Origin of the sequence: Methylophaga sp. UBA678, from assembly GCF_002299105.1 — a bacterium.
Classification (GTDB): Bacteria; Pseudomonadota; Gammaproteobacteria; order Nitrosococcales; family Methylophagaceae; genus Methylophaga; species Methylophaga marina.
On sequence record NZ_DBNG01000009.1, the window covers coordinates 221,808 to 277,541 of the forward strand.

General features: G+C 42.4%; 65 protein-coding genes (1 of these 65 cut by a window edge). 38 read left to right on the plus strand and 27 right to left on the minus strand.

Annotation, left to right across the window (positions count from 1 at the left end; translation table 11 throughout):
- Positions 1 to 48: 48 nt before the first annotated feature.
- The 4 genes from rpoD to rpsU all read right to left on the minus strand — a co-directional run bounded on the left by rpoD (position 49) and on the right by rpsU (position 4,481).
- The gene (gene rpoD, locus B3014_RS05650; protein WP_289243618.1) at positions 49 to 1,893 is read right to left on the minus strand and encodes an RNA polymerase sigma factor RpoD; all 1,845 of its coding nucleotides are present in this window, start codon (positions 1,891 to 1,893) and stop codon (positions 49 to 51) included.
- Positions 1,894 to 1,982: 89 nt separating this feature from the next.
- Positions 1,983 to 3,704 (minus strand): DNA primase, encoded by a 1,722-nt coding sequence (gene dnaG / locus B3014_RS05655; RefSeq protein WP_289243617.1) that lies wholly within the window; start codon positions 3,702 to 3,704, stop codon positions 1,983 to 1,985.
- Between the two features lie 70 nt (positions 3,705 to 3,774).
- Positions 3,775 to 4,236: a GatB/YqeY domain-containing protein gene (locus B3014_RS05660; RefSeq protein ID WP_289243616.1), complete on the minus strand. Its 462-nt coding sequence runs from the start codon at positions 4,234 to 4,236 to the stop codon at positions 3,775 to 3,777.
- 29 nt (positions 4,237 to 4,265) lie between these two features.
- On the minus strand, positions 4,266 to 4,481 hold the full coding sequence (rpsU, locus tag B3014_RS05665) for a 30S ribosomal protein S21 (protein ID WP_007144284.1): 216 nt from the start codon (positions 4,479 to 4,481) through the stop codon (positions 4,266 to 4,268).
- A 141-nt stretch (positions 4,482 to 4,622) separates the two neighbouring features.
- On the opposite strand from rpsU, the gene tsaD reads away from it, so the two are divergent.
- The gene (gene tsaD, locus B3014_RS05670; RefSeq protein WP_289243771.1) at positions 4,623 to 5,630 is read left to right on the plus strand and encodes a tRNA (adenosine(37)-N6)-threonylcarbamoyltransferase complex transferase subunit TsaD; all 1,008 of its coding nucleotides are present in this window, start codon (positions 4,623 to 4,625) and stop codon (positions 5,628 to 5,630) included.
- A gap of 1 nt (position 5,631) precedes the next feature.
- Here tsaD and plsY read toward each other — a convergent pair whose 3' ends face one another.
- Positions 5,632 to 6,228, minus strand: coding sequence for a glycerol-3-phosphate 1-O-acyltransferase PlsY (gene plsY / locus B3014_RS05675; RefSeq protein WP_289243615.1), 597 nt, complete (start codon positions 6,226 to 6,228; stop codon positions 5,632 to 5,634).
- A 79-nt stretch (positions 6,229 to 6,307) separates the two neighbouring features.
- On the opposite strand from plsY, the gene folB reads away from it, so the two are divergent.
- Positions 6,308 to 6,658 carry a dihydroneopterin aldolase gene (folB, locus tag B3014_RS05680; protein ID WP_286305922.1) on the plus strand — a complete coding sequence of 117 codons (351 nt, stop codon included), beginning with the start codon at positions 6,308 to 6,310 and terminating at the stop codon, positions 6,656 to 6,658.
- The gene (gene folK / locus B3014_RS05685) at positions 6,658 to 7,164 is read left to right on the plus strand and encodes a 2-amino-4-hydroxy-6-hydroxymethyldihydropteridine diphosphokinase (RefSeq protein ID WP_286305923.1); all 507 of its coding nucleotides are present in this window, start codon (positions 6,658 to 6,660) and stop codon (positions 7,162 to 7,164) included. Before folB ends, folK begins: the two co-directional genes overlap by 1 nt.
- On the opposite strand, the gene B3014_RS05690 is transcribed toward folK, so the two are convergent.
- Positions 7,123 to 7,842, minus strand: coding sequence for an SDR family NAD(P)-dependent oxidoreductase (locus tag B3014_RS05690; RefSeq protein ID WP_289243614.1), 720 nt, complete (start codon positions 7,840 to 7,842; stop codon positions 7,123 to 7,125). The two genes, folK and B3014_RS05690, sit on opposite strands and share 42 nt — an antisense overlap.
- A gap of 13 nt (positions 7,843 to 7,855) precedes the next feature.
- On the opposite strand from B3014_RS05690, the gene B3014_RS05695 reads away from it, so the two are divergent.
- Entirely contained in the window at positions 7,856 to 9,031 is a 1,176-nt protein-coding gene (locus tag B3014_RS05695; protein ID WP_289243613.1) for a class I SAM-dependent methyltransferase, read from the plus strand.
- A 61-nt stretch (positions 9,032 to 9,092) separates the two neighbouring features.
- Here B3014_RS05695 and B3014_RS05700 read toward each other — a convergent pair whose 3' ends face one another.
- Genes B3014_RS05700 through B3014_RS05725 form a run of 6 tightly spaced genes read right to left on the minus strand, consistent with a single transcriptional unit; the run spans position 9,093 to position 12,676 of the window.
- Positions 9,093 to 9,962, minus strand: coding sequence for a hypothetical protein (locus tag B3014_RS05700; RefSeq protein WP_289243612.1), 870 nt, complete (start codon positions 9,960 to 9,962; stop codon positions 9,093 to 9,095).
- 15 nt (positions 9,963 to 9,977) lie between these two features.
- Entirely contained in the window at positions 9,978 to 11,018 is a 1,041-nt protein-coding gene (locus tag B3014_RS05705) for an NAD(P)H-dependent glycerol-3-phosphate dehydrogenase (RefSeq protein WP_289243611.1), read from the minus strand.
- A 16-nt stretch (positions 11,019 to 11,034) separates the two neighbouring features.
- Positions 11,035 to 11,526 carry a protein-export chaperone SecB gene (gene secB / locus B3014_RS05710; protein ID WP_286305928.1) on the minus strand — a complete coding sequence of 164 codons (492 nt, stop codon included), beginning with the start codon at positions 11,524 to 11,526 and terminating at the stop codon, positions 11,035 to 11,037.
- 17 nt (positions 11,527 to 11,543) lie between these two features.
- On the minus strand, positions 11,544 to 11,801 hold the full coding sequence (grxC, locus tag B3014_RS05715) for a glutaredoxin 3 (protein ID WP_343749747.1): 258 nt from the start codon (positions 11,799 to 11,801) through the stop codon (positions 11,544 to 11,546).
- Between the two features lie 26 nt (positions 11,802 to 11,827).
- On the minus strand, positions 11,828 to 12,247 hold the full coding sequence (locus B3014_RS05720; RefSeq protein WP_286305929.1) for a rhodanese-like domain-containing protein: 420 nt from the start codon (positions 12,245 to 12,247) through the stop codon (positions 11,828 to 11,830).
- Between the two features lie 30 nt (positions 12,248 to 12,277).
- Positions 12,278 to 12,676, minus strand: a complete 399-nt coding sequence (locus B3014_RS05725; RefSeq protein ID WP_414673369.1) for an ArsR/SmtB family transcription factor — start codon at positions 12,674 to 12,676, stop codon at positions 12,278 to 12,280.
- Between the two features lie 58 nt (positions 12,677 to 12,734).
- Between B3014_RS05725 and gpmI the strand changes: the two genes are divergently transcribed.
- Genes gpmI through B3014_RS05750 form a run of 5 tightly spaced genes read left to right on the plus strand, consistent with a single transcriptional unit; the run spans position 12,735 to position 18,150 of the window.
- A complete protein-coding gene (gene gpmI, locus B3014_RS05730) occupies positions 12,735 to 14,267 on the plus strand; it encodes a 2,3-bisphosphoglycerate-independent phosphoglycerate mutase (RefSeq protein ID WP_289243610.1) in 1,533 nt (510 codons plus the stop codon).
- Between the two features lie 8 nt (positions 14,268 to 14,275).
- On the plus strand, positions 14,276 to 15,442 hold the full coding sequence (locus B3014_RS05735) for a murein hydrolase activator EnvC family protein (RefSeq protein WP_289243609.1): 1,167 nt from the start codon (positions 14,276 to 14,278) through the stop codon (positions 15,440 to 15,442).
- A 26-nt stretch (positions 15,443 to 15,468) separates the two neighbouring features.
- Positions 15,469 to 16,782, plus strand: coding sequence for a S41 family peptidase (locus B3014_RS05740; protein ID WP_289243608.1), 1,314 nt, complete (start codon positions 15,469 to 15,471; stop codon positions 16,780 to 16,782).
- Positions 16,783 to 16,792: 10 nt separating this feature from the next.
- On the plus strand, positions 16,793 to 17,347 hold the full coding sequence (locus B3014_RS05745) for a DJ-1 family glyoxalase III (protein ID WP_289243607.1): 555 nt from the start codon (positions 16,793 to 16,795) through the stop codon (positions 17,345 to 17,347).
- A gap of 5 nt (positions 17,348 to 17,352) precedes the next feature.
- Positions 17,353 to 18,150 carry a response regulator gene (locus B3014_RS05750; protein WP_286305934.1) on the plus strand — a complete coding sequence of 266 codons (798 nt, stop codon included), beginning with the start codon at positions 17,353 to 17,355 and terminating at the stop codon, positions 18,148 to 18,150.
- Between the two features lie 116 nt (positions 18,151 to 18,266).
- On the opposite strand, the gene B3014_RS05755 is transcribed toward B3014_RS05750, so the two are convergent.
- Positions 18,267 to 19,187, minus strand: coding sequence for a LysR family transcriptional regulator (locus B3014_RS05755; protein ID WP_289243606.1), 921 nt, complete (start codon positions 19,185 to 19,187; stop codon positions 18,267 to 18,269).
- A 128-nt stretch (positions 19,188 to 19,315) separates the two neighbouring features.
- Here B3014_RS05755 and B3014_RS05760 point away from each other — a divergent pair, with 128 nt between their 5' ends.
- Positions 19,316 to 19,555, plus strand: a complete 240-nt coding sequence (locus B3014_RS05760) for a DUF2798 domain-containing protein (RefSeq protein ID WP_289243605.1) — start codon at positions 19,316 to 19,318, stop codon at positions 19,553 to 19,555.
- Positions 19,556 to 19,640: 85 nt separating this feature from the next.
- On the opposite strand, the gene B3014_RS05765 is transcribed toward B3014_RS05760, so the two are convergent.
- The 5 genes from B3014_RS05765 to B3014_RS05785 form a co-directional block, all read right to left on the minus strand.
- Positions 19,641 to 20,507 carry a DNA ligase gene (locus B3014_RS05765; RefSeq protein ID WP_289243604.1) on the minus strand — a complete coding sequence of 289 codons (867 nt, stop codon included), beginning with the start codon at positions 20,505 to 20,507 and terminating at the stop codon, positions 19,641 to 19,643.
- A gap of 70 nt (positions 20,508 to 20,577) precedes the next feature.
- A complete protein-coding gene (locus B3014_RS05770; protein WP_289243603.1) occupies positions 20,578 to 21,264 on the minus strand; it encodes a (5-formylfuran-3-yl)methyl phosphate synthase in 687 nt (228 codons plus the stop codon).
- Positions 21,254 to 21,832, minus strand: coding sequence for a DUF447 domain-containing protein (locus B3014_RS05775; RefSeq protein WP_289243602.1), 579 nt, complete (start codon positions 21,830 to 21,832; stop codon positions 21,254 to 21,256). Before B3014_RS05775 ends, B3014_RS05770 begins: the two co-directional genes overlap by 11 nt.
- Positions 21,832 to 23,376 (minus strand): DUF6513 domain-containing protein, encoded by a 1,545-nt coding sequence (locus B3014_RS05780; protein ID WP_289243601.1) that lies wholly within the window; start codon positions 23,374 to 23,376, stop codon positions 21,832 to 21,834. The genes B3014_RS05775 and B3014_RS05780 overlap by 1 nt, the downstream gene beginning before the upstream one ends.
- A gap of 8 nt (positions 23,377 to 23,384) precedes the next feature.
- A complete protein-coding gene (locus B3014_RS05785; protein WP_289243600.1) occupies positions 23,385 to 23,933 on the minus strand; it encodes a flavoprotein in 549 nt (182 codons plus the stop codon).
- A 140-nt stretch (positions 23,934 to 24,073) separates the two neighbouring features.
- Here B3014_RS05785 and B3014_RS05790 point away from each other — a divergent pair, with 140 nt between their 5' ends.
- Positions 24,074 to 25,387: an NAD(P)/FAD-dependent oxidoreductase gene (locus tag B3014_RS05790; RefSeq protein ID WP_286305942.1), complete on the plus strand. Its 1,314-nt coding sequence runs from the start codon at positions 24,074 to 24,076 to the stop codon at positions 25,385 to 25,387.
- A 60-nt stretch (positions 25,388 to 25,447) separates the two neighbouring features.
- Here the strand turns inward: B3014_RS05790 and B3014_RS05795 are convergent, their stop codons facing one another.
- From B3014_RS05795 to rd, 4 genes are all read right to left on the minus strand, one after another.
- On the minus strand, positions 25,448 to 26,011 hold the full coding sequence (locus B3014_RS05795; protein WP_289243599.1) for a cytochrome b: 564 nt from the start codon (positions 26,009 to 26,011) through the stop codon (positions 25,448 to 25,450).
- A gap of 88 nt (positions 26,012 to 26,099) precedes the next feature.
- Entirely contained in the window at positions 26,100 to 28,520 is a 2,421-nt protein-coding gene (gene gyrB, locus B3014_RS05800) for a DNA topoisomerase (ATP-hydrolyzing) subunit B (protein WP_289243598.1), read from the minus strand.
- A 57-nt stretch (positions 28,521 to 28,577) separates the two neighbouring features.
- On the minus strand, positions 28,578 to 29,678 hold the full coding sequence (recF, locus tag B3014_RS05805) for a DNA replication/repair protein RecF (RefSeq protein ID WP_289243597.1): 1,101 nt from the start codon (positions 29,676 to 29,678) through the stop codon (positions 28,578 to 28,580).
- Between the two features lie 123 nt (positions 29,679 to 29,801).
- Positions 29,802 to 29,966 carry a rubredoxin gene (gene rd / locus B3014_RS05810; protein ID WP_289243596.1) on the minus strand — a complete coding sequence of 55 codons (165 nt, stop codon included), beginning with the start codon at positions 29,964 to 29,966 and terminating at the stop codon, positions 29,802 to 29,804.
- Positions 29,967 to 30,158: 192 nt separating this feature from the next.
- Between rd and B3014_RS05815 the strand changes: the two genes are divergently transcribed.
- The gene (locus B3014_RS05815; protein WP_286305946.1) at positions 30,159 to 31,085 is read left to right on the plus strand and encodes a hydrogen peroxide-inducible genes activator; all 927 of its coding nucleotides are present in this window, start codon (positions 30,159 to 30,161) and stop codon (positions 31,083 to 31,085) included.
- On the opposite strand, the gene B3014_RS05820 is transcribed toward B3014_RS05815, so the two are convergent.
- Positions 31,067 to 31,603, minus strand: coding sequence for an SCO family protein (locus B3014_RS05820; protein WP_289243595.1), 537 nt, complete (start codon positions 31,601 to 31,603; stop codon positions 31,067 to 31,069). The two genes, B3014_RS05815 and B3014_RS05820, sit on opposite strands and share 19 nt — an antisense overlap.
- 142 nt (positions 31,604 to 31,745) lie before the next feature.
- Between B3014_RS05820 and murJ the strand changes: the two genes are divergently transcribed.
- Positions 31,746 to 33,287 carry a murein biosynthesis integral membrane protein MurJ gene (murJ, locus tag B3014_RS05825; RefSeq protein ID WP_289243594.1) on the plus strand — a complete coding sequence of 514 codons (1,542 nt, stop codon included), beginning with the start codon at positions 31,746 to 31,748 and terminating at the stop codon, positions 33,285 to 33,287.
- Between the two features lie 48 nt (positions 33,288 to 33,335).
- Here murJ and B3014_RS05830 read toward each other — a convergent pair whose 3' ends face one another.
- Complete coding sequence (locus tag B3014_RS05830; RefSeq protein WP_286305948.1) at positions 33,336 to 34,016, minus strand: OmpW/AlkL family protein; 681 nt, start codon at positions 34,014 to 34,016, stop codon at positions 33,336 to 33,338.
- 116 nt (positions 34,017 to 34,132) lie between these two features.
- Positions 34,133 to 34,882, minus strand: a complete 750-nt coding sequence (fnr, locus tag B3014_RS05835) for a fumarate/nitrate reduction transcriptional regulator Fnr (protein WP_289243593.1) — start codon at positions 34,880 to 34,882, stop codon at positions 34,133 to 34,135.
- Positions 34,883 to 34,979: 97 nt separating this feature from the next.
- Between fnr and hisB the strand changes: the two genes are divergently transcribed.
- The 10 genes from hisB to tatC are packed head-to-tail and all read left to right on the plus strand — an operon-like array spanning position 34,980 to position 40,163.
- Positions 34,980 to 35,573 (plus strand): imidazoleglycerol-phosphate dehydratase HisB, encoded by a 594-nt coding sequence (hisB, locus tag B3014_RS05840; protein WP_286305950.1) that lies wholly within the window; start codon positions 34,980 to 34,982, stop codon positions 35,571 to 35,573.
- Between the two features lie 53 nt (positions 35,574 to 35,626).
- On the plus strand, positions 35,627 to 36,268 hold the full coding sequence (gene hisH, locus B3014_RS05845; RefSeq protein WP_286305951.1) for an imidazole glycerol phosphate synthase subunit HisH: 642 nt from the start codon (positions 35,627 to 35,629) through the stop codon (positions 36,266 to 36,268).
- Positions 36,269 to 36,294: 26 nt separating this feature from the next.
- A complete protein-coding gene (gene hisA / locus B3014_RS05850; protein ID WP_286305952.1) occupies positions 36,295 to 37,044 on the plus strand; it encodes a 1-(5-phosphoribosyl)-5-[(5-phosphoribosylamino)methylideneamino]imidazole-4-carboxamide isomerase in 750 nt (249 codons plus the stop codon).
- Positions 37,045 to 37,052: 8 nt separating this feature from the next.
- The gene (hisF, locus tag B3014_RS05855) at positions 37,053 to 37,826 is read left to right on the plus strand and encodes an imidazole glycerol phosphate synthase subunit HisF (protein WP_289243592.1); all 774 of its coding nucleotides are present in this window, start codon (positions 37,053 to 37,055) and stop codon (positions 37,824 to 37,826) included.
- Positions 37,827 to 38,210 (plus strand): phosphoribosyl-AMP cyclohydrolase, encoded by a 384-nt coding sequence (hisI, locus tag B3014_RS05860; protein WP_289243591.1) that lies wholly within the window; start codon positions 37,827 to 37,829, stop codon positions 38,208 to 38,210.
- On the plus strand, positions 38,207 to 38,527 hold the full coding sequence (locus B3014_RS05865; RefSeq protein ID WP_286305954.1) for a phosphoribosyl-ATP diphosphatase: 321 nt from the start codon (positions 38,207 to 38,209) through the stop codon (positions 38,525 to 38,527). Before hisI ends, B3014_RS05865 begins: the two co-directional genes overlap by 4 nt.
- A complete protein-coding gene (locus B3014_RS05870) occupies positions 38,524 to 38,862 on the plus strand; it encodes a histidine triad nucleotide-binding protein (RefSeq protein ID WP_289243590.1) in 339 nt (112 codons plus the stop codon). The genes B3014_RS05865 and B3014_RS05870 overlap by 4 nt, the downstream gene beginning before the upstream one ends.
- Positions 38,863 to 38,873: 11 nt before the next feature.
- Positions 38,874 to 39,116: a twin-arginine translocase TatA/TatE family subunit gene (gene tatA, locus B3014_RS05875; RefSeq protein WP_286305956.1), complete on the plus strand. Its 243-nt coding sequence runs from the start codon at positions 38,874 to 38,876 to the stop codon at positions 39,114 to 39,116.
- Between the two features lie 20 nt (positions 39,117 to 39,136).
- Positions 39,137 to 39,439 (plus strand): Sec-independent protein translocase protein TatB, encoded by a 303-nt coding sequence (tatB, locus tag B3014_RS05880; protein ID WP_286305957.1) that lies wholly within the window; start codon positions 39,137 to 39,139, stop codon positions 39,437 to 39,439.
- On the plus strand, positions 39,432 to 40,163 hold the full coding sequence (gene tatC / locus B3014_RS05885; protein ID WP_289243589.1) for a twin-arginine translocase subunit TatC: 732 nt from the start codon (positions 39,432 to 39,434) through the stop codon (positions 40,161 to 40,163). Before tatB ends, tatC begins: the two co-directional genes overlap by 8 nt.
- Here the strand turns inward: tatC and B3014_RS05890 are convergent.
- A complete protein-coding gene (locus B3014_RS05890) occupies positions 40,160 to 40,504 on the minus strand; it encodes a pentapeptide repeat-containing protein (RefSeq protein WP_286305959.1) in 345 nt (114 codons plus the stop codon). The two genes, tatC and B3014_RS05890, sit on opposite strands and share 4 nt — an antisense overlap.
- A gap of 168 nt (positions 40,505 to 40,672) precedes the next feature.
- Between B3014_RS05890 and B3014_RS05895 the strand changes: the two genes are divergently transcribed.
- A complete protein-coding gene (locus B3014_RS05895) occupies positions 40,673 to 40,915 on the plus strand; it encodes a TIGR02647 family protein (protein WP_289243588.1) in 243 nt (80 codons plus the stop codon).
- Here the strand turns inward: B3014_RS05895 and folA are convergent.
- Positions 40,893 to 41,390: a type 3 dihydrofolate reductase gene (folA, locus tag B3014_RS05900; protein WP_289243587.1), complete on the minus strand. Its 498-nt coding sequence runs from the start codon at positions 41,388 to 41,390 to the stop codon at positions 40,893 to 40,895. The two genes, B3014_RS05895 and folA, sit on opposite strands and share 23 nt — an antisense overlap.
- Positions 41,391 to 41,674: 284 nt before the next feature.
- Here folA and B3014_RS05905 point away from each other — a divergent pair, with 284 nt between their 5' ends.
- From B3014_RS05905 to B3014_RS05970, 14 genes are all read left to right on the plus strand, one after another.
- Positions 41,675 to 43,858 (plus strand): primosomal protein N', encoded by a 2,184-nt coding sequence (locus B3014_RS05905; RefSeq protein ID WP_289243586.1) that lies wholly within the window; start codon positions 41,675 to 41,677, stop codon positions 43,856 to 43,858.
- A gap of 105 nt (positions 43,859 to 43,963) precedes the next feature.
- A complete protein-coding gene (gene argS, locus B3014_RS05910; RefSeq protein WP_289243585.1) occupies positions 43,964 to 45,721 on the plus strand; it encodes an arginine--tRNA ligase in 1,758 nt (585 codons plus the stop codon).
- 11 nt (positions 45,722 to 45,732) lie between these two features.
- Positions 45,733 to 46,329 (plus strand): SPOR domain-containing protein, encoded by a 597-nt coding sequence (locus tag B3014_RS05915; protein ID WP_286305965.1) that lies wholly within the window; start codon positions 45,733 to 45,735, stop codon positions 46,327 to 46,329.
- A 102-nt stretch (positions 46,330 to 46,431) separates the two neighbouring features.
- Positions 46,432 to 47,706, plus strand: coding sequence for a formylmethanofuran dehydrogenase subunit B (locus B3014_RS05920; protein WP_289243584.1), 1,275 nt, complete (start codon positions 46,432 to 46,434; stop codon positions 47,704 to 47,706).
- A gap of 13 nt (positions 47,707 to 47,719) precedes the next feature.
- Positions 47,720 to 49,387 (plus strand): formylmethanofuran dehydrogenase subunit A, encoded by a 1,668-nt coding sequence (locus tag B3014_RS05925; RefSeq protein ID WP_286305967.1) that lies wholly within the window; start codon positions 47,720 to 47,722, stop codon positions 49,385 to 49,387.
- Entirely contained in the window at positions 49,384 to 50,283 is a 900-nt protein-coding gene (gene fhcD, locus B3014_RS05930) for a formylmethanofuran--tetrahydromethanopterin N-formyltransferase (RefSeq protein ID WP_007144228.1), read from the plus strand. The genes B3014_RS05925 and fhcD overlap by 4 nt, the downstream gene beginning before the upstream one ends.
- Entirely contained in the window at positions 50,280 to 51,095 is an 816-nt protein-coding gene (locus B3014_RS05935) for a formylmethanofuran dehydrogenase subunit C (protein WP_289243583.1), read from the plus strand. Before fhcD ends, B3014_RS05935 begins: the two co-directional genes overlap by 4 nt.
- A gap of 90 nt (positions 51,096 to 51,185) precedes the next feature.
- Positions 51,186 to 52,190 (plus strand): class 1 fructose-bisphosphatase, encoded by a 1,005-nt coding sequence (locus tag B3014_RS05940; protein WP_286305969.1) that lies wholly within the window; start codon positions 51,186 to 51,188, stop codon positions 52,188 to 52,190.
- A 34-nt stretch (positions 52,191 to 52,224) separates the two neighbouring features.
- Entirely contained in the window at positions 52,225 to 52,698 is a 474-nt protein-coding gene (locus B3014_RS05945) for a DUF4124 domain-containing protein (protein ID WP_289243582.1), read from the plus strand.
- Positions 52,699 to 52,721: 23 nt separating this feature from the next.
- Complete coding sequence (locus B3014_RS05950) at positions 52,722 to 53,189, plus strand: DM13 domain-containing protein (protein ID WP_286305971.1); 468 nt, start codon at positions 52,722 to 52,724, stop codon at positions 53,187 to 53,189.
- Between the two features lie 52 nt (positions 53,190 to 53,241).
- The gene (locus tag B3014_RS05955; protein WP_289286927.1) at positions 53,242 to 54,246 is read left to right on the plus strand and encodes an alpha/beta fold hydrolase; all 1,005 of its coding nucleotides are present in this window, start codon (positions 53,242 to 53,244) and stop codon (positions 54,244 to 54,246) included.
- 12 nt (positions 54,247 to 54,258) lie between these two features.
- Entirely contained in the window at positions 54,259 to 54,654 is a 396-nt protein-coding gene (locus B3014_RS05960; protein WP_286305973.1) for an MAPEG family protein, read from the plus strand.
- Between the two features lie 89 nt (positions 54,655 to 54,743).
- Positions 54,744 to 55,268 carry a lipocalin family protein gene (locus B3014_RS05965; protein WP_289243580.1) on the plus strand — a complete coding sequence of 175 codons (525 nt, stop codon included), beginning with the start codon at positions 54,744 to 54,746 and terminating at the stop codon, positions 55,266 to 55,268.
- A gap of 49 nt (positions 55,269 to 55,317) precedes the next feature.
- A protein-coding gene (locus B3014_RS05970) for an MgtC/SapB family protein (RefSeq protein ID WP_289243579.1) crosses the window boundary here: on the plus strand, positions 55,318 to 55,734 show its 5' portion. The gene runs 15 nt beyond the window's last position; 417 of the gene's 432 nt are visible here — the first part of the coding sequence; it begins with the start codon at positions 55,318 to 55,320; its stop codon lies off the right edge, out of view.

Sequence of the window (55,734 nt, forward strand, 5' to 3'; positions counted from 1 at the left end):
ATGAGTCCACTGCTCTAACCAACTGAGCTATAGGCCCTTTTGACTAGCTTACGAACCTTCTGAATCTAGGAAGCTTCGTAATTGATCAGAACGTGAAGGATGGCGCAGTTTACGTAATGCTTTCGCTTCAATCTGACGTATACGTTCACGTGTGACGTCAAATTGTTTGCCTACTTCTTCAAGCGTATGATCGGTATTCATATCGATACCAAAACGCATACGTAAAACTTTTGCTTCTCTCTCTGTCAGGCCGTTTAATACGCCTTGAGTCGCTTCACGCAAGCCTTCTATTATCGCAGAATCTGAAGGTGAAATCACGTTCACATCTTCAACAAAATCACCTAAATGTGAATCTTCATCATCACCGATCGGTGTTTCCATCGAAATTGGCTCTTTAGATATCTTCAGTACTTTACGTACTTTATCTTCAGGCATATCGACACGTTCAGCTAACTCATCCGGTGTCGGCTCACGCCCCATCTCTTGTAGCATTTGGCGGGCAACACGGTTCAGTTTATTGATTGTCTCAATCATATGCACAGGAATACGAATAGTGCGTGCCTGGTCGGCAATTGAGCGGGTGATCGCCTGACGGATCCACCAGGTTGCATAGGTTGAGAACTTATAACCACGTTGATATTCAAATTTATCAACGGCTTTCATCAAACCAATATTACCTTCCTGAATCAAGTCCAAGAACTGCAAGCCACGGTTTGTATATTTTTTCGCAATAGAAATAACCAGACGTAAGTTCGCCTCAACCATTTCTTTTTTCGCGCGGCGGGCTTTAGCCTCTGCAATCGACATTTGGCGTGAAATTTCTTTTATTTCAGAAATTGACATGCCACGACTTTCTGCAATCTCAGCTAAAACTGATTGTGCAGCAATGATTTCGTCGTGATGCTTCTTAATGGTAGAAGAGTAATGTTTTTTGGCTCTGATATGCTTGTCAGCCCAGTTAACATTGCTCTCATTACCTTGAAATGAATCAATAAAATCACGACGATTCATGCGAGCTTGCTCTACTACGATATCCATAATAATTCTTTCTTGATTACGGATTTCGTTGACCGTATCGCTCATTAAGACATTGAGATAAGCCAATGTTTTTGGAGTGAGTTTAAACTCCATAAATTGAGTACTTGCCTGTTCGCGTAACGTCTCAGCTTCTTTATCTTCAGCTTTCAGATAGGCGTTAAAGCTGTCTTTTAATGCTTCAAACCGAACCCGCGCTTCTTCAGGATCGATTTCACCTGAATCATCATCATCACTGACGTTGTCTACACTATCGTCATCATCGTCATCATCTGAATCGCTGTCAGAATCATCGTCTGAGTCGTCATCTGTATCGCTGAGATCATCCTGCTCTTCTACCAGCTCTTCTGCTGAAACAAAGCCTTTTATTAGCTCATTCAGACGCATTTCCCCTGCTTCTACAGCGTCATACAGCTCTAAAAATGATGAAATACATGCAGGATATGTTGAGAGCATCATCAGGCTTTCACGCAAGCCCGCTTCAATGCGTTTGGCAATGACAATTTCGCCTTCACGTGTCAGCAGTTCGACCGAGCCCATTTCACGCATATACATACGCACTGGATCAGTAGTTCGACCAAATTCGCCATCAGAGCTTGCTAGGACAGCAGCAGCTTCTTCATCGGAGACTTCGTCGTTCGACGAAACCGCTTCAGCAAGACGCTCCATTTCATCGGTATCCATGCCATCTTCGTGGACCATAATACCGAGGTCACTAAACATGCTGACAATATCTTCGACCTGATCAGCATCTACCAAATCTTCTGGAAGATGATCATTAATCTCACCATAGGTGAGATAACCACGTTCTTTACCTAAGGCGATCAGTTCCTTAACGCGTGATTGTTGATCTTTCATGCAGCCCCTTTAACCCTGTGACGCTTATAGACGTGAACACTTCATTATACTGAAATGACAAATTTATTGCATCAAATTAACATAAACATTTATTTCTGCGATAACCTTAACTCAGCTTTTTCTGCTTCGGTTAACTCACTGAGCGGTTTTGACTCGAGATAAATTCGTCGTTGTTCCTTAGCTTGTTTTTGTAGTTGCGAAAATATACCGAGCAACTCGTGTTTGAGCTCATCAGCTGACAAACTCAAACTTTGCAGCGCTAACTTCTCAAGATGCGCACCATTTTCCCTGTCGCGCCAACGTTCTAGAAGTGCCGCAGTAGTAAGATGGGGATACTGATGAAGAGTTTCAAGCAATTCTTTAAGAATATTCACACCTGGTAACTGAAGAGAACTAATCGATGCTGTGTCATCAATCTCTCTCGCCAATATGGGATATTGCAGAAGAATGCTAATAGCTAGCCTTAATGGCGTCATGGTCGCTAATGTTTGCTTCTTTGGTGCTCTCTGCAGTCTCGATGCGGGCTTCTCTATATGCCTGTTTAATGTAGCGAGATTAGTTTGGCTTAACTCCGCTAAACGTTGTTCTAACATATCCCTATAGACCCCCGCTGGAACATGTTTCAGGTATGGCTTTGTGATTTCTACCAGACGAGCGCGTCCATCCATTGAACTGAGGTCAACCTTCTCGGTTAACCATGTGAAGAAAAAATCTGAATAATTTTGGGCATGTAGCACTTCTGACTCGAATGCATTTGCACCATGCCTTCTCACCATACTATCGGGGTCTTCACCATCGGGCAAAAACATAAACTTCAGCTGCTGATTACCACCCAACATAGGTAATGCATTTTCCGCCGCTCTCCAGGCAGCTTCTCTACCTGCACGATCGCCATCGAAGCAAAAAACCACCTCAGGACTGGCCCTTAATAACTGTTTTAAATGATCCGGTGTGGTTGAAGTACCTAATGTGGCAACAGCATTTGTAATACCGTGTTCGGCCAAAGCAATAACATCCATATAACCTTCAACAATGAGTACTCGTTCAAGCTTACGGTTCTGTTTTTTTGCCTGATAGAGGCCGTACAGTTCTGTTCCTTTATGAAAAATCGGTGTTTCAGGCGAGTTAAGGTATTTTGGTGTTGAATCATCTAATACTCGACCGCCAAAACCAATAACTCGGCCTCTGCGATCACGAATTGGAAACATAAGGCGATGTCGAAAGCGATCGTAGGTCCGTCCGGCATCATTTTTGATCAACAAACCGGCATCCAGAAGCTGCTTAACTTGTGCTTGAGAAGAACCAAAGGTTTTTAAAACATTATCCCAACCATCTGGCGCCATACCGATGCCAAACATTTCAACTGTGTTTTTGGATAGCCCCCGGGTCTTTAAATAATCCACAAAAAGCTGTCTGTCGGGGTGAGTTTGTAACTGATGGACGTAAAATTGGCTGACTTTATCCATCAAGTCATAGAGGTTTTTCTGTTGCGGCGATTGCGAGACATTTTGTGTGGTCGGCACAGTCATCCCCACATGATCAGCTAGTTCCTGAATAGCTTCAGGAAAACTAAGTTGATCGTATTCCATGAGAAATCCTATTGCTGTGCCATGTGCACCACAGCCAAAGCAATGATAAAACTGCTTTTCCGGACTCACTGTAAACGAAGGAGTTTTTTCATTATGAAAAGGACAGCAGGCATGCAAATTCTTGCCTGCTTTTTTCAAAGCAACCCGGGCATCTATGATATCTACGATATCAACCCGGGCTAGCAGTTCATCAATGAATTGTGGGGGTATTTGACCAGCCATATCTGGTATTATGGCTGAATTTTATTGAAAATATTAACCATACCTTATGAGATACGGCAGCGTTGCTGTTTTAATTGCTCAACGCTGATTTTACTTTTCCACTGACTGCGGCCATATCAGCACGGCCTTGAATTTTTGGTCGCAACACATTCATAACTGCGCCCATGTCTTTAATACTGCTTGCATCAGCTTCTTCAATGGCTGTTTGAATTTCTTGAGCAATCTCTTCTTCAGATAACTGCTCAGGCATGAACTCTTCAATAACGGCAAGTTCAGCTTTTTCGATATCCGCCAAATCTGCACGAGAGGCATTTTCATACTGTTCTAATGCTTCACGACGTTGTTTGCTCATCTTAGTCAGGATGACAACAATATCGTCATCAGAAAGGTCAACCCGGTTATCTACTTCAACTTGCTTAATCGCTGCTGAAATTTGACGAAGCACGGCAAGACGTTCTTTGTCTTTCGCACGCATAGCGTCTTTTATGCTGTCTTGAATAGTAACTTTTAACGGGCTGGCTTCTGCAGGCATGGTATTGGACTTGTCTCTGAATAACGATTTTAGTAAAGACGGATACGGCTTGCGTTTTCGCGAGACAGTTTCTTCTGGTGACGTTTTACGGCTGCTGCTGCGGCACGTTTACGTACAGTTGTTGGTTTTTCATAAGCTTCACGAGCACGGGCTTCGGCAACAGTGCCAGCTTTTTCACATGCACGTTTAAAACGACGTAGAGCGACGTCAAATGGTTCGTTCTCTTTAACTCTTACTGCAGGCATTCAAAAAACTCCCTAAACAATTCTTGTATGGAAACCCCTAATTGTACGAAATATTTACCGGAAAGCAAACAGTTAAATCACTTTATTTATAAAAAAGGGCATAATACTCACGTTTACTCACAATATAGTTTAGGTAAAAAAATGCGTGTTTTAGGTATTGAATCTTCCTGTGACGAGACAGGTATCGCCATTTACGACACTGAAAAAGGTTTATTAGCTCATCGCTTATTTAGCCAAATAGCTATGCATGCCGAATATGGTGGTGTCGTCCCAGAGCTGGCTTCGAGAGATCATATTCGTAAAACCTTACCTTTAATCGAAGAAGTATTATCCGAGGCAGGATTATCCAGAAGTGATATTGATGGCATTGCATACACGGCTGGACCAGGTTTAGCCGGTGCATTACTGGTTGGCGCCGCGATAGGTCGCAGCCTTGCCTGGGCTCTCAATATTCCTGCCTTAGCGATAAATCACATGGAAGGGCATTTATTATCTCCTTTACTCGAAACACCATCTCCAGCCTTTCCTTTTGTCTCATTACTCGTGTCAGGTGGTCATACTTTGCTAGTGGATGTAAAAGGGGTTGGCCAATACGAGCTACTGGGTGAATCCATTGACGATGCCGTTGGCGAGGCTTTTGATAAAACAGCCAAACTACTTGGGATGGATTATCCTGGTGGCCCCTATCTGGCTGCCAAGGCCGAACAAGGTATTGCCGATCGCTTTGTTTTTCCTCGTCCGATGACCAATCGACCTGGCCTCGATTTTAGCTTCAGTGGCTTAAAAACATTTGCTATGAATACCTGGCTGGACACAAAACAAACGGAACAGGATAAAGCGGATATTGCTTTAGCTTTTCAGACAGCCGTTGTCGAAACCCTCGCTATCAAATGTAAAAGAGCCCTCAAACAAACAGGGCATAAACGTTTAGTGGTGGCCGGAGGCGTGAGTGCCAATAAAGCGCTTCGTCATAAACTAGACTCGATGAAGGGCGTTGAAGTGTTTTATCCGCGACAAGCATTTTGCAGTGATAATGGCGCTATGATTGCTTTTGCAGGCGCCATGCGCCATGAGGCAATGAAACATCAAGATGTGCCAAGTTTTACTGTCAGACCTCGCTGGCCGCTGAATGAACTCAGCCCACCATAAACTAACCAGATTTAGATTCTTCTTTAGCGAGCAAACGGCGTATATTGCCATGATGTCGGGCAATCAATAGCAGTGCTGTCAGCAAGATAATCCAACGTGCATTAACACTGTCAATCAGCCACAAGCTGTAGACGGGTGTTAAGCCAGCAGCCACGAGGGCAGATAGCGATGATATTCGTGTCGCAGCAAAGATGATTAACCACGTCGCTAAGCCTGCAGCAGCCAGAGCAGGGGACAAAGCAATAAAACCGCCCAACGCTGTCGCGACTCCCTTACCCCCCTTAAACTCAAAGAAAACGGGGAATAAATGTCCTAAAAAGGCTGCGAATGCCGTACCCGCTACCCATACCATTTCAAGACCGACTGCATGTGCCACTGCAACAGGAATGACACCTTTTAGAACATCAAACAGCAATACGGTAGCGGCAAGCTTCTTTCCTCCAAAACGCAGCACATTAGTGGCTCCAGGGTTGCCAGATCCCTGCGTTCTCGGGTCAGGTAAGCCTGCCAGTTTACAGAGAATGATGGCACTGGATAATGAACCAAAAAGATAAGCGACCACCAATAAGATGACGGGTAAGGTATAAGTCTCAAGCATGATATGATGCTACCTTTTAAAAACGTTGCGACATTATAGGTCGCGAATCAGTGATTGCCACCCTTTAACAGATCGAGATATGGATAAAATTTTTCTTAACGACCTTAAAATCGATACCATTATTGGTATTTACGACTGGGAAAGACACACCCAACAGACCCTGACTTTTGATCTCGAAATGGACTGGGATATTCGTAAAGCTGCGGAAACAGACGATATCAGTAACACTCTCGATTATGGTGCGATCGCCCAAAAAATTGTTAACTTTGTTAAAGCCAGTGACTATCAGCTCATTGAGACACTCGCTGAAGATCTTACGCAGATGCTACTCACTGAATTTTCAATTCCAAAACTCAAGCTGACACTGAGCAAACCTGTCGCTCTTCATGGGCAAAACACCGCGCGGATTGTGATTGAACGAAGCAAATAATGCACAAGAAAAGAAACGGCTACCTGCTTGGATTAGGCTGCAATATTGCGCCTTTTGAGAATTTTTCTCAGATTATTGCCCAGCTCTTGGCACATTTTGCGAGTTTTGATATCAGTCGGGTATTACACATTCCTCCAGTAGGAATGAACAGTCAGCATGACTTCCTTAATGCTGTAATTTTCATTGAGACTGATATATCGAAAGAAAGTCTGAAAGATATCTGTAACGACATAGAAACGACACTTGGACGAGATCGAGCAGATCCTGATCGCAAACATAAAGATCGACCTGCCGACTTAGATATTCTTTGCTCACTGACTGTACCGGATGACCTGAATACTCCTGCCAGACAAGTGACAGATGAGTATTTTCTCTATCCATTAATCGACGAGTTGTTTTTATTCTTAGCTGACAAGCCCATTACGAAGAGCATTCAAAGTGGCACCGCTATCCAAGTGGGTCATTTATCGTTTGGAGAGTCGGCGACCACCATCCACCGCGATTGATACACCGGTCAGAAAAGGGTTATCTAACAAACTTCTTACCGCCAAAAAGACTGGTTCGGCGCCACCTTCACAGCCTAATGGGGTTTCAGACATCATCTGTTGCCTCACCTCATCAGAGTGTGACTCGGTGAATAGCACAGGCCCGGGAGCAACGGCATTGACTTTTATCGTTGGCGCGTATTTTTTAGCCAACACCAGCATCATATTATGAAGTCCAGCTTTAGTCGTGCCATAAGTATCAAAACGAGTGGTCGGATTTTCCACGTTGATATCGGTAATATGCACGATATCAGCAGGTTTGTTGTCATCTCCCTGAAACTTATTCTTCAAGCCTTCGTTGATAAGAAAAGGTGCCATCATGTGCACATAAAAAAACTGTTCATACTGCTCAGCAGCTTTTGCTAAATCATCTGGTGTGGGTGAAAAAGAAGACGCATTATGGATAACGGCTCTTATAGACTCACAACGTTGTTGGCAATCCTCAATAAAGGTCATTATTGTTTCCGTCGACGAAAAATCGGCCTGCACTGTTTCGATACCCAAGTCACGCATTTCTTGGACACCCGACGTCTCAGTACGATAATGTGCTAATACATTACAACCTTGTTCATGGAATCGTTTGGCCATATGCAAACCCACTCGACGACTCGTACCTGTCACCAATACAACCTGTTGCAATTGCTGCTCCTTAATGATGAATAATCCAGATACATTATCGACTGTTTCTCCCGAAGCGCAACAGCACAGTGATGCGTTAAAAGAAATCATAAAGACACAGATCTATTCTCAAGCTGGTTCAATTCCTTTTTCTGATTATATGCAAGCTTGTCTGTATACCCCAGGCTATGGATACTACAGTGCAGGCAGTCATAAACTGGGCAAGTATGGTGACTTCACTACAGCTCCAGAGATCAGTCATTTCTTTGGTTATAGTATTGCCACACATATACATGACGTGTTGGTACAGTTAACAAAAAAGCAGATACTCGAATTTGGGGCAGGATCGGGACAGCTGGCCGCCGATATCATGACTTATCTCAAAAGCCAGCACCAGTTACCTGAGTATTATTTCATTCTAGAAATCAGCGCAGATTTACGACAACGGCAACGGGCCTATCTGCAGCAACATATCCCTGAACTTATGGATCACTTTATTTGGTTGGATAGCCTGCCAGAAAAGTTTGAAGGGGTTATTGTGGCCAATGAAGTATGTGATGCCATGCCAGTTAACCTTATAAAAATAAAAGATAATGAATTATTTGAACGTCATGTTGGCTGGAATAATAACGCGTTCGCATGGCAAGACAGGGCCATCACGAAAGCTGATCTTCAAAAACAAGCTGAGCGTATTCAATCCTTTATTTCAACTGAATATTACGAGACTGAAATCAACTTAACAGCACAGCAATGGCTACACACTACGGCTCAATCACTAAAAGCCGGCGCCATCTTTATTATTGACTATGGTTATAGCTTTACAGAGTTCTACCGCGAAGAAAGAGAGCAGGGGACCTTATGTTGCTATTTTCGTCATCAAATCAATGATGACCCGTTCTTTTTACCTGGGCTGCAAGACATCACGACACAAACTGAGTTCTCAACTCTTGCTGACATTGCTTTGGAACAAGATCTGGATGTCGCCGGATTCCATGAACAAAGTGATTTTCTAATAGCAGGCGATATCACCTCAATTGCGGCGAAGTGCCACAGTGAAATGACATCAGCTGACTGGCTACAACAAAGTGCGGCTTTAAAGCAGTTATTGATGCCAGGTCAAATGGGACAGCAATTTAAAGTCTTGAGTCTGATAAAGAACATTAATTCACTGCCACGACTTTCAGTAAGTGACAGGCGCTATCAACTCTAAAAAACAGGCACAAAAAAAGGGGCACAAGGCCCCTTTTAAAGTAGAAAATAAACCGCTGGAATTATTTCTTCAGCGCTTCCAGTTCTTTTTGTAACTTATCCATTTTTTCACTCATATCAAATAACACTTCTTTGATATTAGCCATATCATCGCGAAGATTGCTGGTTTCTTGCTTATTACGCGCAATATCTTCTTTCAACTCTGGGCTGATGAGTGCATCTTTTGAATCAGCTTGACGTTCTGCAACGGTTTGTAAGACTGTAGGAATATCAATCTCAATCCAGTCTGTTCTTTCTTTACCCGTCTCATGATCAATGTGATATGACATACCATTATCAAGAGCAACTCTTACAGCAGGTTCTGAGTCAAACTTTCTTGTACCAGGCAGCAAAGGATTAACACGGCGGTCAATTTCCTGACCTGTGTATTGATCTTTGTCACGATAATCTTCATGCAACAAACCGAAGATGATGTTTAAACGTCCACCACTCATGAAAACACGACCACTATCACTTTGACGCTCTTTCGCAATCATGCCCTGATGCACACCAAGCGTCACGAAAGTCACATCTTCATTTGGCTGCGCACGGCTCAATCCATTCGCTAAGCCATTACTCAGAATTTGTAACTCTGCAGGTGAAAACAAGGGGTTTTGGCGTTGGTTGAACAGTACTTTTTCATTTACATAAAGAGACTCTAAAACCGTACGCATTGTATCTGGAGATATTGAGTAAGGATGGTCGTTAGCCACACCCGGCACATCACGATCGACAATTTTAACGTACTGCAAACCTGTTTCAAATAAGGTTTTTCCCTCTGTAGAAATTTCTACTTCATCAGATTTTTTCAGTGGGTTACCACAACCACTCAGCCCCAGGCTCAGGGCTAAAGCAACGGTCACTGCCGTGCTGTACTTCACAATGCCTCGCATAGATTCTTCCTCGTTTTAGTTAACCCGTTTATTAGCGGGAGGTGTGAGTTCTGCTTTTTGTTCTCTGCATAACAACGTCTGAACGGATTCTCGTGGATCGTACCCTTCAAACAAAATTTTGCATACTTGTTCCACTATCGGCATTTCAACTTTAGCTTGTCGAGCTCTTATCATGACCTCTTTGGCAGCATGCATGCCTTCTACCGTTTTACCTACAGCTTGAACAGCATCTTCAACACTGAGTCCTCTTCCTATCGCCAAACCTAATTGGCGGTTACGACTTTGGTCATCCGTACAGGTTAAAATTAAATCACCAATTCCAGACAAGCCAAACAGTGTTTCAGTTTCAGCCCCTAGTGCTGCGGCTAAACGTCTTATCTCCGCCATACCTCGTGTAATCAATGCTGCTCGGGCATTGGCCCCAAAGCCTAAACCATCAGAAATACCTGCGCTGATCGCTAATACATTTTTCACTGTGCCGCCAATCTGTACTCCCAACACATCATAAGTTGTGTACACACGTAGTGTTGAAGAGTGAAATAGTCCCGCCAATTGCTCAGCAAAATGCCCCTCTTCCGACGCAACAGTAAAGGCAGTAGGAAGATTAGCGGCAACTTCTGCAGCAAAGGATGGACCGGATATGACAGCCAAAGGATGACTTTCACCTAATACCGAACGAGCAACATCATAGAGCAACTCACCCGTATCTGGAGCCAACCCTTTGGTCGCCCAACTAACTGGCGTTGTCTCTCCAAGCCTTGGCTTGATCATATACAAGCTTTCAACAAACGCTTTACTGGGAACAGAAACTAGTACATGTCGACAATCACGTATGGCTGTATCGAGATCATCAACAATGGATAAGGCCTCAGGAAAAGCTTGACCTGGTAAATAACGCGTATTCTCACGCGACGACGTCATCTCCGAACGATGTTGTTTATCACGTCCCCATAACCAGGTCTGATGACCATTTCTGGCCATCGCCATCGCCAATGCCGTTCCCCAGGCACCGGCACCTATAACTAATGTTGGTGTTAAATTGGCCTGTTCTGCCACAGCCGCTACCCAAGTCTTAGTGAGTGGTGTTTGATTTTGCTTCGCGGGCTTGTCTTTCTACCTGTTCTTTCTGGTGCAAGTACATCGCATCAAAATTTACTGGCGCTAAGACAAGTTGTGGGAAGCCACCTTTGGTCACCAGATCAGAAACGACTTCTCTGACGAAAGGGAAAAGGGTATTCGGACAATAGCTGCCGACTAATGGTCCCATTTCTTCTGTGGTGTAGCCCGTTAAAGTAAAAATACCAGCTTGTTTGACTTCAACAAGAAATGCCGTCTTATCACCTACTTTTGCTGTGACAGTAACTGACAAAATAATTTCATGTGTATCATCGTCGATACGGTTGTATTCATTACCTAGCTGCAAATCCAATTGCGGACGCCATTCCTCACGGAAAATTTCTGGTGAATTAGGTGACTCAAAAGACACATCTTTTGTGTAAATTTTTTGAATCACAAAACGTGGTTTTTGCTGCTCTTCACCTGCTGCTGTATTTTCTTCAGCCATCTCTATTCCTTCTTGTTTTAAGATTGCGCCAGGAGGCTATCTAACTCTTTGCTGCGATCAATCGCAACTAAATCAGTGTAGCCGCCTATGGCTTTATTATTGATAAATATCTGTGGCACGGTTCTTTGTTGGCTCTTTTTCATCATCTCTTCTCTTTTAGAGGGATCAAGATCCACACGAATTTCGTCGTACTTAACGCCTTTACGCTCCAGCAGTTGCTTTGCCATCACACAGTAGGGACAGTGAGCGGAAGAATAAACGATTACTTTTGCCACAATAAAAATCCTGCCATTTTGTTTAATTAACTAAAGAGGGGTAATTTTGCCTCTTTCCACCCATTAATGCCGCCAGTCATCACATAGACTTCTTCGAAGTCATTCGATTTGAACTTTTTAGCAGCATTTTTTGCACGTTGACCACTGGCACATACAATGACTAATGGTTGCGACTTATTTTTTAGCTTACTGATTTCTTCATCCAACTTGGAGAGCGGGAGGTTTACTGAGTCAGCGATATGCCCTTTTTCAAACTCTTCCGGTTCTCGCACATCAACAAACTTACCTTTGTACTGATTGACTAGTCGGACTGACTGGTTCACATCAAGCGGATGTAATCCTGTCAGTTTACGATTAATTGCATCGGAAAAAACTAACCAAGCTAATACAATCCATGCCGTGCTTAAAATCCAATGATTAACAATAAACTCGCCCAAATTTTCCATATCAACCCTTAAAGCTGTCTTAAAATTAGATTAATTTTTTGCAGAACAGAATACTTCACGCATCATCTCAATCAAACGAAGCGTTCGTTCATCGTTTACACGATAATAAATGCGATTAGCGTCGCGACGAGACATGAGAATCTCTTTTTCACGCAATTTTGCCAAATGCTGTGAGACGTTACTTTGTGTCGTGCCAACATGCTCTACGATATCCTGAACAGATAATTCATTTTCTCCAATCGCGCAGAGAATCTTCAAACGAAGAGGATGAGACATCGCTTTCAGTGCAAATGCAGCACGCTCGATATCATTATCAATCGCGATAGAATCCATGTTTAAAGCTTGTGCCACAATTTTGCCCGTCAGTACCCGTGACTGTATTTCATCACAAAACACCATATAATACACGGCATCAATTCTTAATGACATACAAGACAACGGTGAGTCAGCAGAGAGCCAGACCACCATTCGCTTTAAGGACTAATCAATGACTCAAACACACAGACCTCTGGCGCTCATCATCTTCGATGGATGGGGCTACAGCGAATCCGCAGAAAACAATGCTATTCTCGCAGCAGATACCCCAAACTGGGATGATATGTGGAAAAACTATCCACACACATTAATCAATGCCTCAGGGGAGGGTGTGGGGCTGCCAGGCGATCAAATGGGTAATTCTGAAGTCGGTCATTTAAACTTGGGCGCGGGGCGCGTGGTTTATCAGGAATTTACCCGTATTAGTCTGGCAATCAAGAATGGTGAGTTTTTTAACAATCGTGTTTTGATTGGTGCCGTAGAAAAAGCAAAAAAAACGGATAACGCGATACATATCTTTGGCTTACTGTCTGACGGTGGTGTTCACAGTCACGAACAACATCTTCATGCGATGGTCGAACTAGCCGCGAAGCAGGGTGCTAAAAACATTTACGTCCATGCCTTCCTCGATGGACGCGATACACCGCCGAAAAGCGCTCACACGGCTATTGAAAAACTTGAGGACAGTTTTAAAACATCAGGCGCCGGAAGACTTGCTACAGTTATCGGTCGATTCTACGCCATGGACAGGGATAATCGCTGGAATCGTGTCGAAGAAGCTTATCAACTCATCACTGAAGGTAAGGGTCAGTATCAGGCAGCAACAGGCATCGAAGCCCTGCAGGCGGCTTATGAACGAGAAGAGACCGATGAGTTTGTTAAAGCCACTACCATTGGCGATCCAGTGAAAGTGAATGATGGTGACAGCATCATCTTTATGAACTTCCGTTCAGATCGTGCCCGCGAATTAACAGAATGTTTCATCAATCCTGAATTTTCAGGTTTTACACGACCACGACACATCGAATTAGCAGATTTTGTCACGCTAACAGAATACAAAAAAGACTTTACCGCACCTATCGCCTTCCCCACAGAAAAGTTACATAACATCTTGGGGGAATATTTATCGGCTCAGGGTAAAACTCAACTACGTATTGCCGAAACAGAAAAATACGCACATGTGACATTTTTCTTCAACGGTGGTCAGGATGCACCTTATGAGGGTGAGGACCGTATACTCATCCCATCACCTAAAGTGGATACCTATGATCAACAACCTGAAATGAATGCACCCGAAGTCACTGAAAAACTGGTCGAAGCCATTAACAGCGAAAAATACGATGTCATCATCTGTAACTTCGCCAACGCTGACATGGTAGGCCATACCGGTAATTTTGATGCAGCGGTAAAGGCCATCGAAACACTGGATGGCAGTTTGGGTAAAATCTGGTCAGCAATAGAAAAAGTCGGCGGTGAAATGCTGGTAACCGCTGACCATGGAAACGCCGAGCGCATGGTCAATCATGAGACGGGGCAGCCTCACACCGCCCATACAAACAACGTTGTTCCGTTATTATTCGCGGGTCGTGAAGCCGACTGTGTTGATGGGGGCACCTTGTCTGATATCGCGCCAACGATGTTGTCTTTGATGGGACTGACAATCCCTGATGAAATGAATAAAAAACGATTAGTTGTGCCCAAGTAAACAAAAACGTGACATTAAAGATCTTACTGGCGAGCTTAAGCCTGCTGATCTGTTTCAGTGTTCATGCTGAGACAGATTCAGCGTCACGCTTAGATGACGTTCGTGATGAAATAAAATCCCTAAATAGCGATCTCTCGGCAAAGAAGGCTGACAGGGAAGCTCTGTTCGAGAAATTAAAAAAACAGAGCCGACAAGTTTCTGAACTGAACAAACAGCTGCGAAATATCGAAACCCAAATAGACAATAAACATAAAGAGGTTGAGGCCTTACGTCAGGAAATGGGCATTAAAGAAAAAGAACAAAAACAACAACTAGATGCCCTTTATAGTCAGATACGCACCGCTTTTATTCATGCCGAACCCAGTTATCTTGAACTCTTACTTAATCAGAAAGATATTTCTACTCTGAGTCGAGGCAGTACGTATTTTCGCTATTTCCATCAGGCCAGACAGCAAGAGCTACATAATATTCACCAACTGCTAACCAAGCTTAACAATGAGCAACGTGAAGTATTGCTTGCTCAACAGTCACTGGAAAACATGCTAACGCAACAGCGTTCTAAGCAAACTGAGCTTCAGCAACAAACCGAACAAAGAAAAGCGACATTGGTCGCGCTAGATAAAAGCATCTCCAGCCAAGATAGTCGTTTAGCCTCTTTAAAAGAAGAAGAAAAAAACCTACAACAGCTACTCAATTCACTGAGTAAAAAGTCTACACCAACACCACCGGCACCCAAGCCAGGCAAGAAACTCACGGCTGTGAAACCAAACACACCTTTTTCACGTCTGACAGGTAAACTAGATTGGCCAGTGAGTGGAAAAATACTTGCCCGCTATGGTAGCTCGAGAAATCTTGGTAAACTCAAGTGGCAAGGTATCGTCATTGCGTCACCAACTGGAAATGATGTCAAAGCCACAGCAGCCGGCACCATTGTCTTTGCTGACTGGTTGAGAGGGTTTGGTCTGTTAATCATCATTGATCACGGTGATAAATACATGACCCTCTATGGCAACAATGAATCACTACTGAGAGATGTCGGTGAATATGTTAAGGCCGGCGATGTTATAGCACAGTCAGGCGAACAAGGAATTCGCGGCCTTTCCGGCCTATATTTTGAAATTCGTCACCGAGGCAGCCCAACAAATCCATTAAAATGGTTGGGAAAACAAGGCTGACAAGTCTTATCGATTAAGGAAGGAATATGAGTTTGTTTAAACGTGATTTCGGCTTAATTACCAGCGGCGTAATTTTAGGTGCCACCCTCGTATTTGGCCAAATGGTTTTTGCTGACAGGGAAGCCACTAAACCCGATCTACCTCTTGAAGACTTGCGAACTTTTTCTGAGATTTTTGGCAGAATAAAAAGCAGTTATGTAGAGCCAGTAGAAGATAAACAATTATTAGAAAATGCCATTCGCGGCATGCTTTCTGGTCTGGATCCACACTCGACATACCTGGATAAAGATCAGTTCAAAGAGTTACGTGAAGGCACCTCTGGCGAGTTCGGTGGTTTAGGTATCGAAGTCAGTATGGAAGATGGCTTTGTCAAAGTAGTGACACCTATTGATGATACCCCTGCAGCTAAAGCCGGTATCAAGCCAGGTGATTTAATTATTCGTCTTGATGATACGCCAGTTAAAGGAATGACACTGAACGATGCCGTTGACATCATGCGCGGCAAACCTGGTACGGATCTGATGCTAACCGTCATTCGTGAAGGCGAAGATACACCGCTAAAAATTAATATCACTCGTGCCATTATCAAAGTGGAGAGTGTTAAGAAAAGAATGTTGGAACCCGGTTATGCATATGTTCGGATTTCTACCTTCCAGTCTCGAACGGGTGAAAGCTTAAGAGAAGCTATTTCTGACCTGAAAAAAGAAAATAATGGCACCTTAAACGGACTGGTTCTGGATTTACGTAACAATCCAGGTGGCGTATTAGATGCCGCCGTTGAAGTTTCTGATGCTTTCATAGAAAAAGGCCTTATTGTTTATACCGAAGGTCGTATTGCAGACTCAGATCAGAAATTCCATGCGACACCAGACGATATGTTGAAAAGCGCGCCACTCGTTGTCTTAGTCAACGGCGGCTCTGCTTCCGCTTCTGAGATTGTGGCTGGTGCCTTACAGGATCATGACCGTGCCGTCATTATGGGAACAAAAACCTTCGGTAAAGGCTCTGTCCAAACAGTGATGCCTCTTACCAATGACACAGCCGTGAAGATGACGACTGCTCGCTATTACACGCCATCAGGTCGCTCTATTCAAGCAGAAGGTATTGTGCCTGATATTGAACTTAAACCCGTACATATTTCAGCCATCGAAGATGCAGAGTTTACGCCTCTTCGTGAGCGTGATTTAGCACATCATCTGATGAATGGTGATGAAGAAGAAGAGACCGATGCGAAACAGAACCCGGCTGATAACGAGAAAGAACAGCCGCTAGAAGTCTCTGATTATGCTTTATCTCAAGCACTTAATTTGTTGAAGGGAATGACCATCCTTAAAAAATAAAGGATAGCTTATGTCTACTGTATTGGTACCTCTCGCCGAGGGTTTTGAAGAGATTGAAGCGGTTACCGTTATCGATCTACTGAGAAGAGCAGAGATCAATGTAGTAACGGCTAGCCTTAGCCAGCGACATCAGGTTACAGGCAGTAGACAGATTGTTCTGTTTGCTGACCATTTACTTGAGGATATGGTTAACGCTGATTTTGACATGATTGTTTTGCCGGGCGGACAGCCCGGCACAAACAATCTTAATCAAGACTCCCGTATTTCAGTGTTATTACAAAAGCAGTTAAATGCTAATAAACACATCGCTGCCATTTGTGCTGCTCCGCTGGTACTAGCTCATGCTAAAATCCTCAATCAGCATAAAGCCACTTGCTATCCGGGAGCAATAAAGCAAGAAGAGTGGCCTGAAATATCACTTTCCGATGAGTCTGTTATCGTCGATGACAGAATAATTACTTCAAAAGGACCTGGTACAGCGATGGATTTTGCCTTAACCCTTATTGAAGTTATGACAAACCATCAAACTCGACATACCGTTGAACAAGATTTGGTAAGAAAGTAAAACCTATGGCCTTACTTACAGCTAACGATTTGTCTATTCTTCTGGTTGAACCATCAGCCATGCAGCTCAAACTGATTATGCGTCATCTGCATGAAGAGGGTGTGCATAAAATTGATGGTGTCAGCAGCGGTAAAGAAGCATTAGACTTTATTGATAAATATCCGCCAGATCTGGTCATTACCGCCATGTATTTACCGGATATGACTGCCAATGAGCTTATAGAGACCGTTATACACAAACACCCTCAACTGAATATGTCCTATATGCTGATCTCAAGTGAAAAAGGGCATGCGGCACTTGAACCCGTTAGGCAAGCTGGTGTGATTGCCATTCTACCTAAACCCTTCGATCATAAAGATCTACAACGTGCTATCAGAGCCACACTCGATATCATTGATCCGGAAGAGATTACTCTTGAAAGCTATGATGTGAGTGAACTCAGTTTGTTGGTGGTAGATGACAGCCTGACATCGCGTAATCACATTATGCGTATTTTTAGTACGATGGGGATCTTACATATTGATGATGCCGAAAATGGCCGCAAAGCATTAGATAAGATCAATGAAAACCATTATGACCTCATTGTGACTGATTTGAATATGCCGGAAATGGATGGGCATGAATTAGTACAATACATCAGAAATGATATGGGTAATGACGCTATCCCCATCATGATACTCACCACCGAAAATAATGAAGCACGATTAGGGCAGGTCGAGCAGGCCGGAGTCTCAGCCATTCTCAACAAACCTTTCGAGCCGCATACCATTCGCGAAATGTTATTCCGTTTACTTGACTCATAAAAGAATTTTGTCGCTACATTGCTTGATATCAAGCCTATCATCATAGTTCGTTTTTTTAGCTGATTACACTGTTCAGCTCTGTCTGATAAGAGGAATAACTTATTCGCACCCACCTATTATAGCCAGTTGGTCGGTAAATTCTGATGCAAAAACTCCTGCAGAACCCTCACTTTTAATGTTTTAGCAAAACCATCAGCGACACAAAAATAATAGTCTAATGGCTCAGGCTCACCATGAAGCTCTGTATGACTTCCCTCCTCAAATAAAGAAATAAGCCTGCCTTCCGCCACATGTTGAGTCACAACAAAAGCGGCGATTCTAGCAATACCGCCTCCAGCGAGTGTGATATTAGCCAACATATCGATATCATCACAAACCATGGCTGTTCTCACTTCAGGCTGAAAGCGTTGCCCATGCCGTAAAAATGACCAGCCTACAATTTTCTCATCAACAGGTATCTTAAATAACAAACATCTATGCTGACGTAATTCAGCGATGGAATCCGGTATACCGTTTTTATTCAGATACTCTGGCGACGCACAATAAACTAACGGAACCGTGGTGAGTCTGTTCGCCACCAGACTGTCATCTAACTGCTCACGTATTCTGATGCTGACATCAATACCTTCCTGTCGATGATCGACATGTCTGTCACTGGCAATCAGCTCTATACTCAAATCCGGATATTGTTCATAAAATATGGGGAGGAGGGGAGCGAGAACATGTCGTGCAAATGCAGCTGAGCAGGCTATTTTTAGTCTTCCAGACACCTTGCCTTCTACGTATGAAACGGCCTCAGCTGCCAACTCCATTTCCTGCAATAAACCCTTAACACGCTGGTAATACACCTCACCAGTATCGGTCAATGCCAGACTTCTTGTTGTTCTGGTCAATAAACGTGTACCAAGAGATGACTCTAAGCGTGCAATATTTTGGCTGACCGCTGCGGCACTTATGCCAAGTCTTCTTGATGCCGCGGCAAGACTACCTAACTCGACCGATCTGACAAAACTCTCAACGCCACGCATTGTGTCCATTTGTACTTTACCAACAATAATAATGAAAAATTAATAAGCTTAGCTTAACAGTACAATTAGTTTATATGCACTACAAACTTAACAATAGCAAGACTAAACTGCTCACATTGCTTAAGAGGAGTTAATTAATGAATACAAAAAAATTACCCGTTAAACTCACGTCGTATGTTTTTGCACTTTATATGGCAGGTATTATGGCCTTCTTAATGTGCTTAATTATTACTGGCGTTAATCAGGGCCTATCCTCACACTACATCAGTGATGCCCTAAACGCATACAAAGTTGCCATGCCCGCCGCCTTTATTTGTATTCTTATTGTTAGACCTTTTGTGGCTCTTCTGGTGAAAAAAACCGTGCATATGGCCTAAGTGTTCTCATACAGTGATATCAAGCTCAACCATGTCTCTGGTTGAGCTTGTACTGCACTGAAAAAACTAAAAAAGTGAAACAGATTTAATCCAGATCGGTCTCGCGAATACGCAAAAAGCGGGCAAACCGAGGCAATCCAGTTTTAGTAAACCCCTGATAACGATAGGTAATGACACTGCCGATGGGAGGTGGGTTAATACGGTCTTGATCTGATAAGCCGCTACCGATCGAAAAGACCCGGCCTTGCTTATTTTTAACACGTAATGCGCCTAACTGATTAGTGTATTTACCTTTGCCTGGCAAATGCGCAATAACGGTGGCTTCAGCATCATCATATGGCTTGAGTTTTAATAAAGCCTGCGTTCTCCCACCGTGATGTTTAGCTGACGCCAGATGTAAAATCAGACCTTCTGCACCGTGTTCTATCTTATCTTGTAACAGGTCTTGTAAAGCCGTTTTGTTTATCAGCCGATATTGTTTAACAGGTTTAATATGTGGCAGATTTAGTTTTGTGATTAAACTTGTGTAGTTTTGATAACGTTGTTCAAAAGGCAGTTCACGATCGGGCATATCAAACACCCGATAACTCACTTTTCGCCAAGCTTCATCATCCGGTATTTGTGTTCTTATGATGCCACTGAGCCGTGCAAAGTCTTGATGTTTAGTCCACAACTCACCATCCAGCCATACATCGGGTAGGGAAGCAGTAAACCAGTCTGGGGGGTTGATAATATTGCCGCTACGGGTCAGAAGTTGTTGACCTGTCCAGATAGCCCGTACACCATCGAATTTTTCACTGACGAGATAGGCTGATACTGGCTCAGCCCTGTCTGGCTTATAGACACTCGCCAGTTGCACGGGTGGCATAGTCTGAGCAGCATGAACTAGCCCATTAAGACTAAGCAGGGTGAAAATGAAAACAACAGTGATAGCACGCTGTATACGTGGCATATTTGCCTCCTTGCAAATTAATTAATAGTAATTGCCTCTGGCATCCTGCCAATAGACATCTTGACTCGGTTTACTCTAACTCTGATGCAATTGTTTGAGCTAATGTCGCTGACAGTGATGCGTTTCTTCTGCGCTCAGGACACAGAGCACTACGAAATCCCAGATAGTCGGGTTTTAATGCGCGTAGGGTAGCAATATCCTCAATGCGTAAAGCACCTGCCAAGCCACATAAACTTTCTGCGTTTTTCACTGTGTTTACAAACGCTGTCAACGCATCAATTGACCATAAATCCAATAAAGAGCGAGCATTTTTTTCTGCGGTATCAACCATCACACCGCTAAAACCTGCTTTTAGAACCTGTTCTATTACATCAGTTTCATAATTACGATCAGCAAATATCACAGCAATTACCGGCGTGGTGAGTTGTTTGATAACTGGCGTTAATGCTTGTAAACAGTCCGTTTGTTCTTCACCTCCGAATAAGCCAATTTTGACATAATCCACTCCTGTTCCAGCCATATTCATGATTGCCGGCTCAATGACATCAAACTGCATTGGCAAATCACCAATTGTCGCACTGGTTAGACAACGTCCCGATACCCACTTAACAATGTCTTCCACTATATCTACAGGCAAAGCGCCTAAGGCCCCTTTTGCCGGCTGTTTCATATCAAGAATATCTGGCAGACAACCATTGAGGCTCTGAGCTTCTTCCAATGACTGTACACTGGCTAGCCATTTTGTATTATTCGACATTGATACCTGCTTCTCTCACCTTTTTCATTAACCAGCCCCACGCTTCCCACTCGCGTTCACCCGCTGTTTTTTCCATACCGATGGTCAAATAGTTAATTTCATCGCGAATTTTTTGTTCTGGCAACATCGACAAACGGCTAACCAGTATGGCGGCTTCAATGACGGCACTTTGTGCACGGTTATATCCACGAAATAAGCCATGTTGCTGTTCATGTACAACATCGCCATAAAAACAGGCGCGAGGATCATCGTCATCAACATTCTGGATAGCTATTTCTGTGTGGCTAAGTGCATTTGTTAAATAGAGACTATCTATCTTTTCACATGCTGAAGATGGCCATTGTCGGTGCCCTGTTAATGCTCCTGCAAACACGCGTACATCATCCGTGTAGTTAATACTACATGAGCGATGACGCATTAAGTTATTGTAAGTTGTCGATGGTTTAAATGGTTTTATTTGAAAGTAACCATTTACTTCACTAACACCCATAGGCGCATGATGTGCTGTATCATCTGCATTTTTTGTCGTCACAATAACTTCATGAATTTTTGCGGTCAGCCGTACCACTAGGATGCTCCTTTTTTATTTTTCTTAGGTTCAGCCGTACCACACGCCGTGCGAGTTTTTTTGACTTTTGGTGCATGCTCGTCACGGACGACTTTTTTCATATTCTCTCTTGGCGTATCGGTTTTATCTGCTGTACCGCAGGCTCGTTCTTTCTTGGTCTTTTTCATGGTGGTACCTTCCACCTTTTGCTCTGTTAAATCTTCTTCTGCCTGATCAACGGCACACCCCCATTGTAAATCTTCATCTTGGGTATAACGCTTACCTAGTTGCCAAGCTACTTCGGCCCGGGCCAGTTCAACACCGAGATAAAATGCATGGCCGGGATCATTTTCTACATCTAGATGGGGATAGAATTCAAATGGATCAATATCTTGCACAAGACCATCACGATTGAACATAAAAATGCCTTCTTTTGCGACTTTTATCCGGTAGTTTGGGTCTCGAATCGTGTCGGCCAAAGCCTGAATTTCATCAGCAGTATCCGTAAACGGGTGTCGTTCGTGTGACACCAACAAGTCACCTGTAAAATCTCTTGGTAGACTATTATCCTGCTTGGCGGCAAACATCATTCGTCTCGCCACATCGGCTTCACGTATGGCCCGTCGTGCATGCGAGCTAACTTCTGTGGCTAATACACAGTTAATATTTAACTCAGAAATCATGCCAAATAACATGGCATTGATTCCGGTAGTATCCGCGTCAGTTAACTCTGTCAGATTACCTACTCCCATCATGATGGGTGCATCAGGGTATTTCCGCCGTAATTCATGGTAACGAACAATTGAGTCCGTTAAACCAAAATGAATCGGATCTAAAATCGGATCTGCCACCCACGGTTTACCAATTTTATCCATGGCTTCCATAGCTCGCTCCAGTGAGGCAAGGGAACCTGGCTCAGCAGGAACTAAAATTGGGACGGCGTCTGTTTCTTTTGCCAGATCAATCGTTTTTTCAGTCAAACTTAATAAATAGTCAGCACCTGCTTTGGACGCACGCTGCAGGTCATGAATCGAAAGTGAGTCTACACTCACTTTAAAACCATTATCATGTAATGCTGCAATGGCTTCTTCCATTAATGGAAATTTTTCTTCAGGTAAACAGCCAATATCAATAACATCCGCCCCTTGGCTAGCATAATACCGGGCACGTTCTAACAGACTTTCAATAGAGCGTTCAGGAGCATCGACGATTTCGGCAAATATTTCGACAGCGTGTTGAGATAAATCTGGTTTTTTACGGGCTTTACCAAACTGCATTGGTAGATCTTTGATTTCATCTGGGCCACGCGTAATTTTAATACCCAGATCTTGGCTTAGTAGCTCGAGGTCTCCTCGACAGCGGCCTGGGACTATGATTTCATCAAACCCTTCAAAATCTTCAGGCTTGAGTCGTCTACCTATCATTTTATCTGTCATCAATGCTGCGACAGACACGCCTATCTGATGAACTCGATACTCAAAGGGGAGTGGCGCCATTTCTTCCAACACTTTATGCACACTGGGCTCAGCCAGTTTGCCTGTAAGAAATAATATCTTCCTCGCCATCAGAGGTACTAACCGACCTCAGCCAGACGTTGCTTCAGTACATTGAATAATTCATCAGCATTATCTACCACGGTTGTTGCCTCGAACTGTTTTAATGTAGCCGTATGTTGTAGATCTATCGCTCTGGGTGAAACATGCACAATTCTGTCTGGTGCAGGGGTATCTATTTCTGGTTCAGAATCACAGGCGAGCACAATGCTTGGTATACGACATTTTCCTGCTTGGGCATATATATTCGTTACCAAAGTATCAGATAAGCCCATGACCATCTTAGCAACGGTGTTAGACGTAGCTGGAGCTACAACAAGACTATGATAATCACCTCGATAAAATAAACCGACTGGCGGTGAGCTCGCCGCTCTATCACGGTAGACTCGTCCCTCTGGTACGAATGATTTTGGATCATAGCCATACATCCTTACAACTTCTTCACCAGCTCGGCTGTAAAACAAGTCCACGTTATCTAACTCATGGACAATTTCCAAACATTCTTTCAGATAATGTCCTGAGCCTGTAATAGCCCAAGCCAGACGTGGTTTTTCAGGCCTTGCTTGCATTTTGTTTCTCTGTGAATAAGTTAAGACGTAAATTTTGCCAGACTAAGTACACTTAGTAAAAATAAGATAGGTTTTATAGGGTTTTTTACGTTAAAATCGATAACTCATTGTAATTTTGCGTCAGATTGGAGTCTTTGCGAATGTCTAACAGTATTCCAAAAATTGTGGTTGTCGGAGGCGGGGCAGGTGGTCTTGAATTAGTCACTAAACTCGGCAAGAAGTTGGGTAAAAAAGGCAAAGCTGAAATTACGCTTGTCGATAATACACATACACACATATGGAAACCGCTTCTTCATGAGGTTGCTGCTGGTACACTCGATTCGCATGAAGATGAAATTGAGTACTTGAGTCAAGCCAATGCCAGTGGATTTCGTTTCCGTTTGGGTAAAATGGATGGCTTAGACAGAGACCGTAAGACTATCTCTCTGGCCCCCACGCTTAATCAAGACGGGGTGGAAATTATTCCACGCCGTGAGTTTGAATACGACTACCTTGTTATATCTGTAGGTAGCGTTAGTCATGATTTTGGTATCAAAGGTGTTCGTGATCACTGCTTATTCCTTGATACAACCAAGCAAGCCGAATCTTTCCAAAACAAATTACTTGAGGCCTATCTTCGCGCGCACACTCAAGGTAAGCCTTTGCACGAAGGTCAGTTGAACATTGCTATTGTTGGTGCAGGCGCCACAGGTATTGAGCTTAGTGCTCAACTTCACGAAGTTTCTCACTTACTCACAGCTTATGGGCTTGATGAAGTACAGCCACAAGACGTCAAGATTAGCATTATTGAAGCAGCCAATCGTGTTTTACCTGGCTTACCAGAAAATCTCTCTGCGGCTACAACGGATGAATTGACGAAGTTAGGCGTTGATGTTCTCACTGGAGAACGCGTTGTTGAGGTCAATGACAAGGCTATATTCACAGAAAGTGGAAAAACCATTCCGGCTGCCATTAAAGTATGGGCGGCAGGTATCAAAGCGCCAGAGTTCTTAAAAGATATCGCTGGACTTGAAACCAATTGGATGAACCAATTGGTTGTAAGACAAACATTACAAACGACCTTAGATGATGATATCTATGCCATCGGTGATTGTTGTGCATGTAAGTGGCAGGGACATGATGAGAACGTACCACCACGTGCTCAAGCAGCTCATCAAATGGCATCTGTTGTGTATAAATCTATTCGTAATCGCATGGCAGGTAAGGTTGCCCCTGAATTTGAATACCATGACTATGGCTCACTAGTATCGTTAGGTAAATACAGTACTGTTGGTAATTTGATGGGTAACCTAAGTAAAGGTAGCATGATGATTGAGGGTTTCATGGCGCGCCTGATGTATCTTTCTTTATATAAGATGCACCAAGTTGCACTGTTTGGTCCTTTCCGGGTTGCTATGCTCTCTCTGTCGCATATCTTCAGACGTAGTGTTCACCCTAAAATCAAACTACACTAAACACTTGCTACATCTCATAAAAATGGCCCTTTATAGGGCCTTTTTTTATATTCTCTACATCTACTTTTTGGAAAACAATGACATGCGTTGAGTAATACCATTATTATTTATTCGGTGTTTTACTGCTGCACCTATATGCAAAATTAATAATGCAATTAACGTAAATGCCAACACTTCATGTATTTCACTGAAGTACTCCCTCATATCTGGATCTGCCTCCGCCAGGCGCGGTAAAACTATTCCCCACAGTTTCGTATCGTATTTACTGTACATTGATTGTAGATAGCCCGTTAGTGGCATAGCAATCATTAACACATACAATAGCCCGTGGACGCCGCCAGAGAGCTTCTGTTGCCATAATGGGATAGAAGAGGGAAGAGAGGGTGCTGGATGAAATATACGCCACGCTACACGCATTAAAATCAGTACAGCGATACTGATCCCCAAGGATTTATGTAATAAAAACCAAAATGCCCGAACACTTTCTTGACCTTCAGGCAACTCCCATTCTTTCGGAAGCTGAACCATGTATAGTCCGATTGCGATCATGGCTAGAATGGCGAACGCAATTAACCAATGTAACCATCGCTGTACCAAGTCGTACTGTTTTATCTGTTCGGGCATATAATTTCCTTCACTTTCTTTTTATGCATAAAAAAGCCACACAACCTTGCGGCTGTATGACTTATTTTACTCAGGAAAGATTCCTATATTAGATATCTAAATTTGACACCTGTAACGCATGCGTCTCAATAAACTCTCTTCTTGGTTCAACATTATCACCCATCAGTGTATTGAACGTCTCGTCAGCGACGATAGCATCATTGATTTTCACCTGTAAAAGTCGACGTTTATCTTTATCCATTGTGGTTTCCCACAACTGATCAGGATTCATTTCACCTAGGCCTTTATAACGTTGAACATGTTGGCCACGGCGTGCTTCAGCTAGCAACCAACTCACGGCTTGTGAGAAATAACTAATCTCTTGCTGCCTTTCACCACGTTCTACCCTTGCACCCTCACCAAACAACCCATTGATTTTATTAGAAAATGCAAGGATTTTTTGATACTCAGTGCTATCAAAGAATTCACCAGGGATATGGTAGTCTGTGCTGATACCATGTCGACTGTAGCTGATATTGATCAAACCAACTGGGTCATTTTCCTGTGTTTTAATACTCAGTTTAAACTGCGTACCTGTTGGTAAACCTTTATTGAGTTCCACCTCAATGACTGATAACCAGCTATTTATCGCATCACTATCACTCATTTCTGGAATCTGAGGCTGATAAACAAGCTTATCAAGAAACGCAGGATAATAATGATTAGACAATCTGCCAATTATTGAATTGACCGTTTGGTATTCAGTGACCAAAGATGCTAACGCACTGCCCTCGATAGCATTGGCCTCTTCTGTTGGGAATAACTTGGCATTTGTCAAAGCAACCTCTGTTAGATAACGCTCCATTTCTGCATCATCTTTCACGTAGCGCTCTTGTTTACCTTTCTTAATTTTATAAAGCGGTGGCTGTGCAATATAGACATGACCACGTTCAATCAACTCTGGCATTTGTCGATAGAAAAATGTTAATAGCAATGTTCGGATGTGTGAGCCATCAACGTCCGCATCGGTCATAATAATTATGTGATGGTATCTGAGTTTTTCAGGATCGTATTCATCACGGCCGATTCCACATCCTAATGCGGTTATTAATGTGCCTACCTCAGCAGAGCTGATCATTTTGTCAAAACGCGCTCTTTCTACATTAAGAATTTTTCCTTTCAACGGTAGAATTGCCTGCGTTCTTCTATCACGACCTTGCTTGGCGCTGCCGCCCGCTGAGTCCCCTTCCACTAAAAAAAGTTCTGAGAGGGCAGGGTCTCTCTCCTGACAATCGGCCAATTTACCTGGCAGACCGGCTATATCAAGTACGCCTTTTCTGCGCGTAAGTTCTCTAGCTTTTCTTGCGGCATCACGTGCACGAGCAGCATCAATCATTTTGTTAGCGATTAATTTTGCATCAGTAGGGTTCTCAATTAAGAAGTCATGGAAGAACTCGTTCACATAAGACTCAACAATCGTTCTTACTTCTGATGAAACCAGTTTATCTTTAGTTTGTGAACTGAATTTCGGATCAGGTACTTTTACTGATAGAACGGCAGTCAATCCTTCACGCGCATCGTCACCACTTGTTGTTACTTTGGACTTCTTCGCTAGTCCTTCACTCTCAATGTACTGGTTGAGAGTTCTGGTTAATGCGGCACGGAAACCCGCTAAATGTGTTCCGCCATCGCGCTGAGGAATATTGTTTGTAAAACAATAAATATTTTCTTGATACGAGTCATTCCACTGCATCGATAACTCGACCGTTACATCATCTCTCATACCAGAAATTTTGATGATATTTTCGTGAATGAGATCTTTATTTTTATTCAAATGCTGAACAAAAGCAGTAATGCCGCCCTCATAAAAGAATGTTTCTGTTTTTTCATCACGCTCATCTGTTAAAACAATTCTGACCCCTGAGTTCAAAAAGGCTAGCTCTCTGATCCGTTTTGCCAGGATATTGTAATCAAATGTGACGTTAGTGAATGTTTCTTCACTTGGCCAAAACTGAATTTTCGTGCCTGTGATGTCTGTATCAGACACATCTGTTAATGCTGAGTCTGGCACACCATGTGTGTAAGTTTGTTTATAAACCCGGTTGTGGCGATGAATTTCCATCGCTAATTTTTTTGATAAGGCATTTACAACTGAGACACCAACACCATGTAAACCGCCTGAAACTTTGTATGAGTTGTCATCAAATTTACCGCCTGCATGCAATACCGTCATGATAACTTCTGCTGCAGAGACACCTTCTTCTTCATGGATATCTACTGGAATGCCGCGTCCATTATCAATAACTGAGACGGAATCATCTGGGTGAATTCTCACCTGAATTTCACTACAGTGACCAGCTAACGCTTCGTCAATTGCATTATCCAAAACTTCAAAAACCATATGATGCAAGCCGGTACCATCATCGGTATCACCGATATACATACCAGGTCTTTTTCTTACCGCATCAAGTCCTTTTAGGACTTTTATATTTGAAGAATCGTATGTGTTGTTGTTTTTTTCCGTTGTCATAGTCAAACTATTCCTGGCCAAATGGAGGATGTGCTGAATAACCTTCTATTCTACTACTTATATAGAAGTGTTGACAGTCTCATTATCCTCTCTGATTTCTCCATGTTCCACGTGAAACACTTTCTCTTTTTCATTACTTATTAAACTAGCTAATTCAGTATTGGTACTTGTAATAAAAGTTTGTACGGGCAAACTTCTGAGTGTTTCCATTACTGTTTTTTGATGTTGCCAGTCTAATTCTGAGCTTAGGTCATCAAGCAATAAAATTGTATTTTTAACCTCTTTAATCTCCATCAGTAGTGTTATCTGTGAGAGACACAATGACAAATAAAAGAGTTTTTGTTGACCACGGGATAACATTTCTTCAGGTGAATCATTGTTAATTCTTACCATCCAGTCTGCAGAGTGTGGTCCAGCTCGACTGTAACCTAAAAAACGATCACGCTCATAGTTTTCAGCAAGTGTTTCGGGAAGTGATTTATCTTTGTTCCACCCTTTACTGTAGCGAATTGTAAATTCACATTGATCAAAGGTAGGGCAAATTTTGCTAAATATAGGTTTGAATATATCAATAAGCCTATTGAGATAAGTGGTTCGTAGTTCGGTAATTTGCTCACCGTGTTTTACCAGATACTGATCCCATAGTTCTATTTCAGCTTTGGTTTTCTTATTTTTCAGTGCTGCATTCTTTTGTATTAGTGCTTTTTTATATGTTTGCCAGTGATAATTAAATTTATGTTCCACGTGAAACACACCCCAGTCGATCATGCGTCTTCTGAATTTTGGACCTAACTCAAAGAACTGATGACAATTCGCAGAGATATATTGGAGTGGTGTGTTAACAGCAAGGTCAGAAAGTTTTTTTAGTGGGGCATTATTCAAGCGGATTTGAAGACCAGTGTTCGTATCAAAAAGTAAACCTACCGGTGTCATTTCCGATGAACGCGCAAAAACCGTGAATTGTGCATGCTCAAACTGAATGATGTTTTTTAAATTGCGCGAGCGAAACGAGCGCCCCATAGCGAGCAAATGAATCGCTTCAAGAATGCTAGTCTTACCGGAGCCATTTTCGCCGATGAATAAGTTAATACCAACAGAAGGACTTAAAGAGACCTGGTTAATATTACGAAAATTTGAAAGCGTCAGATGTGATAACACAGAATCAGAGCTACAGGAATTAGAGCCATATAGTTGTCTTGCACTTGCTTTACATTGTTACAAAAACAAATAAAGAGAATTAATATGGCTAAATAGAAGTATCAATATAAATAATAATGAGATTTAAATTTCTAGCATCTCAAAGTCATCTTTACCAACGCCACATTCTGGGCATTCCCAATCATCTGGTATATCTTCCCAAGCCGTGCCAGGTGCAATACCTTCTTCTGGTAGGCCTTCAGCTTCGTCGTAAATAAATCCACAAACAATACACTGCCACTTTTTCATACTGAAACTCCGAGATTATTTTAAGTTTATTTATATGTGATGTTAACAAAATTGGGAGGGCTACGTTAGCGAAGTTTCAATAATAGAATAAAACTATTTACATTGTGACAGGTCGTACTTTTAGTACTTTTCAAATTAGCTATATATTTATGCTATAACTTAATATTAGACAAATAAACGGAAAAGCCGATTATGCGACTCCCCACACTGAGACAACTTCAATACCTTACCGCAGTAGTAGAAGAAAAGCATTTTGGCCATGCCGCTGAGAAATGTTTTGTTACCCAATCAACATTAAGTGCCGGAATACAAGATTTAGAGCAACTACTTGAAGTGTCTTTATTAGAAAGGACGAATAGGAAAGTCTTACCAACGCCGATTGGAGAAGAAATTGCCAGCAGAGCACAACAAATATTGTCATTGAGTGAAGACCTTGTTGATCTGGCGTTATCAGAAAAAAATCCACTATCCGGTCGAATACAAATAGGGATTATTCCGACGATAAGTCCTTTTTTATTACCAAAAGTATTACCTACGGTTAGAAAGCAGTTACCAGAGCTTGAAATCGTATTAATAGAAGACCAATCGGAGCGACTTTTAGATCAGTTAGAAAGCGGTAATATTGACGTGGCGGTATTAGCATTTCCATACAACACACGTGGTCTCACACATAGAGAGTTTGCCAAAGAATCCTTCTGGATAGCGCTGCCTAAGAACCACCCCTTAGCTGAGAAAGAAGAATTAAAAGCGAGCGATTTACCTACAAACGAATTGCTTTTATTGGCAGAAGGGCATTGCTTGAGGGAGCACGCACTAAGTGCATGCCAATTGCCTGCATCCGCACAAAGAAAGAGTGTACAAGCGACAAGTCTTTATACACTGATTGAAATGGTCGCCAGTGGGTTGGGTATTACACTTATTCCAGACATGGCCGTTAATTCAGATATGGTTATTCATTCTGAGATTTGTTTAGTGCCCCTATCTGCAGATAACGATCAGGCTTTAAGAGAGATCGGCCTGGTCTGGCGACCAAGCTTCAGAAGGACCGCGACGTTAGAACAATTAGCGAAGACTTTTTCTGATGCGCTTGCTGATACAAATTATTCACTACGTGCATAAAAATCGCGCAATCTGAAGAAAACATGCTGTATAGCAAGTGATGTAAATGGAGGTTTAAATACAGCATAGACACGACCTTGTGGATCGACTAGATAAATATAGTGTTGCTGCTCGACTTTATTACTATTCTGATAACTTTCCGGTTCCAGGTATAAAAAATCAAAACTTCTAATAACAGAATGAATAACATCAGCAGAACCACTATAAAGTTGTAGTGAGCTTTTAGGTAATGCAGAACTTTCGCCCTGATTATCGAAATTAATGAGTAAGAACTGGACTGTAGGCCCAGCAAATAAACGTTTAAGGTTTTGCATCACATCAATGACAACATCACATTCTGGCTGACAATGTGAGTGTGTAAAGTAAATAAAGCTCCAGCGACCATCGAAGCTGACATTCGTCAGAATCTGATTTGACTGACTATTAAGAACAAACTGAGGTAGTGTTTTAGGAGGTGAAATAAGAAACGGACGTAGCTCATCAGGAATATCTCGCCTATCTGGTTGCGAAATCTCCATTCGACTCACCCACAAAACTAAAATAATCAGGGTAATAGCAAGATATAACAGCAGAAAAGCCTTAGAATTGACACTTTTAATTGGCTTAAACATATAACATCTAACCTTGAATAGCCGGATGAAACCCTGTTGTGAGTAAAAAATGAGCGAGAAACTCTTCAAGTCTACCGCAGTTGTCAGTGTGATGACTTTTTTATCCCGGATATTGGGGTTTATTAGGGATATTGTCATAGCCAGAATGTTTGGCGCGGGCCTGGGAGCAGACGTATTTTTTGTCGCCTTCAAAATACCAAACTTTTTAAGACGCTTATTTGCAGAAGGGGCTTTTTCACAGGCTTTTATACCTGTTCTTGCCGAGTTCAAAGAACATGGAGATAAACCTTTAAAAGACTTAATTGCCCAGACAAGCGGAACATTGGCTGTAATATTAACGATGATTACAGCAATAGGGATGATTGCCGCACCGGTCATCATCATGGTGTTTGCACCCGGTTTTATTGAAGATCCAGTAAAGGCAGATTTAGCTGCAGATTTACTGACGATCACATTCCCTTATATCTTCTTTATCTCTTTAACTGCACTTGCAGGATCCATTCTGAACAGCTTTGGCAAATTCGCCATCCCCGCATTTACACCGGTTTTTTTAAATATTTCATTGATTAGTACCGCAATATGGTTATCGCCTAATTTAAGTGAGCCAGTGACGGGCTTGGCCTGGGGGGTCTTCATAGGCGGCCTTGTACAGTTTATTTTTCAATTACCTTTTCTGATAAAACTTGGATTATTACCCTGGCCAAAATGGGGATGGAAAAGTGAGGGTGTCAGAAAAATTACCAGATTAATGATACCCGCGATGTTTGGGGTATCAGTAGCACAAATAAATCTTCTATTAGATACCTTACTTGCCTCGTTTTTAGTGACGGGCAGTATTTCCTGGCTGTATTACTCAGATCGTCTTGTTGAGTTTCCGTTAGGCGTTTTTGGCATCGCTTTGTCTACCGTCATTTTGCCAAGCTTATCCAGAAAACATGCGGCCAAGTCGACAGAAGAATTCTCAGACACTATCGACTGGGCCTTACGCTGGGTATTTCTAATTGGTACACCAGCAGCGATAGGGCTTATTTACTTGGCAGAACCACTACTAATGACCTTGTTTCAATATGGCGAATTTACGGTGATGGATTCACATAAAGCTTCATTGAGTTTAATGGCTTATGGTTTGGGACTGTTGCCATTCATATTTATTAAAGTATTAGCGCCAGGTTATTACGCGAGGCAGGATACAAAAACTCCCGTGAAGATTGGCATTATTGCGATGATTAGTAATATGGCATTGAACGTCGTACTGATGATCTATCTTGATCATGTTGGTTTGGCATTAGCAACAGCACTGTCTGCCATGCTAAACGCGGGTTTGCTATATCACGGACTGAGGAAAAGATCCGTTTATACCCCCAATTCAGGCTGGGGTAAATTCTCATTAAAGTTACTCATTGCTAATAGCGGTTTGTTCGTTTTTTTACTCCTACTTAATCCACAACACAATGAATGGGTAATATGGGATGCATGGCAACGAGCCGGACATTTATTCGGTCTGATCGTTGGTGCTGCAGTCACTTACTTCACTTTTTTACTCGTACTACGTATCAATCTAAAAAGTTTAGTCAGGCCAATAATGAGATAAAAAAAAGGCCCTCCGAGGAGGGCCAAGCACTACGAGGACATAAATTTCTTAGAAGCGGCGTCCGATACCAATACCCCAAACGAATGGGTCAATATCTGCTTCAATTTTTGCTTTACCGACAGGTGTACCAGAGAAATGAGCTTCAGTATCAATATCGATGTATTTCACATCAAAGTTAACAAACCAATCGTCATTTAAAGCCACGTCTACACCGGCTTGTGCCGCTAGACCCCATGAACTATCCAATTTGACTTTCGCACCTGGAACATCCAGAACAGGGCCGTCCACTTCTTCGTCAAAAAAGTATGTGTAGTTGACACCGGCACCGATATAAGGACGAATGTTTGAATCAGGCATAAAATGATATTGCAACGTTAATGTAGGGGGTAACACTTTAGTATCAATAACATCACCTAGACCCTGAGCCGCCCAATAACCTTCAGATTTCACTGTATGTTGAGAATAACCAAGAATTAGCTCAACACCCCAGTTTTTAGTCATCATATAAGTGATATCTAATTCAGGAACAGTGTCAGAATTAACACTCACACCTTTTTGACCTGAATCTGCGCCACCTACATATAAGGTTCCACTATCATCATTAGGGTTGACGTTAATGATACGACCACGGACTAACCAGTCGCCTGCTTCATAGGCCATTGCTGGTGCAGCAACAGTAGAAAGACCTAATGTAGTAAGTAGTGCTGCAGCTAATGTTGTTGTTTTCATTTTTTCCTCCTGGGACAAACTATGTTCTGTAAGACATGGTTTGAATTTTACGGAGGTGTGGACTTAATGCATTGACCTGGATCAATAAAGCGAGCGCTTACCAATTTTTCCCAATATTAACCACACAATGCTTTCAATTTTTCAACATCACGGATGGAAATCGACTTATTATGAATGTCGATCAAGCCTTCATCTTGAAAGCGAGAGAAAAGGCGGCTGACTGTTTCTACAGCTAAGCCCAGATGATTAGCGATATCACCACGAGACATACTCAGTTGAAATTCACGCGCAGAAAAACCCCGATCTTGGAAACGACGGGAAATGGATAATAAAAATGTCGCTAGTTTTTCTTCAGCGGTTTTTTTGCCAAGCAAAAACATCAGGCTTTTATCACCTGATAACTCCTTACTTAAACGCGACATCATCTGCACTTGCAGTTGAGGCATATTTGCGCCTAGCTCTTGCAACATATCAAAAGGTAATTCACAAACACTGCTACTTTCTAAAGCCTTAGCATTCGAACGGTAGGCTTGTTCATAAATGGCATCAAGGCCAACAAACTCACCTGGAAAATAAAACCCGGTGACTTGTTCCCGACCATCGACAGCAGACACCGTCGTTTTAAATGAGCCTGAGCGGACAACATAAATAGAATTGAACGGTGTTTGAGTGCTGAATAAAGGCTGACCACGTGAGTAACTCTGACTACGTTTAATGATTTTATCTAATTGAATCAGGTCATTATTATGTAAACCAAGAGGCAAACATAATCGATAAAGTGAGCATTCCTGACACGCAAGATTATGCTCATGTTCAACTTTGGCGAGGTCCTGAAATAAGGGGGTAACGTTGCCTAACTGAGTCATTGTTAATCCTGTGTTGTGAACATCGACTATAATAACGCTTCAAACCCTTGTTCGAAACAGTTATTATCTCTTTTTATTATTAATTTCAGGAACTCAAATGACCACTCGTAGCGCGTCAGTTGCGCGAAACACGCTAGAAACACAGATCGAAGTATCAATCAATCTGGATGGAAGCGGTCAATTCAATGCCGAAACCGGTGTCCCATTTTTAGATCACATGATGGATCAAATTGCTCGTCATGGTTTGTTTGATTTATCGGTCAAAGCCAATGGTGACTTACATATTGACGCACATCACACTGTTGAAGATGTCGGCATTACGATAGGTCAAGCGCTGAAGAAAGCCTTGGGTGATAAAAAAGGGGTTGTTCGCTACGGACATGCCTATGTCCCCTTAGATGAGGCTCTGTCTCGAGTGGTACTCGATCTCTCTGGTCGTCCTGGTCTCGAATTTGATGTCACATTTACCCGCGACAAGATTGGCGAATTCGATGTCGACCTGTTCTATGAGTTTTTCCAGGGCTTAGTGAATCATGCTGGTATGACTCTGCACATCGATAATTTAAAAGGCCGCAATGCTCATCATATTGCTGAAACCATATTTAAGGCATTTGGTCGTGCATTACGAATGGCTGTTTCACTGGATCAGCGCGCACTGGAGCAATTGCCTTCAACCAAAGGTGCTTTATAATCCTTTATTAAGAATTATTAGCCAATAAAACTAAGTAAATAAACAGGTTTAACATGCATCACATAGCAGTGATTGACTACGGCATGGGTAATTTACGCTCAGTATCAAAAGCACTGGAAGCAGTTTCTAATAATGCCTCTGTTGTTGTCACATCTGACCCAAAAACCATTCTTTCTGCCAGTCATGTTTTATTTCCGGGTGTCGGCGCAATTCGTGATTGTATGGCGGAACTCAAACAGCTGGAATTAGAAGATGTTATTTTGCAAGCAACACAAGAAAAGCCTTTTCTAGGTATCTGCTTGGGTATGCAAGCATTGCTGTCGCATAGTGAAGAAAATAGTGGTGTGGACACGCTGAACCTTTTTTCAGGTAGCGTTAAATTATTTCGACCTGATGCTTTAATTAACGGCGAAAAATTAAAAGTGCCGCATATGGGCTGGAACCAAGTTCATCAAACCTGTTCACATCCTTTATGGAAAAACATAGAGCAAAATAGTCGTTTTTATTTCGTTCACAGTTTTTATGCTGAACCCACAGATAAAGCAGTCATTGCAGGTACTTCAGCTTATCCAGATGATTTTGCTGCAGCATTGTACAAAGATAATATTTTCGCTGCGCAATTCCATCCAGAAAAAAGCCAACGTGCTGGACTGCAGTTATTAGAAAATTTTGTAAACTGGGACGGTCAGTCCTAACAGACATCAACAAACGGAGTAAGAATATGTTGTTAATCCCTGCCATTGATCTCAAACAAGGTCACTGCGTGCGCTTGCGTCAGGGGCGAATGGAAGATAACACGGTATTTTCAGAGGATCCTGTTGCAGTTGCTCGGAAATGGGTAGAAGCAGGGGCGAAAAGACTTCATATGGTCGATCTTGACGGTGCTTTTGCAGGTAATCCGGTCAACGCTGACGTCATCCACGAAGTTTGCAAAACATTTCCTGACTTGGATGTCCAAGTTGGAGGTGGTATTCGTGACGAGGAAACCATTGAAACCTATCTTCATGCTGGTGTTCGCTATGTCATTCTTGGAACAAAAGCGATTAATGCACCGCATTTTGTGGGTGATGTCTGTGCTGAGTTTCCAGGGCATATCATTGTCGGCCTGGATGCAAAAGACGGTAAAGTAGCCATTGATGGCTGGTCAAAATTGTCTAATCATGACGTTATCGACATCGCTCAACAATTCGAACAAGATGGCGTTGAAGCCATTATTTATACTGACATCAGCCGGGATGGCATGATGCAAGGTTTCAACCTCGAATCAACGCGTGACTTAGCTCGAGCCATTCAAATCCCAGTGATTGCTTCAGGCGGTGTCAGTTCATATGAAGATATTGAATCGTTATGTGCCTGTGAAGATGAAGGTGTGATGGGTGCCATCCTCGGCCGTTCTATATATGAAGGCAGTATTGATTTGAAAAAAGGTCAGGAGATGGCTGATAAATTAAATCCGCCTCTGGAGTTTTAAATATAACCATGTCTCTTGCAAAACGCATTATTCCTTGCCTTGATGTTGATGGTGGGCGTGTTGTTAAAGGTGTCCAGTTTGTTGATATAAGGGATGCTGGCGATCCGATTGAAGTCGCTAAACGCTATGATCAACAAGGTGCTGATGAAATTACCTTCCTTGATATTACAGCTACTCATGCTGAACGTGACACTATGGTTCATGTGGTTGAAGCGGTAGCCAGTCAGGTCTTTATTCCATTAACCGTCGGCGGTGGAATCAGAACGGTAGAAGATATTCGTCGCATGCTGAATGCCGGAGCCGATAAAGTTGGCATCAACTCAGCAGCTGTTAACAATCCAGAGTTTGTTCGTGAGGCGGCAGAAAAGTTTGGCTCACAATGTATTGTCGTTGCTATTGATGCAAAAAAAGTCTCTGCTGAAAACGAAACTGATAAATGGGAAATTTTTACCCATGGTGGACGAAAACCTACAGGTATTGATGCCGTAGAGTGGGCTAAAAAAATGGTCGAGTATGGTGCGGGTGAGATTTTATTGACCAGCATGGATAAAGATGGCACAAAGTCAGGTTTTGACTTAGCGCTTACTCGAGCAGTCAGTGATGCTGTTAACGTACCAGTGATTGCTTCAGGTGGTGTTGGCAAACTTCAAGACTTAACGGATGGCATTAAATTGGGTCATGCGGATGCCGTTCTGGCTGCAAGTATCTTCCACTTTGGTGAACACACTGTTGAAGAAGCCAAACAACAAATGGCTGCACAGGGTATTGAGGTGAGGTTGTAAATGACAACTTGGCTGGATCAAGTGAAGTGGAATAGTGATGGTTTAGTTCCTGTCATTACGCAAGAGTTTGAAAGCAAGCAAGTACTTACTTTAGCCTGGATGAATAGAGACGCATTAGCGCTGACAGTTGAACAAGGACATGCCATTTATTGGTCACGTTCACGACAAAAGTTATGGCATAAAGGTGAACAATCAGGGCACCAACAGATCGTTAAATCAATACGAATGGACTGTGATAACGATGCTATTTTGTTGGAAGTGATTCAAAAAGGGGGCATTGCCTGCCACACTGGACGGCATCACTGCTTCTTTAATGAATTACAGTCAGATAAATGGCAAGCAATTGAGCCAGTTTTAAAAGACCCCAAAGACATTTATTCATGAGCGATATAATTAAACAACTTAGTCAAGTACTTACCGAACGCAAAACAGCTGATGCTGATAGCTCATACGTTGCCAGCCTCTATGCTGCAGGCACAGATAAAATTCTGAAAAAGCTGGGTGAAGAAGCCGTTGAGACAGTCATCGCAGGCAAAGGTGGTGTGAAAGACGAAATTATCTATGAAACTGCTGATTTATGGTTTCATAGCCTTGTCTTACTGGCGCATAATGATATCGATTCTCAAGCTGTTCTTGATGAACTTGCCAGACGCTTTGGCTTGTCTGGTCTGGAAGAAAAGGCTAACCGGAGCAAATCATGAACGATTGTATATTCTGTAAAATCGTCATAGGCGAAATACCTTCAAACCGCATTTATGAAGATGAACTAATCTATGCCTTTACTGACATCGATCCAAAGGCATCTGTACATGTGTTAGTGATTCCGAAACAACATATCGCCAGACTGGATCACGCAAATCAAGAGCACGCTTCGCTCCTTGCCCATATGATGCTCAGCTTACCCAAAATAGCTGAATCACAAGGCCTTAAAAATGGGTTCCGTACGATTATTAACACCGGACCTGGTGGTGGCCAGGAAGTCGATCACCTGCACATTCATATCCTTGGCGGTAGTAAAATGCCTGGATTCAATTAGGAGATAACCCCATGTTAGGTGGTATTAGCATTTGGCAATTACTTATCGTTTTAGCGATTGTTATTTTATTATTTGGCACAAAAAAACTGCGTTCGCTTGGTGGTGATTTAGGTAGTGCAATCAAGAGCTTCAAAGATTCTGTGCAAGATGGCAAAGATGATATCGATAAAGAAAAAAATGACGCTATCCAACATCATGATGCACATGATGACATTTCACAGAAAAGTGATAATAAAGATAAAACTTCTCACTAGTCTAAATCGGCACATTCGCCATGTTTGATATCGGATTCTGGGAAATCTTAGTCATTGCTCTGGTGGCATTGATTGTCGTCGGTCCTGAAAGACTGCCAAAACTGGTCAGAGTGACTGGCCTTTGGATAGGCAGGGCTCAAGCCTCATTACATGCCATAAAAACAGATATTTCCAGAGAGCTTCGAGCGCAGGAGTTAAAAGATGCGCTTAATAAAACTAATCAAACCATGTCTGATATGAATCAAACGATTCATATTGACGAAAGTCTGCAAGAGAATAAAAAAACCGCTCAAAAAGAAGAGACCGATAAAAAAGATGGATAATCACGATCAACAACCTTTGATATCCCATCTGGTTGAGCTAAGAGATCGTTTACTAAAGGGCGTGCTAGTCGTTTTAGTTATTGCTTTATGTTTACTGCCTTTTTCCAATAACCTTTATCACTTTTTGTCTGAACCTTTACTCGAGCAGCTACCAGAAACCAGTACCATGATAGCGACAGAAGTCGCCTCACCATTCTTAACGCCGTTTAAACTCACGTTGAGCACGGCCATACTGCTGGCTGTACCAGTATTGTTATACCAATTATGGGCTTTTGTCGCGCCGGGTTTATATGCACATGAGAAAAAGCTGGTGTTCCCATTATTATTTGCCAGCACGATTCTATTTTTCTTAGGTATTGTTTTTGCCTATTACGCCGTCTTCCCACTGATATTTGCCTTTTTGACTCAAGCCGCGCCTGAAGGGGTGGCGGTGATGACAGATATCAGCAGTTATCTGGATTTTGTTTTAAAACTGTTCTTTGCTTTTGGCTTGGCATTTGAAGTCCCTATTGCCACTGTGTTGCTCATATGGACACAAGCAACCACAGTGGAGTCATTAAAGCAAAAGAGGCCTTACATCATCGTAGGGGCTTTTGTGGTAGGTATGTTACTCACGCCGCCAGATGTCATTTCTCAAACCTTACTCGCTGTGCCTATTTGGTTATTATTTGAAATGGGGTTATTCAGTGCCCGTTTTTTACCTAAAAAACAGCAGCAACTTTAGTTCTTGTATCGCATCCGCGTGCCATGTTGTAAAGACAGCAACACTTCTTCTGCTTCTATCTGTTTAGGAAAATACACACCAGAAATCTTTGCACCATGAATACTGGCGCCTTCCATGCTGACACACTCAGTAAAATCGATACCCCTTAAGTCAGCCTGGCGAAAATAACTATTTGAAAAATCTAAGCCTTTCGCAAGTAGTCCGACCAGTGTCAAGTGTCTAAAATCACAGCCTCTTAAATCGACTTGCTCACCAGCAGCGACTCTCTGATTAAACTCCTGTACCTTACCGTCTCGAAGCAATTGATATAGCGGATTATCTGTAATGATTGGAGCAGCCATCGTTATTTTCTCCCTTATTAACGTTATTATTGTTTAGCGGCTAAATATTAAATAAGTTCATCATATTTATATACAACAGAAAATATTCGGATGTATTTCACAAATAGCTAAATCAGTATCACCCTTTATGCTATGTTAAATCCATAAATACAACAAAGGGCTCAGACAATGACAATCAACAAATACCTAATAGAAGAAATCGAAGTCTTACTTCAGTTCCCTCTGGATAGCACTCAGGCGGGTATTAAAGTCCATCATAACGCCAGACAGGAAATGATTGATGCCACTGAGAACCTATATAAAAAAGGACTTATCAGTCAACATGATGGTGGTTATCTGACCGATCTCGGTTATGAAGCGGCTGAACACTTACAGCACGCTTTACAAATTATGCGTTCTGAATCCGTTTAAAAAGTCTGAAACTATAGTCATATTGATTTTTTTCATCGGCTTGATGGTCTTCTGAACTCAGTAAAGTCCAGTCGGAACGATCCCATTCTGGAAACCGGGTATCTCCACCATCAATCGTGGTATGGACTTGAGTAATATAGAGTTTGTCGCATAGTGGGAAGCATTGTTTATATAACGATGCACCTCCCATTATCATCACTTCATCCACATCCTTACACTCTTCAAGAGCTTGCTCCACAGAGTGGACGACTTCACAGCCTTGTGCGATGTAGCCCTGTTGGGTCGTCACGACAATATTTCGCCTGCCTGGCAAAGGTCTACCGATAGATTCATGTGTATTTCTACCCATAATGATGGGTTTGCCCATTGTTGTTCGTTTAAAAAACTGTAAATCCGCTGATATTTTCCAAGGTAAATCATTATCTTTACCAATCACACCTTGCTCATCCATTGCCACAATCATTGCTATTTTCATTGACTCTCCGAAGACCTTTTTATTGCCCAATTAAGACTAAATTTTATCCATGATAACTGCTGTATAAGCTCCCTATAAGATCGATCACAAGCTGTGGATAACTTTTCCTGTGGATAACTCGTCTTTTTATCCACAAGATTTAGACTGCGCAGCTTTGTAGTTATTAACATGTCCTAACACAGATAAAATATTGATTTATATGTTGTAATAAGAACTATCCAACAATCCACAGGCATAAATCATTAACATCACTAAAAATATCTTTCTTTCTTTATGTTTAATTAATGACTTGCATACTTCACATTAGCGTACCGTGTCCTCTCAGACAATTGTTTGATTACACCTCTGACTTACCCATCACAGAATGGAAGATAGGAGCACGAGTAAAAATAAACTTTGCGAACCGACTATGTACTGGCATCGTTATGAAAATTAGCGAAGTCACTGAACAAACAGAAATTGCCAAGTTAAAACCCATTGAAGAAAAATTAGACAATGAGCCCCTCATTCCAAAAGAGTTAATGCAAACATTGTTATGGGTAAGCCGTTATTATCATCATCCTTTAGGAGAATGTTTCCAAACGGCTTTACCTAAACTCTTAAGAACAGGCAAACCTGCAGAAATCGAGACAGAAAATTGGTGGAGCAGAACTAACAAAACCGTAGAGAAAAAAATAGGGTCGAAACAACAGCAGTGCTTAGATTTACTTAATGATTATCCTGACGGCATCAGTCAATCCCAGCTAAAGCATTACCTTGGAAATATTAATACTTCTCTAAAATCGCTTGAAACAGCAGGTTTTATATCGCAACAACAGAAAGCAAAGTTACCGATAGCACAGAATGAACTTCATTTTGATTTAGAACTTAATGATCAACAACAAAACATTGTAGAAAACGTTTGGAAAAAAAAGGACCAATTTCAACCGTTTTTGCTAGAAGGAATAACAGGAAGTGGTAAGACGGAAGTCTATATTGAACTCACTGAAAGGGTGTTAAAGGACAATCAGCAAGTATTAATACTTATCCCAGAAATTGGTCTGACGAGTCAATTTGTTGATCGATTCAAGAAAAGATTGAATACAACCATTGTCATCTTAAACTCATCCGTGTCTGATAAAGAGAGAAAACAAGCCTGGCTATTAGCAAAAGCAGGATTAGCTCATGTCATTATTGGTACACGCTCTGCCGTTTTTACTCCTTTAAGCCAACCTGGCCTTATCATTATTGACGAAGAACATGACAGTTCTTACAAGCAACAAGATGGTTTGCGCTATCACGCCAGAAATGTCGCGTTGATTAGAGCTCAGAAGTACGATATTCCTATCGTCATGGGAAGTGCGACGCCTTCTCTGGAAAGTTTGTATCAAGTAAAAAAACAACGCTTTGAACTTCTGGAATTAACACAACGTGCAGGAAGTGCTCAATTACCCAAAGTACGTTTAGTTGATTGTAGTCAGGCTAATCCTGATCACGGTTTTAGTGACATCCTACTTAAGGCAATAAAAAAACATCTTGATGCGGGCAATCAAGTCATTTTGTTTATTAATCGGCGTGGTTATGCTCCCGTTTTGATGTGTCACGACTGTGGCTGGCAAGCAAAATGTAAACACTGTGATGCAAGAATGGTGGTTCATCAACATCGTCATATTCTGTTTTGTCATCACTGTGGCTATATTCAGCGTTTAGTTGATGAATGTCCTGAATGTGAATCCAGCTCTCTTAAAAGTTATGGAGCTGGTACAGAAAAAATAGAGCAGCATTTACAACAACTTTTTCCCAAAACGCCAGTGATTAGGGTAGATCGGGATACCACACAAAGAGTGAATGCTTTTTCTGACTTAGTCGCTGATATCAAACAGGGAGAAGCACGAATTTTAGTGGGCACGCAAATGCTGGCAAAAGGTCATGACTTCCATGATGTGACTTTAGTGGGGGTGCTTGATACGGATCAAGGCCTATATAGTGCAGACTTCAGAGCCACAGAAAATCTGGCACAAATGATTACTCAAGTCACAGGAAGGGCTGGAAGAGGAGAAAAGTCTGGTGAAGTTATTATTCAGACTGAACAGCCCGCACATAATTTCTGGAAAACCTTGATCACCAACGGATACAAAAAAACGGCAGAAAGTCTATTACAAGAACGAATAGAAATGGCATTACCTCCAGCGTCAAACTGGGCGGTCATTCGAGCTGAGTCTGCTGATAGAGAAGAAGCCACCGCTTTTTTAGAAGCATTCAGCGCACAGTGTCATCAACAACTCGCTGAGGATGTCCTCATTTTAGGTCCTGTCCCTGCCATTATGGAAAAAAAGGGAGGACGATTCAGAGCACAATTATTACTAAGTAGTGCACAACGTAAACCCTTACACCAATTGTTAGATCAACATATCAGTGTGATTTCAAGACATAAACTGGCGCGAAAGGTAAGGTGGTCTATTGATATCGATCCGGTCGATATTCTTTAAACAGTCATACAGCAGTCAAACTTGAGACAATCAAGGATGTAAACCGAGTGGATGATCGGGTAAAATGCGCGACACTATTCAAATTGCATTCAAGGTTCATTAACGTTGAAAAATCAACTGAAAAACCTGCTCGGTCAGGCTTTATCTACGTTTATTCAAAAACACGCTTTAGACATTGAGCTACCTGAGATACAGATAGAGCGAACTAAAGATAAATCTCATGGTGATTTTGCCGCCAATATCGCGATGATGCTGGCCAAACCAGCCAAAATGAATCCTCGTCAAATTGCCACCGAAATCGTTGAAGCATTGCCCGCGACAGAGTTTGTTTCCAAAATTGAGATTGCCGGCCCTGGATTTATCAATTTTTTCCTTTCTGCTGAAGCGAATCAGAAAGTCATCACAGATGTACTTGAGCAAGGTGAAAAGTTTGGTTTAAGCCAAGTTGGGCAGGGTAAGAAGGTACAGGTAGAGTACGTTTCCGCGAATCCAACTGGACCTTTGCATGTCGGGCATGGTCGTGGTGCTGCTTATGGCTCTGTTGTGAGTAGCCTGCTATCCGCGGTCGGTTTTGACGTTCACCGCGAATATTATGTGAATGATGCCGGCAGACAAATGGATATACTGGCTACCAGTGTCTGGCTGCGTTATTTGGATGAATCTGGTGAAGTGTTTACTTTCCCGAGTAATGGTTACCAAGGCGAATATGTAAGAAATATTGCAGGTGAGTTAAAAACTGAGTTCGGTAACCAGTTTTTACTTTCGGCCAGTCAGGTTTTTGAAGATATCCCTGCGGATGAGCCTGATGGTGGCGACAAAGAAATGCATATTGATGCATTGACCAATAAAGCGAAAAGCTTATTAGGCGAAGCCAATTATCGGATTATTTTTGATAAAGGTCTCAATGCCATCCTGAATGACATTCGTGATGACTTAGCTGAGTTTGGTACAGAGTATGACGAATGGTTTTCCGAACGTTCCCTCGTTGAGTCAGGCGATGTAGACAAAGCGGTTGAAGTGCTCAAAGCTGCTGGTCACTTGTACCAGGACAAAGGGGCATGGTGGTTTAAATCCACGGCATTTGGTGATGAAAAAGATCGTGTTGTTGTGCGTGACAATGGCCAAGCTACCTATTTTGCTTCTGATATTGCTTACCACCTCAACAAATACCAACGTGGTTTTGATCGCATTATTGATATCTGGGGTGCTGATCACCATGGGTACATCCCACGCGTTAAAGCGGCTGTCGAGTCAATGCAACTTGATGCAGACAAATTAAATGTCTTACTAGTGCAGTTTGCGGTTTTATACCGGGGAACTGAAAAAGTAGGTATGTCTACCCGAAGCGGTGAGTTTGTAACGTTGCGTGAATTACGTAACGAAGTGGGTAAAGACGCAGCGCGTTTCTTTTATGTGATGCGTGGCGCTGATCAGCATATGGATTTTGATCTGGAGCTCGCAAAATCTCAAAGCAATGATAACCCCGTGTATTACGTACAGTATGCTCATGCTCGTGTGTGTAGTGTTTTCAGACAGCTGGCTGAGCGCGGACAAGACTGGAATCCAGATAGTGCAAAACAGTACCTGAACAAACTGACAGAACCTCAGGAAGAGACATTAATGACGATGCTGTCACGTTATTCAGAAATTCTGGAAACAGCAGCATTAAATCATACCCCTCATTTGTTGGCTCACTATCTAACTGATTTGGCTAGAGATTTCCATGCTTATTACAACGCACATCAATTTATTGTGGATGATGTGGAGTTAAGTCAGGCACGTTTATTACTGGTCTCAGCAGTCAGACAAGTCATTAATAATGCCTTATCTGTGATGGGTGTTTCAGCGCCTGAGTCGATGTAAGAGGTTGAGCTTTGGCGGCAAAAAGAAATACACGTAACGAGCCATCATCCCGTTCCCTACCATGGGGTCCGATGTTGTTGAGCTTTGCTGTTGGTGCTTTTGTGATGTTTTTACTGCATCTTAAAGATAATGTTCCAGCCGATAAGTCTGGTAGTGTAAAAACAACGGAGTCTAAACAGCAGAAAAAGCCTGAAAAGAAGGAAGGGGTGGAACCCACATTTGATTTTTATACCTTACTCCCTGAGATGGAAGTGATGGTGGATAAGAAAAATAAAGGGTCACAACCGATCGTCACTTCGCCTTCTGATGATTCAGATGCGGCTGAGGCCACAAATAGTACAGAAGCGGAAACGTCAGCTGAAACTGATGTCAGCTATATGATACAAGTTGGTTCCTTCAAGCGGGCTGCGGATGCGGACGGTTTTCGCGCGAAGTTAGCCTTATTAGGTATTGAGTCTAAAGTTCAGAGCGTTACTATAGACAATAAAGAAACCTGGCATCGAGTTCAGGTGGGTCCTATTGCTGGTCGCAGCAAGGCAGATGCTTTGCAAAAGCAATTACGTGAAAATAATATCGACTCGCTACTGTTACGGGCCAAACACAATTGATAATAGAAAGTTGAATAAATTCGTGACTGTCATGGTCCAGGCTGTTTATTATCAAGCGCTACTGATTTCAGTTTTGTAATTTGAGTAATTGAGGACACCGACATGACGGACAATACAGAAACTCACATCTTTGAAGATGTAGTCAGTCCTTTTTGTGGTATTGCTTCTGATGATTTGGTCATCGAAGTCAAGGGTAATACCATCACGGTGAAAGAGAATGGCGATGCGGTCACCAAACCTGGTTTTGAGACACCGATAACTGATCTTTCACCACGGATAAAAGGTCAGGATGTTTCATTTGAACAAGCAGTCAATCACATTGCAGGTTTGCTGAAATCAAGCAAACAACCTCTAATAGGTGGAATGGCGACTGATTTAAATGGTGCCAGGGCGGCAATGTCACTCGCCGATATGACGCGAGCTACGGTTGATAGTTTTTATTCTGATAACGCTTTCAAAAATATTCTGGTACTACAAGACACTGGTTACATGACAACCACACTGACTGAGGTCAGAAATCGTGTTGATTTGTTGATTGTTGTCGGTAGTGATATCGAAAAAGGCTTTCCTCGGTTTTATGAGCGCATGATCTGGCCACAAGAAAGTATGTTTGGTCAGGATATTGAGTCAAGGGAAGTTATTTATCTCGGTAAATCACCTTCTGGTGACGCTTCCACCTCTCCTGCAGGTAGAAAAGCCAGTGTATTACCGTGTGATATTGATGATTTGCCAGAAGTCATTTCTGTATTAAGGGCCTTAGTCAAAGGCAAAACAATTCAGTCAGAATCTGTGGGGGGGATAGCCACTTCCGAACTTGCTGAGCTGGCAGAAAAAATTAATACTGCAAAATACTCTGTACTTACTTGGTCTGGCTCTGAAATGAGTATGGAGCATGCTGAAGCAAGCATTCAAAACCTGTGTGAAATGATCAAAGAGGTCAATGAAACCACGCGCTGTAATGGATTAATGTTGGGTGGTAAAGATGGTGATACCACAGTGAATGCCGTGTCATCCTGGCAAGCCGGCTATCCGATGCGAACCAGCTTCAGCAGAAATATGCCTGATTACGATCCCTTCCTGAACCGTGGGCAACGTATGCTGGATGAGGGAGAAGTGGACTGTCTGCTTTGGATTTCCAGTTTCAACACGAAGTTAACGCCACCAAAAACTGACGCAGCAACAGTTGTTTTAGGCCGCTCTGGAATGACGTTTGAGAGTGAACCGGAAGTCTTTATCCCGGTGGGGGTTCCCGGTATCGACCATGTAGGACGAACATTCCGTTGTGATAGCTCAGTATCACTTCCACTTACAAAATTACGTGACAGTGGTTTACCCAGCACACATGAGGTATTAGCGGCTGTTGAGAAAGCCCTGTAAACGGAGAAAAAATATGCTGACAAAATTAACAGGTGGACGCATTTTTGACCCAGAACATGGGCAAAATGATGTAGTGAGAGATATTTATATCCGCGATGGTCGCATAGTAGACGCACCAGCGGATGGAAAAGTCGACGAAGAAATTGATGTCCGTGGCAAAGTCGTTATGTCTGGCGCGATCGACATGCACACCCACATTGGTGGCGGTAAAGTCAATATTGCCCGTACTATGCTACCGGAAGATCATGCCGAATCGTTAATTGAACGTACAGAACTCATGCGAAGCGGTAGCGGTCATGCTGCACCAAGTACGCTAACAACAGGTTATCGTTACGCTGAAATGGGCTACACAGCCGGATTTGAACCTGCGGTGATGCCAGTTAATGCGCGTCAGGCACATATGGAAATGCATGACACACCGATTATCGATAAAGGTGGTTATGCCATGTTGGGAAGCGATGACTTCCTATTACGCATGATGGCGGCCAATGAAGATCAGGAAGCCATTAATAACTATGTGGCCTGGACATTAACACACAGTCAGGCTATTGGTTTGAAAGTGGTTAATCCCGGTGGTATTAATGCATTTAAATTTAACCAACGTAAGTTGGATCTGGATGAGAAAAACAGTTTTTATAACGTTTCTCCACGTGAGATTTTGCAGCGTTTATCTCGTGCGGTGACTGAACTGGGTGTGCCACATCCTTTACATGTTCATGGTTGTAATCTAGGTGTACCAGGTAACAAAGATACGACACTCGATACGATTCAAGGTATTGAAGGCTTGCCGATGCATTTAACCCATATTCAGTTCCATAGTTATGGCACTGAAGGTGACTTTAAATTCTCATCAGGTGCAGCTGAGATCGCTGAATCTATCAATAGAAACAAAAATATCACCGTTGACGTTGGTCAGATTCTGTTTGGTCAGACAGTGACCGCCTCTGGCGATAATATGCGTCAGTTTGATGGCAGCAAACATGCCCATCCTAATAAATGGGTGTGTATGGATATCGAATGTGATGGTGGTTGTGGTGTTGTCCCATTCAAATACAAAGATCAAAGCTTTGTAAATGCCTTGCAATGGATGATCGGTCTGGAAACCTTCCTGATGGTGGATGATCCATGGCGTATCTTCCTGACCACAGATCACCCCAATGGCGCACCGTTTACCAGCTACCCACATTTAATTAAGTTATTGATGGATAAGTCTTTCCGTAACGATATGCTGTCTACGCTGCATCCAGAAGCACAAAATGCCACACATCTAGCCTCATTGGATCGTGAATACAGTCTTTATGATATTGCTATCATGACGCGTGCTGGTGCAGCAAAACTGGTTGGACTGGCTGACCGTGGTCATTTAGGTGTCGGTGCTGCTGCAGATATTACGGTGTATACCGATCATGCTGATCGTGAAAAAATGTTCACCTCACCTGATTATGTGTTTAAAGATGGCAATATTGTTGTGAAAAACGGCGAGCTGGTGAAAGTCACTTGGGGAACGACTCATGTGGTCAAACCTGAGTATGACAAAGGTATTGAAAAACCTTTAAAAGAATACTTCGATAAATATCACACGATGACGATGGGTAACTTTAAAATCAGTGATGACGAAATTGTTGATGATGGCCGTGGCAGCTTGACCGTACAGCCGTTGAAAAAGGGAGGCAAGTTATGATTATCAACGGCGTCACAATAGATGAGACGTTTGCTGAAGCTTTTCCAATGAAAGGCACACGGCTGATTATTACAGCATTAAATGCCAAATGGGCCATGATTTCAGCACAAGCATTCACCGGTTTTGCGACTTCTGTTATCGCCTGTGGTTGTGAAGCAGGTATTGAGCGCGAACTGGATCCGAGTGAAACACCGGATGGTCGTCCAGGTGTCTCAGTACTTATCTTTGCAATGGGTGGTAAAGGTCTGGCGAAACAAGTAGAAACGCGTGCTGGCCAATGTATTTTAACGTCACCTACATCAGCCTTGTTTTCTGGACTGGATAACAGCGAAAAAGAAATCGCTCTAGGTCAGAACTTGCGTTATTTCGGTGACGGTTTCCAGATTTCGAAAATGATTGATGGTAAACGTTACTGGCGTATTCCTGTCATGGATGGTGAGTTTTTAACACAGGAAAAGACCGGTGTTCATGACTCTGTCGGCGGTGGTAACTTCCTGGTCTTAGCTGAATCACAAGCGCAAGCATTAGCGGCGTGTGAAGCGGCGATTGAAGAAATGAGAAAAATTCCAAACGTCATCATGCCTTTCCCGGGCGGGGTTGTAAGGTCAGGTTCTAAAGTGGGCTCCAAGTTTAAAGCGCTGAATGCGTCTACCAATGATGCTTTCTGTCCGACCTTAAAAGGTCAGACTAAGAGTGATTTATCACCAGAAGTTGAATCGGTCATGGAAATTGTAATTGACGGTTTGACCAAAGAAGATATTGATAAAGCAATGCGTGTGGGTATACAGGCGGTCTGTGATTTAGGTGCTGAAAATGGTATTCGTCGTATCAGCGCGGGTAACTATGGCGGTAAATTAGGTCCATACCACTTCCACTTACAGGAGATCATGGCATGAGTGCATTAACATTCACGTTAAAAACATCACCTGCACAGCGGGTGGATTGTTCACCATTAACAGCCGACAAATTGGCTGATAAAACAACGGCGGAAATTGCAGCAACCACCCTAGTGGTTGGTAACCAAGCTGTACGTACGGATGAGATTTTTGATCTTCAGGGTGATGATGTTGCGAACATTCATTTCGCTAAAGCCTCAGATAAACTGGATCATATCGGTCATGCAATGACCACCGGTAAGATAACTGTGGATGGAAATGCAGGCGCTTATCTTGGACAGTTTATGGAAACTGGCGATATCACCGTTAATGGTAATACCGGCATTTACACTGCCTGTGAAATGAAAGGCGGTACCATTAAGGTTAATGGTAATGCCGGTGATTTCCTGGGTGGTGCCCGTATTGGTTATAAGAATGGTATGACGGGTGGTACTGTGATTGTCACTGGTAATACGGGTGCAAGAACAGGTGATCACATGCGTCGCGGTTATATCTTTATTGAAGGTGATGCCGGTGATTACTGCGGCTCAAGAATGGTGTCAGGGACGATTGCCGTATTAGGTAACGTGGGTAAACATTTTGGTTACGCGATGAAACGTGGCACCTTATTACTGACCTCAGCACCGAAACAAGGTATATCTGCTAACTTTAATGATTGTGGTTCACATACATTAGCGTTTTTGCCGCTGATGTTTGCGTCATTTAAAAAGTTTAATACCAAGTTTGCCGAGATTGAACCTTTTTCACGTGTTCAACGCTATGCTGGCGATGTTTCCGGCATAGGCATGGGTGAGATTTTAATTAAGATTTAAACCAGAAAAACCCGGCTTCTAGCCGGGTTTCTTTTCTCTCCGTGTTAGAAATGATGATAGCTTTAATGTGTTAATGACGGGGATGTCTTTATGTCTGATATCGGACAATCAGTTAATCAATTCATTGTTGAAACGCAACGTGCTCACCCATCAGCGACAGGTGATTTAACAGGACTGTTGAATGATGTCATTAGTGCCTGTAAAAAAATCGCAAACCTGGTCAATCGAAGTAGTATTTTAGGTCTGGAAGGCTACGCTAACAGCAATAATGTGCAGGGCGAGCATCAGAAAAAACTCGATATTCTGACCAATGATGTCATGGTGGAGCACTTAAACTGGACCGGTCATCTGGCGGCGATGGTGTCAGAAGAAATCGATGACATTATCACTATTTCTGATGATTACCCAAAAGGTAAGTACTTACTTTGTTTTGACCCATTAGATGGATCGAGCAATATCGATATCAATCTGAGCGTAGGTACCATCTTTTCCGTATTACGCTGTCCTGAAGGCATTGAAAATCCCAGTCACGAACATTTTTTACAAAAAGGCAAAGAGCAAGTCTGCGCCGGTTTTTGTGTGTATGGTCCCAGCACTATGCTCATTCTTACCACTGGTTTTGGTGTAAATGGCTTTACCTTGGATAGAGAAGTGGGTGAGTTTATTTTGACTCATCCGGATATGCAGATCCCAGAGGACACGTCTGAGTTTGCAATTAATATGTCGAACCAGCGTTATTGGGAACCACCCGTTAAGCGCTATATTGATGAATGTATTCAAGGTGTAGATGGTGTGCGTGAGAAGAATTTCAATATGCGCTGGAATGCTTCCATGGTCGCCGAGGTCTATCGCATTTTGACACGTGGAGGGATTTTTATGTATCCACTCGATAGTCGTATCGCACAGCAAGGTGGGAAGTTACGACTGCTGTATGAAGCCAACCCGATGAGTTTTATCATTGAGCAAGCAGGAGGGGCTAGTAGTACGGGTAGAGAACGTATTCTGTCTCTACAACCCGAATCTATTCATCAGCGTGTACCCGTTATTCTGGGCTCAAAACATGAGGTAGAAAGACTGGAGTCTTATCATCTTTGAGTTGTCCATCCCAAAAGGATTTTGGAGGTTAAGGATGTTACGTGTTTTATTGTTACTAATTCTGGGCATCAGCATGGTTGCTCAGGCAGATATTTATAAATGTGCTGAAAAAGGCCAGGTGCATTTTCAGGATAAACCTTGCCTGTCACAGTCTGAAAAGGTTGACATAAAACTTCATCAGCCTTCTAAAGACGATATTGATCAACAAAAGCAACGCACGGCCGCTTACAAAGAAGATGCGCGAATTAAAGAAATTTTAACGCTCAAGAAAAAGAATATAGCGCTACAACGCCAAATTGATGACTTGGCGGTAGAAAATAAGGCGAAATATGAGGCCTTGCAGCAGCAGACTTATGATGTGGGTAATGGCATGGTTGCCACACGTGATCCCACAGTATTAGAAAATATGCGAGTAGTGCTGCAACAGCATTTACAAGAAATAAAACACTTACAGCAGGAAATAGAAAACAATAAAAACCATATACAAACGCTATCTGCTCAACGATGATAGTCATATGAGAGGGGAGTGCGATGAAGAAAGTATTACTGTTACTCACTCATAGTGTCATGCTGGTAATGGGGTTTGCCTTGGGCATTTATGCATTACCTATTCTCACGCAGCCAGATAAACCTTCGATGGTTGAGATTGGTCAAGTGGCCACCTCAGCACTATTCACCGGCGACTTTGAACGTGATCTTGAGGGGAGTGATGTGCTGCATTATGGTAGCGGCACGGTCTACATCAGTGCTGACAAGATCGCCTTTGATGGACAGATTACACCTGGTCCAGATTACAAGTTGTATTTATCTCCTCTGTTTGTTGAAACGAAACAAGCGTTTCTAGCCAATAAAGATAAGATGATAAAAGTAGGTGATGTCAGAACCTTTAATGGTTTTATGCTGGATATGCCTGAGGGTATTAGTCCGACTGATTATCAGGCTGTAGTGATTTGGTGTGAATCATTTAATATTTTCATTACAGCCGCCAAATATCATTAATGATGTTAAGACAAACTAAGTTTAAAAAGGTAATAAGGTAGTGATGACATATATGTTCCGCGTCCTGAGTTTTTTTGTCGTTTTGTTGCTCATCTGCAGCGCCGCATCAGCAAAGAATAAATCCGGTTTCAGATTAGAGAATTTTGACTATCCTTATCCAGTCCAGTTTATGTCTCTTTCCAGCCAGAAAAAGCAGCTTGAAATGGCATATATGGATGTAAAACCGACTACTGAAGCGAACGGGAAAACCGTCGTTCTGTTACATGGTAAAAACTTCTGTGCAGCCACATGGGGGGAGACTATCCGCGCGCTGTCAGCTGCCGGATATCGTGTTGTGGCAATCGACCAGATAGGCTTTTGCAAATCATCCAAGCCTATTGATTATCAGTACAGCTTTCATCAACTGGCAACCAATAGCAGAAGCCTGTTAAACCAGTTAAAAATTGATAAAGCAGTGGTGGTCGGACATTCAATGGGTGGAATGCTAGCCACACGTTATGCCCTATTGTATCCGGATAATGTTGATGCTTTATTTCTAGTAAACCCCATTGGGCTCGAAGATTGGTTAGCGAAAGGTGTGCCTTATGTGTCGATTAAAGACTGGTATAAAAACCAGTTAGGTCTGACCGCTAAAAAAGCCAGAAACTATCAGCAAAACACCTATTATGCAGGTCAGTGGCGTGATGATTATCAACACTGGATCGATATGTTGATGATGCCATACAAAGCAGATAAGGAAGATTCAGCCTGGTTGTCGGCTATTCACTACGACATGATTCTAACGCAACCTGTAGTGCATGAATTTGATCAGCTTTCGGTGCCGACCTGGTTATTTATTGGCGAAAAAGACAATACCGCGATTGGTAAAGCTTTCGTCTCTGATGAGGTGAAAAAACGACTGGGTAATTACCCAGTGTTAGCGAGAAAAACAGCAAAAGCGATTCCAGGATCACATTTAGTGTTATTCGATGACTTGGGGCATTCTCCTCAAATTCAAGATCCTGAACGTTTTCAACAGTCATTGATGAATGCATTAAACAATGTGTTTTCTAAATAAAGCGAGTGATTTATGCCAGTTCTATTATGGGTGTTATTTATTGTAGCGATTCTACCAATGTTATTGGCCATGTTAGGTGGCTATTGTCGATATAAACAGTTTGGCAAATTTGATAACCATTACCCACGTGCACAACAAGCACATATGACCGGGTTGGGGGCGCGGGTACTCGCCGCTCAACATAATGCTTGGGAGTCATTGATTTTATTTTCTGCTATGAGCTTGTTGGCCTATGCCTCAGGCCTGAACCTGGCAGATTTTAGTTACCCGGCGGGTTTGTTTTTGTTAAGCCGACTGTTCCATCCGTTGTTCTACATTCTCGATATGGATACATATCGTTCGTTAGTATTTTTGATTGGCTTTTTTAGTGCTGTATACATTGGAGTCAAAGCCTTACTGGCATTTTAGTTTTTTATAGTGTCTTAAGGGAAACAATAGCGCCTGTTTGTGTCCTACTGATATTGCCTCATCCATAATAATAATCAAAGGAGAGAGATATGCGTCTATTCGGGATGCTGTTTTTTTTAGTTATCAGCGCTGTGGCTTGTACTGGCACACCAAAAGGCGTGACAGCTGTAGATAATTTTGTTCTAAATCGCTATCTCGGAAATTGGTATGAAATAGCCAGATTAGATCATGGCTTTGAGCGGGGGTTAAGTAACGTCACGGCACAATATTCTCTAAAAGGAGATGGTGGTGTCAAAGTGATTAACCGTGGTTACTCAGCAGAAGAAAAAGAGTGGAAACAAGCAGAAGGTAAAGCCTACTTTGTTGATGGTCCTCATAAAGGTCATCTGAAAGTTTCATTTTTTGGTCCATTCTATGGAAGTTATGTCATCTTTGAACTAGATGATGATTATCGTTATGCCTTTGTTTCGGGTCCGAATCATGATTATTTATGGTTACTCTCACGAACACCTACAGTGTCTGATGAGGTAAAACAACACTTTATTAATAAAGCAAAAGCAGCTGGATTTGATACCGAAGAACTCTTGTTTGTTGAACAAAAAACGTTGAATTAAAGTACTCGCTAATGGCATGGTAGGACTTACAACTCAATGAGATAGCATCATGCCCGAAATTAACTTTGATCAGGTTTGGTTTAATTTATATCAAATCGGTATTGCTTTTATCCTAGCTCTACCTATCGCAATGAATAGAGAATATGTCGATACCGGAGGGGCCGGTTTAAGAACCTATCCTTTAGTGTCTATTGCTTGTTGTGCCTTTATGCTAGTCGCAATGGATGTCTATCAAGGAAGTGATGCGGAAGCACGAGTGATGTATGGCGTGATTACCGGTATGGGATTCATCGGTGGTGGTGCTATTGTTAAAGAGTCTGGTAGAGCGATGGGAACAGCCAATGCGGCTGGAATATGGTTAACAGGTGCAATAGGACTTTCAGTCGCTTACCGTAGGTATGAAATTGCTATTGTTCTGTCGCTGATAGGTTTTCTGATCTTTCAATTTGGTAGTTACCTGAAACGA

What these genes read in the sequence shown, in the direction of transcription:
- hisA (WP_286305952.1), top strand. Translation starts at nt 36,295, where the DNA reads ATGTTGTTAATCCCTGCCATTGATCTCAAACAAGGTCACTGCGTGCGC.
- B3014_RS05795 (WP_289243599.1), bottom strand. Translation starts at nt 26,011, where the DNA reads ATGCCCGAACAGATAAAACAGTACGACTTGGTACAGCGATGGTTACAT.
- gyrB (WP_289243598.1), bottom strand. Translation starts at nt 28,520, where the DNA reads ATGACAACGGAAAAAAACAACAACACATACGATTCTTCAAATATAAAA.
- B3014_RS05760 (WP_289243605.1), top strand. Translation starts at nt 19,316, where the DNA reads ATGAATACAAAAAAATTACCCGTTAAACTCACGTCGTATGTTTTTGCA.
- folA (WP_289243587.1), bottom strand. Translation starts at nt 41,390, where the DNA reads ATGAAAATAGCAATGATTGTGGCAATGGATGAGCAAGGTGTGATTGGT.
- B3014_RS05870 (WP_289243590.1), top strand. Translation starts at nt 38,524, where the DNA reads ATGAACGATTGTATATTCTGTAAAATCGTCATAGGCGAAATACCTTCA.
- B3014_RS05750 (WP_286305934.1), top strand. Translation starts at nt 17,353, where the DNA reads ATGGCCTTACTTACAGCTAACGATTTGTCTATTCTTCTGGTTGAACCA.
- B3014_RS05765 (WP_289243604.1), bottom strand. Translation starts at nt 20,507, where the DNA reads ATGCCACGTATACAGCGTGCTATCACTGTTGTTTTCATTTTCACCCTG.
- B3014_RS05945 (WP_289243582.1), top strand. Translation starts at nt 52,225, where the DNA reads ATGTTACGTGTTTTATTGTTACTAATTCTGGGCATCAGCATGGTTGCT.
- hisF (WP_289243592.1), top strand. Translation starts at nt 37,053, where the DNA reads ATGTCTCTTGCAAAACGCATTATTCCTTGCCTTGATGTTGATGGTGGG.
- hisH (WP_286305951.1), top strand. Translation starts at nt 35,627, where the DNA reads ATGCATCACATAGCAGTGATTGACTACGGCATGGGTAATTTACGCTCA.
- folK (WP_286305923.1), top strand. Translation starts at nt 6,658, where the DNA reads ATGCACAAGAAAAGAAACGGCTACCTGCTTGGATTAGGCTGCAATATT.
- B3014_RS05770 (WP_289243603.1), bottom strand. Translation starts at nt 21,264, where the DNA reads ATGTCGAATAATACAAAATGGCTAGCCAGTGTACAGTCATTGGAAGAA.
- B3014_RS05790 (WP_286305942.1), top strand. Translation starts at nt 24,074, where the DNA reads ATGTCTAACAGTATTCCAAAAATTGTGGTTGTCGGAGGCGGGGCAGGT.
- B3014_RS05935 (WP_289243583.1), top strand. Translation starts at nt 50,280, where the DNA reads ATGAGTGCATTAACATTCACGTTAAAAACATCACCTGCACAGCGGGTG.
- plsY (WP_289243615.1), bottom strand. Translation starts at nt 6,228, where the DNA reads ATGCTTGAGACTTATACCTTACCCGTCATCTTATTGGTGGTCGCTTAT.
- B3014_RS05660 (WP_289243616.1), bottom strand. Translation starts at nt 4,236, where the DNA reads ATGCCTGCAGAAGCCAGCCCGTTAAAAGTTACTATTCAAGACAGCATA.
- hisI (WP_289243591.1), top strand. Translation starts at nt 37,827, where the DNA reads ATGACAACTTGGCTGGATCAAGTGAAGTGGAATAGTGATGGTTTAGTT.
- B3014_RS05745 (WP_289243607.1), top strand. Translation starts at nt 16,793, where the DNA reads ATGTCTACTGTATTGGTACCTCTCGCCGAGGGTTTTGAAGAGATTGAA.
- rpoD (WP_289243618.1), bottom strand. Translation starts at nt 1,893, where the DNA reads ATGAAAGATCAACAATCACGCGTTAAGGAACTGATCGCCTTAGGTAAA.
- B3014_RS05830 (WP_286305948.1), bottom strand. Translation starts at nt 34,016, where the DNA reads ATGAAAACAACAACATTAGCTGCAGCACTACTTACTACATTAGGTCTT.
- B3014_RS05720 (WP_286305929.1), bottom strand. Translation starts at nt 12,247, where the DNA reads ATGGAAAATTTGGGCGAGTTTATTGTTAATCATTGGATTTTAAGCACG.
- secB (WP_286305928.1), bottom strand. Translation starts at nt 11,526, where the DNA reads ATGGCTGAAGAAAATACAGCAGCAGGTGAAGAGCAGCAAAAACCACGT.
- B3014_RS05695 (WP_289243613.1), top strand. Translation starts at nt 7,856, where the DNA reads ATGATGAATAATCCAGATACATTATCGACTGTTTCTCCCGAAGCGCAA.
- B3014_RS05895 (WP_289243588.1), top strand. Translation starts at nt 40,673, where the DNA reads ATGACAATCAACAAATACCTAATAGAAGAAATCGAAGTCTTACTTCAG.
- B3014_RS05965 (WP_289243580.1), top strand. Translation starts at nt 54,744, where the DNA reads ATGCGTCTATTCGGGATGCTGTTTTTTTTAGTTATCAGCGCTGTGGCT.
- B3014_RS05740 (WP_289243608.1), top strand. Translation starts at nt 15,469, where the DNA reads ATGAGTTTGTTTAAACGTGATTTCGGCTTAATTACCAGCGGCGTAATT.
- B3014_RS05890 (WP_286305959.1), bottom strand. Translation starts at nt 40,504, where the DNA reads ATGGCTGCTCCAATCATTACAGATAATCCGCTATATCAATTGCTTCGA.
- fnr (WP_289243593.1), bottom strand. Translation starts at nt 34,882, where the DNA reads ATGACTCAGTTAGGCAACGTTACCCCCTTATTTCAGGACCTCGCCAAA.
- tatB (WP_286305957.1), top strand. Translation starts at nt 39,137, where the DNA reads ATGTTTGATATCGGATTCTGGGAAATCTTAGTCATTGCTCTGGTGGCA.
- B3014_RS05955 (WP_289286927.1), top strand. Translation starts at nt 53,242, where the DNA reads ATGTTCCGCGTCCTGAGTTTTTTTGTCGTTTTGTTGCTCATCTGCAGC.
- dnaG (WP_289243617.1), bottom strand. Translation starts at nt 3,704, where the DNA reads ATGGCTGGTCAAATACCCCCACAATTCATTGATGAACTGCTAGCCCGG.
- fhcD (WP_007144228.1), top strand. Translation starts at nt 49,384, where the DNA reads ATGATTATCAACGGCGTCACAATAGATGAGACGTTTGCTGAAGCTTTT.
- B3014_RS05815 (WP_286305946.1), top strand. Translation starts at nt 30,159, where the DNA reads ATGCGACTCCCCACACTGAGACAACTTCAATACCTTACCGCAGTAGTA.
- hisB (WP_286305950.1), top strand. Translation starts at nt 34,980, where the DNA reads ATGACCACTCGTAGCGCGTCAGTTGCGCGAAACACGCTAGAAACACAG.
- tatA (WP_286305956.1), top strand. Translation starts at nt 38,874, where the DNA reads ATGTTAGGTGGTATTAGCATTTGGCAATTACTTATCGTTTTAGCGATT.
- B3014_RS05780 (WP_289243601.1), bottom strand. Translation starts at nt 23,376, where the DNA reads ATGGCGAGGAAGATATTATTTCTTACAGGCAAACTGGCTGAGCCCAGT.
- gpmI (WP_289243610.1), top strand. Translation starts at nt 12,735, where the DNA reads ATGACTCAAACACACAGACCTCTGGCGCTCATCATCTTCGATGGATGG.
- rd (WP_289243596.1), bottom strand. Translation starts at nt 29,966, where the DNA reads ATGAAAAAGTGGCAGTGTATTGTTTGTGGATTTATTTACGACGAAGCT.
- B3014_RS05820 (WP_289243595.1), bottom strand. Translation starts at nt 31,603, where the DNA reads ATGGAGATTTCGCAACCAGATAGGCGAGATATTCCTGATGAGCTACGT.
- B3014_RS05925 (WP_286305967.1), top strand. Translation starts at nt 47,720, where the DNA reads ATGCTGACAAAATTAACAGGTGGACGCATTTTTGACCCAGAACATGGG.
- tatC (WP_289243589.1), top strand. Translation starts at nt 39,432, where the DNA reads ATGGATAATCACGATCAACAACCTTTGATATCCCATCTGGTTGAGCTA.
- tsaD (WP_289243771.1), top strand. Translation starts at nt 4,623, where the DNA reads ATGCGTGTTTTAGGTATTGAATCTTCCTGTGACGAGACAGGTATCGCC.
- B3014_RS05960 (WP_286305973.1), top strand. Translation starts at nt 54,259, where the DNA reads ATGCCAGTTCTATTATGGGTGTTATTTATTGTAGCGATTCTACCAATG.
- B3014_RS05940 (WP_286305969.1), top strand. Translation starts at nt 51,186, where the DNA reads ATGTCTGATATCGGACAATCAGTTAATCAATTCATTGTTGAAACGCAA.
- B3014_RS05725 (WP_414673369.1), bottom strand. Translation starts at nt 12,676, where the DNA reads ATGTCATTAAGAATTGATGCCGTGTATTATATGGTGTTTTGTGATGAA.
- B3014_RS05950 (WP_286305971.1), top strand. Translation starts at nt 52,722, where the DNA reads ATGAAGAAAGTATTACTGTTACTCACTCATAGTGTCATGCTGGTAATG.
- B3014_RS05700 (WP_289243612.1), bottom strand. Translation starts at nt 9,962, where the DNA reads ATGCGAGGCATTGTGAAGTACAGCACGGCAGTGACCGTTGCTTTAGCC.
- B3014_RS05905 (WP_289243586.1), top strand. Translation starts at nt 41,675, where the DNA reads ATGACTTGCATACTTCACATTAGCGTACCGTGTCCTCTCAGACAATTG.
- B3014_RS05785 (WP_289243600.1), bottom strand. Translation starts at nt 23,933, where the DNA reads ATGCAAGCAAGGCCTGAAAAACCACGTCTGGCTTGGGCTATTACAGGC.
- B3014_RS05755 (WP_289243606.1), bottom strand. Translation starts at nt 19,187, where the DNA reads ATGGACACAATGCGTGGCGTTGAGAGTTTTGTCAGATCGGTCGAGTTA.
- B3014_RS05920 (WP_289243584.1), top strand. Translation starts at nt 46,432, where the DNA reads ATGACGGACAATACAGAAACTCACATCTTTGAAGATGTAGTCAGTCCT.
- B3014_RS05865 (WP_286305954.1), top strand. Translation starts at nt 38,207, where the DNA reads ATGAGCGATATAATTAAACAACTTAGTCAAGTACTTACCGAACGCAAA.
- rpsU (WP_007144284.1), bottom strand. Translation starts at nt 4,481, where the DNA reads ATGCCTGCAGTAAGAGTTAAAGAGAACGAACCATTTGACGTCGCTCTA.
- folB (WP_286305922.1), top strand. Translation starts at nt 6,308, where the DNA reads ATGGATAAAATTTTTCTTAACGACCTTAAAATCGATACCATTATTGGT.
- murJ (WP_289243594.1), top strand. Translation starts at nt 31,746, where the DNA reads ATGAGCGAGAAACTCTTCAAGTCTACCGCAGTTGTCAGTGTGATGACT.